This window comes from Campylobacter sp. (assembly GCF_052169515.1).
In the GTDB taxonomy this organism is placed as follows: Bacteria; Campylobacterota; Campylobacteria; order Campylobacterales; family Campylobacteraceae; genus Campylobacter_A.
The window spans coordinates 1-53490 of record NZ_JBQNCH010000011.1 but is presented as its reverse complement, the minus strand read 5'-3'; the positions used below and the strand labels follow the sequence as shown (position 1 = coordinate 53490).

Sequence of the window (53490 nt, the reverse complement as noted above, 5' to 3'; positions counted from 1 at the left end):
TTTTCTTTTACCTCTTTAATATGTCCATATTGATCAAGTGCATCTTCAACCAAAGCTTTTACTTTTGGATATTTCTCATAATGTTTCTCTTTTAGGTATTTAACAACCTCTTGGATAACATCATCAGTAGCTTTGTTAGTTGCGATTACTTTGTCGTACTCAGCTTTTAGAGCTTCTGGACTTAGAGTTTTTAGCTTATTTGTCTTTGCGGATTCATATTTTTTATTTGGATCTTTAACAAGCAAATAACCCATCATCTCTAGGTGAAGTGCTGAACAAAACTCGGTGCAGTAATATGGAAAAACACCTTCCATATCAGCTACGAAATTTACCGAAGCAGTTTTACCAGGCTCTAGCGAAGCATGAATATTGTAAAGGTCAACTCCAAAGCCGTGAGTCTCATCTTGTGCACGCTCTAGGTTTGTTAAGTGGATAGTTACATTATCACCTTTATTTACCTCAATGCGCTCTGGATTGATATGGCTTCTTACCATAGTCGCATAGACATTTACGTTTTTGCCATTTCTCTCGATTCTCTCTTGACCAGCAAGTGTTGCATGTTGACTTGCCTCACCTGTTCTTGAGTTTGTACCCATATTGTATGTAAGAGCTGGACTTAGCTTGCTAGCTGCTATTGAAACAACATCATGTGGCTCGCCAAGTGGGATTGGCATATCATAGATTAGATCCATTTTTGCACCAGTGATATCAATTAGCTGGTGGTTTTGTGGATGGAGTGGCCCTACTGGATTAAAGCGATCGATCGATAGTTTATCAAGTGCGATTGCATATTTACCAACAGGTTTTGCTGATTTTCCTTCCATTGTATCAAGGTGACCGATGTTGTAGTGAACATTTACCTTATCAAGTACTTTTAAATTTTTATAGTCCCATTTTACGATTTGACTATCAACATAAAGCGAAGTATAAACTACACCTTCTTGTGAGTCAAATGATGTGTGCAGTGGTCCAAGGCCAAGTTCTACTTGTCCGTGCATTGTCTTTGCTCTATCTAAGATAGGTATGCCATATGGGTCAGTGCCAATGTATTCTTTTTTATCAATTAGCTCTTTAATCTTTTTAAAATCATAAACTGATGCGTGAGTATCAAGCTTTCCACCAATGATGATATATCTACCATCTGGGGTTACGTCACAACCATGTGGGCTCTTTGACTCAGGGATCAAAAATAATGCGCCTGCTTTAACAGCAGCGTCTATTGTAACTACCTTGTGGCCATTTATAACTTTGTAGTTTTTCTTGTCTTGAACAAGTTTTTCTAAAATTTTCCAGTTATAAACATGCAAGAAGTCAGTGTCATTTCTACTTGCACCTGCTTCAAATGGAGGAAGTCCTTTTTCGATACCACCAGTATACATCTCAGTATTGATTGAGTTTGTAAAACCCCAGCCGTAACTCTCACCCTTACCAGCATCGCTTAGGTCTTGCCAGTATGGTGGAAGTTCAAGAGAAAATGACTCTTTCTCATCAATCTTACCTTTTGGATAGTCAAATTTCCAAAATGTAACAGCACCTCTATAAACCGCCTCATAGTCGTCTAGTGAATGGTAGTTGTTATCAAGCGGAGCTGCGTACTGGCTAGCTTCAATGACATATTCACTATTTGGAGTAATGAAACTACCGCCGTGCTCACTCTTCATTATAGGGTTTACAACGATTTGAGTTGTCTCAAAATCATGTAAATTTATAACTGCAATTCTTGGGTTAGCTTTATCGTTTATAAATAGATAATCACCAACATACTCACCATTTTTCTCAGTGAAATTTGGATGGTGTGTATCGCCCCAAGTTATCTCCTTGCCTCTTATAGCACCTTGTTTTAAAACAGCTTTTGACTCATCGTCATAGCCATATCCTTGCCAAGGCTCTGGTGTGAAAACGCCGATGTATTTGTAAATTCTCATCGACGGAACGCCATAAACCATTACTTGACCGCTTTGTCCGCCAGATGAAAAGACGATGAAATCATCTTTTTTACCGCTAGGCTGGTAAGTTTTAGCAGCTGCAAGGACGTCTTTTTCACTTAGCCCACGCTCTTTCATGACTTTTTCAAGGTCACTACTAGCAGCACAAGCGGTCGTTAAAGATAGCCCAAGCAACGCAGCACTTGCGACACAAAATAACTTTTGCATTTACTCTCCTTTTTTAAAATGAATTTATCTCTAAACTCTTTATCTCATTGTTTAAATTTACACAAATGAGCACGTTTTTATCTATAAAAATTTCCTTTATCTCATCGCTAAAAAATACTTTTTGCCCTTTTAGTTTCAGATCCTTATCAAATTTATAAACTATTCCGTCCTCACCACCTACAAAAACCTCATCTCCTACGCAAGTAAGAGCAGAAATTTTAGATTTTAAAATTTGCTTTTTAGCTCCACTTTTAAAATCTAAAATTTCTCCGTCTCTAAAGCCGACCAAAATATCACTCCCTTTGAATTTGCAGGCACTAATCGGAGCAAAGCCTATATTTTTTTTCTCTATCAAAGTAAGATCTTTACCAAGCAAAAACGCTTTGCCATTAAAACTTGTAAAAAATAAACTATCATTAAGCAATAAAAAATTTGAAATTTTATAAATATCTTTGTAATTTTTAGTTAGAAGCTTCTTTGAATCTTTGTCAAAAACCGATATGCTCACTTCGCTTGCCATATCGCAAGCCACGTATATTTTATTTGTACTAACTTGAATATTTGAAATTTTACAGCCGACATTTGGCACAGCAAATAAAAAATTTCTCTCGTTTGCTACTTCTATGATTTCATTGTTTAAGTTTGCGATATAAAAGAACTCCTCATCATATCCACACTTTTGATTTTTGTAGTATGTATTTTTTAGGTTTAAATTTTTAGCCTCTCCATCTTTTACAAAGACTATACTTTGAGCATTTTCATTAACAAAACAGCCTAATTGCTCGGCAAAAGCTACTATCAAAAACGCACCAATACAAAGCAGAAATTTCATAGCCCAAGTTGCTTTCATAGTAAATTTAAAATTAATAAAAATATACATGCTCATATCTTAAAAGCAAATTAGAAGTTAATTTATTTTTTTAAGTTTTTAAAGAAAAATACCAGTATATTTTTTTAAATTTGTGTATTTACTATAAATATATTTTAGAATTTAAGTAATAGAAATATATTTTTAATAAAATTTATTATCTATATAAATAGCTATTTATCGGTATTTTATAATTAAATTTAATAAAATAAATAAAAATTTAAAAAAATTGATTAATGTAAATTTTTATTTTAAGAAATCAAAAACTTAGCGCATTTGGTTTAGAAGCGTAGTTTTTAAAAAATTAAATATTTTTTACTTAAATTCCTTGTTGGGCTAAATTTGCTTAAATAGGCTATAATCTGCCAAAAAAAGGAGAGATAATGCTGACACATTTAGATGAAAAAGACCGCCCAAAAATGGTCGATGTAAGCCCAAAAGATCCTACAAAAAGAGTAGCAACGGCTAGTGGGATCATCAAAATGAGCAAAGAGGCCTTTAAGGCAATAAAAGAAAATACTGGCAAAAAAGGTCCAGTCATCCAAACAGCCGTTGTCGCTGCGATAATGGGTGCAAAAAAGACAAGCGAATTAATTCCAATGTGCCATCCACTAGCTATTTTAGGCGTGGACTGCGATATCGAGGAGTTGCCTGAAATTTGTGCTTTTAAGCTTTTTGTGAGTGTGAAGATAGAGGGCAAGACTGGTGTTGAGATGGAGGCACTAACAGGCGTTAGTGTAGGGCTTTTAACGATTTATGACATGGTAAAGGCTATCGATAAAGGCATGGAGATCGGTAGCATCGTACTAGAGAGCAAAACAGGAGGGAAAAGTGGCGAGTATTTGCGATCTAAATAACCAAAAAGTAAAGATCGACTACCCAACACACTGGGAGTACAAAGTGATCTTTGATGCGAGTGATGAGGCAGAAGCAAAGGTGAAAGATATAGTAAAGAATAGAGAGTTTAAGCTAGTCTTTTCAAAATATAGTAAGGATAAAAAATACGCTAGCTATGATCTGGCTGTTCTTGTTTTAAGTGAAGAAGAGAGGCTGGAAATATTTTCAGCACTAAGACACGAAGCAAAATACGTTTTATAAGGCAAAAAGATGAATAAATTAGAACAAAATTTAAGTGATTATAAAAACAGTGATGGCTTGCTAATAAGCATGAAGGCCCTTTGTAACAGCTTTTTTAAAGATATTGCAGATAAAGACACAAACGCTTTGCCTGAAATTTTAAAGGCAAAAATGAATGAGCTTTATGATGAGATGAGTAAAGCGGATCTCATAAACATAAAAAATCTAAAAAGTGCGATGGAGGGGATAAATCAAGCTCTTGTCGGTGGTGAAGAAAAGGAACTTTATGAGCTGCTTAACAAGAAAGATGAACTGGACCGTCTTATAGAGATCAAGCGCGATGAGATCAAAAACAGGCTAAAAGTTTCATTTGAAGCGGCCGAAGATATCATAAAAGATAGAGATTTTAGTGAAAAAGAGGAAATTTTAGAGCTTTTAAATAATGCAATTATTAGAGAGACGAGACTTCTTGGGATTTTAAAAGAAAGTGCTACTATCGCCTTTTTAACAACACTTGAAGGTGCAAAAGATATCGAAGAGACAGCTAACGCGATAGCCAAAAACATGACTTATGCTGCGATAATTGGTGGAGAGTTTAGCAAAGAACGAATACTTGAAATCTCAAAAAATATTATCGTCCCTGCTATAAATTTAGCAAACGAGGGTCATATCTTTGCAAAAGAGCTGATGAGTGGAGCGATAAATGGCACAAGAGATGGTATTTTAAGAGCTATTGAAAAGCTAAAAGATGAGGCTAAATTTGCTCCAGATGAGCTAAAGCTAAACTCACAACTTTTGAATTTAAAAAATATTGATGAGGATTTTATAGCCCTACTCAAAGAGCTTGAAAGCGAATTTGAAGGGGTAGCAAAAAACGAGATCGAAAATGTGCTAAATAGCGAACTAGACACTAGTCTTGCTAAATTTAAACGCATAAGTGATCAGGCAAGAGAGCAGATCGTCTCAAGAATAGAAGAGCTAAAATCATCAAGCAGCGTAGCAAAGTTTATGAGCGAGGCAAACAATAAGCTTGAAAATTTAAAGCAAGAGTTAAATGAAAAAAGCAAAAAGATAAAACTAAATTTTGACGCAAATGATAAATTTGAAGAGATCAAGCAAGAGATCACTAGCTTTGAGAAAAAGGCCAACGAAAAACTTGAAGATATAAAGCAGATGGATATCAAATCAGAAGCTAAAAAGATTGGTGATAGGGCTTATCAAGCTGCAAAAGACTTTTTAAACGTTATTAAAAAAGAGAAAAAGGAAGACTAAAAATTTGCCAGGGACTTTCCTTGGCAAATTTAAACTACCAGTCTAAATTAACTTCTTGCCTATTTAGTTTGTAGATATTGTCTGAGTGCTTTTGTACCTAAAAAGAGTATGATTATTGCTCCAGCTATGAGCATGATGTCTTGATTTGTCATTTTATCTCTATAAATTTACAAAAACAAATATAATAAAAACGCTCCCAAAATAAGACGATAAACGACAAATGGCAACATCCTCACCTTTGAGATGAGCCCCATGAAAAGCTTCACGCACACATATGCGCTAACCGCACTCACAACGACGCCAAGTGCGATATCGCTCCATGGCAAAGCATTTGGGTCTTTTATGAGCTTTAAGCACTCTAGGCCGCCAGCTAGGATTATAACTGGGATCGACATCAAAAATGAGAAATTTGCACTGCCCTTGTGACTAAAGCCCAAAAATAAGGCCGCTGTCATCGTTACGCCTGATCTTGAAACGCCAGGGATCAGTGCTATAGCTTGTGCTAAGCCTATGATAAGAGCAAATTTTATGGTCATTTCATATTCGCTCTTGTTTGATGAGCGAAGGTCGGCAAAGTAAAGCGCTATGCCAAAGATGATCGTAGTTGCCGCGATCACAACGCCGCTTCTTGCGTACTCTTCGATCGCATGGTTAAATAAAAGTCCAAATATCCCCACTGGAATAGTGGCAAATCCAACGCACCAGACAAGCAAGCTATCGCCCACCATCTTTCTTTGCGCGATTGAGGCAAAAAAGTCGCGAAGTAGCTTAAAAATCGTATCCTTAAAATAAAAAAGTATCGCACTTAGAGTGCCAACATGCACCGCCACGTCAAAGGCAAGCCCCTGATCTGGCCAGCCAAGCAACTTTGGCACCAAGATGAGATGAGCCGAGCTAGATATCGGTAAAAACTCGCTTATGCCTTGTACCAAGGCCAAAACGATAACGTGAGAAATTTCCATAAAATGCCTTTTTTGATTGTAGATTACAGTTGGGGATTTTACTCCCCAAGATTAAATTTATATGATTTCACTAGCGAAATTTGCAAGTTTTTGTGGCGTGAAGCCAAAGTGATCAAATAGCTCATTCGCCTTGCCGCTGGCACCAAAGCCGCTCATGCCATAAACTGCGTCGGCAAATTTATACCACTCAAGGCCAGTCGCAGCCTCAACTGCGATTATGGTTGTATTTTTGTCTAAAATTTTAGCCACATACTCGTTTGGCTGCTCGCAAAGCAGGTCATAACAAGGTGCTGATACGACGTTTGCACCGATACCTTGCTCGCCAAGAAGTGCGGCTGCTTTTACACAAAGTGAAACCTCGCTGCCACTTGCGATAAATGTTATCTTCGCATCTTTTGATGAGCTTAAAAGATATGCGCCGTTGCCAACCTCGCCAAATTCACCTTTAGCAAGTGGCTCGAGACCTTGACGACTAAGCACAAATGCGCTTGGAGCGTTTAAATTTAACGCCGCTTGCCAGCTAGCTGCATTTTCGTTGCCATCAGCTGGGCGGAAAGTATAAAAATTTGGCATAGCTCTAAATGTGCTAAGTTGCTCGATCGGTTGATGTGTAGGGCCATCTTCGCCAACCCCAATACTATCGTGCGTAAATATAAAAAAGTGCTTGATACCCATGAGTGCTGCTATCCTCGTGCTTGGCTTTAGATAGTCGCTAAAGATGAAAAATGTCGCTGAAAATGGCAAGAAAAGACCGTATCTGGCTATGCCATTGTTGATGGCTGCCATGGCATGCTCTCTGATACCGTAGTGGATATTTTTACCATTTGGAAAATCTCCCATGCCCTTTAGCTCGGTTTTGTTTGACGGAGCAAGATCAGCGCTGCCACCGATAAAGCCAGGCAGTTTTTTTGCTATCTCATTTAAAATGACGTGGTTTGTATCTCTTGTGGCTAGCTTTTTGTCGCTAAAGTCTGGAAATTCTAGCTTACTAAAGTCTGGATTTAGAAGTGAGTTTAGTAAATTTTTACCCTCGCTGCTTAATGCCTCGACCTTTTTGTTCCACATAGCCTCTTCTAAATCACCCTTTTCAACCGCACCTCTAAATCTTAAAAGCACGTCCTCGCCAATGGCAAATTTCTTCTCAGGATCAAAGCCAGCTGCGGCCTTTGCCTTTTTGATGATCTCTTCGCCAAGCGGTGCGCCGTGGCTGTGGTGGCTGCCCTCAAGCTCCATTGCCCCACGTGCTATGCGTGTGTTTGCGATGATAAGATATGGCGACTCTTTCTCGTTTGCTTGCTCAAGTGCAAATTCGATCTGGTCATAGTCGTGTCCGTCTATGCGTGCGACTTCCCAGCCCTGCGCCTCAAACCTAGCTTTGACGTCCTCACTAAATGCGATCGCTGTGTCGCCCTCGATCGTGATATTGTTTGAGTCGTAGATAAGCACAAGGTTGTCTAGTCTTAAATTTCCAGCCACCGAACATGCCTCGTAGCTTATACCCTCTTCTAGGTCGCCGTCGCCACAAAGGCAGTAAATTTTATGATCGATTATTTTATTGTCTGGTTCGTTTAGTACGTTTGCAGCGTATTTTTCTGCCATGGCTAGACCAACTGCATTTGCCACACCCTGACCAAGTGGGCCAGTAGCCACCTCAACGCCTGGAGTGTGAATTTCTGGGTGTCCTGGGGTGTTTGAGCCAAGTTGGCGAAAATTTTTAAGCTCGTCTAAGCTTAGATCGTAGCCGCTTAGGTGCAAAAAGCTATAGACCAAGCTTGATGCGTGACCGCCGCTAAAAACTAGCCTATCTCTATTTAACCATTTTGGATTTTTAGGGTTGTGTTTTAAAAAGTTGCTTAAAACCACCATGATATCAGCTAGGCCCATAGGAGCACCTGGGTGTCCGCTGTTAGCGTTTTGCACCATATCAGCGCACAAAAATCTTATAGTATCGGCTTGTTTTTTTAGCATATCATCTCCTTTTATTGCGTCAGATTATACAAAAAAGTGATTAAAACTTGCCTTGCGTTTTATCCTAAAATGTCTAAAGAGTGATATAAATTTTCTAATTTTTTATTAGCAAAAAGCTAGAAATTTCTAGCTTTTATCTTAGGTGTTTATCTGTAAGCTCTAAGATCATCTTTGCTATGCCAGCGTCTATCTGCTTTAGTGCCTCTTCTATCTCGCTTATTAGCTCATATTTTTTCTTTTTAGCGCCAGATAGACCAAGTAAATTTGTAAATGAATTTTTCTCTAGGTCGTTGTGTACGGGCTTTCCAGCAGCCACTTCGTCGCTTGTAAGATCGATGATATCGTCTTGTATCTGAAAAGCAAGGCCAAGCTTTAGACCGATATCATAAATTTTCTCGCACTCAGTCTCGTCTAAATTTGCTATCACAGCGCCCATTTTTAGGCTAGCAGCGATGAGCTTTGCGGTCTTGTGGATGTGTAAAAATACTAGCTCATCAAGGCTTAGCATCTTGCCAGAGAGGCCAAATTTAGCCTTTGCTCTTTTGATGTCCTCTTTGTTCGTATTTTCAAAAAAACAATCAAGTGCCTGACCTAGCACCATGCCACTAGTTCCGGCATTTTGGCTTAAAATTTCCACGCATTTTATACGCGTGTCAGCTGGTAAATCAGCACGTGAAATTTCATAAAAAGCATGCGTATTTAGCGCGTCTCCTGCGAGTATCGCAGTAGTCTCGTCGTATGTTACGTGAAGCGTTGGCGTGCCGCGCCTTAAGCTTGCATTGTCCATTGAAGGTAGGTCGTCGTGGATGAGTGAGTAGGTGTGCATCATCTCAAGTCCTAAAGCCACCCTCATAGCCTTTTGCGTGAGGCTTTTATTCACGTTATCTACCACACCAAGAAGCAAAAGCGCCCTAAAGTGCTTCCCTCCAGCCTTTAGCATAACGCCGAGCGCCTCCTCGTAGTAAGGGTGAAAGCTAGGCGCCTTTGGCAAATTTTCGTTTAGAAATTTTACAAACTCTTCAAGTAGGCTCATTTTGGCACTCTTGCAAAAAACTGAAAGTCATTTCTGCTAAACAAAAGCACGAAATTTTGTAGATCGCTTATCTTTTCTAAAAGCTCCTCGCGGTTGCTTACGCTCTCTTTGTTGTAGCCTAAAATTTTATCGCCGATCTTGATGCCAAAAATTTCCGCATTTGACTTTGGCTCAACCTTGGTAACTACTAAATTTTTATCAACCGTGATACCATAATCAACCAAAATCTTATCGTCAAACATCGTTTGTGCTTCTTTTGGCATGATATTAAAGTTAGGCATATCAAGGCTTGATGGTGCATTCACCTCTAAGCTTTGATTAAATTTCACATCTCCGCTTACTGGCACCTGAAAGAGTAGCTGCTCTCTGTCACGCTTGACGATGATGTCAAGTTTTGCACCCTTTGGAGCAAAAAGCACCATCTCATTTAGCTCTCTTAGGCTCTTTGGTTTGATACCATTTATCGTAACAAGCTCATCATCAACCATCAACATCTTGCCGCGGCCCAAAGGGTCAACAAGGCCAACAAAAAATTTATCCTCTTTTTGTAAAAACTTCACCCCTATATCGCCGTAATATACGTCATCGTAAGAGACAAAGTGCTTTAAATAGCGATTTGGTATAAATTTATCAGCTCCAACAGCGATACCTATCATCTTGCAGCAAGGCGTGTTTATCTCGCCAGTTGCGTTGTACTCAAAACTTAGCGTATCAAAGTCGCCTAAATTTTGCCCCAAAGATTTGATGTGGCCCATCACTGTGTTATTAGCATCGTTTAAAATACCAACCCAAGTGCTCTTTTTAATGCGCTCCTCGTTGGTCTCATCAGCCATCACAACAGGGCTTAGCTCCTTGCTAGAGCGGACTAAGAAAAGCTGCAAATATGGGTCAAATTTGACATATTCGCCAAGTGGGGCTCCCTCGCTTTTTGGCACGGCGATCAAATTTTTAGTGATAGCCACACCAAAATGTTTATTTACTGAGACGATCGAGTTTTTGTTCTTTTCAAAGCAAGCGTTAAAGTCCTCTTGTGTAGGCCTAGGATCGGCATTTAGGCAAAGTGCTGTTAGCAAAAAAGCAAGGGCAAATTTATAATTTAGTCTCATTTTATCCCCATCGAAGCAAGGCCACCAAGCATCCTTGAAGCGGTGTTTTTCTTATCGGCCTCGACTGACTTTAGCACGTCATTTACGGCGCTTATTAATAAAATTTGCATACTCTCTTTATCTTCAAGTAGACTATCATCGATGCTGATATCAAGTATCTCGCCACTGCCATTTGCTCTCACGCTCACTAATCCGCCGCCGCTTTTTGCCCCAAATTCTTTATTTTTGCTCTCTTCTTCTATCTGCTTGGCTTGCTTTTGCACATCCTCAAGCATCTGCCCCATCTTTGAAAAGTCAAATCCCTCAAACATCCGTCTACTCCTTTATGATCTCGTTTTTGTTATTTACATGCACGATGGTTGGCTTAAATTTCTTAGCCTTTTTAAATTTCATACTAGCGTATGCTACGATGATGACCACGTCGCCCACGCAAACCTTTCTAGCAGCTGCGCCGTTTAGGCAAATTTCGCCTTTTTTGCCTTTTATCACGTAGGTGGCAAATCTCTCGCCGTTATTTACGTCTAAAATTTCAACCTTTTGATTTTCTATCAAATTTGCAGCCTTTATTAGCTCCTCGCCTATGCTTATTGAGCCAACATAGTTTAAATTTGCGTCTGTTACGACGGCTCTATGGATCTTGCTAGCTAAAATTTCTATATTCATTTTTACCTCTTTAAAAGTTCAATTACCACTTCTTTGTCGCTAAATGGATACTTGACGCCATTTATCTCTTGATATGGCTCGTCGCCTTTGCCAAGTATGACAAGTGCCCAGCCAGGTTCAAGCTTGTCAAGAGCTAGCGCGATCGCCTCTTTACGGTTGGCATTTCGTATCAAATTTTCATTTTGGCTCATGCCAGCGCAAATTTCGTCTATTATATTCTCTGGCTCTTCGCTTCTTGGATTGTCGCTTGTGACGATACAAATTCTCGCGTATTTTTGGGCTATTGCTCCCATTTTAGGGCGCTTTGTCCTATCTCTGTCGCCACCTGCACCAAAGACCGCTATCAAATTTAGATGTCTAAGCGAGTTTAGCACCTTTTCTATGCCATCTGGCGTATGGGCAAAGTCAACAATGACTAGTGGATCGGTGCTAACCACTTCCATCCTGCCACTAACACCTTTAAATTTGCTTATCGCATTTGAAAGTGCGGCTGCGTCTGGGCGCTCTAGCAAGCAAACGGCTCCAAGTGCGGCAAGCAGGTTGTAGAGATTAAACTCACCTTGCAAGCTTGAGTCTATCTCCACATCGCCATTTGGCGTTTTGATAACTGCGTCTATGCCGTCCTTTAGCCCATAAACTATCGGCGCAAAACTAGCTGGCTTTTTGAGCGAATATGTATAGGCATTTTTTGGGTTAAATTTAACTCCACCATCGTCAATGTTTATGAGCTTTACGCTCTCATCGTCAAAAAAGCTTGACTTTACTCTAGCGTACTCCTCCATGCTCTTATGGTAGTCTAGGTGATCTTGCGTTAGGTTTGTAAAAATTTTAAGGGCAAAATTTAAGCTCTCTATGCGTTTTTGAGCGATCGCATGCGAGCTAACCTCCATCACAAAGTACTCGCAACCCTGCTCGCTAGCTGTTTTGAGATATGAAAGCGTCCTTAAAATAGCACTTGTCGTAAGCGCCTTGTCATCTATCTGCTCACCCTCTATAAATGCTCCTCTTGTACCACTTAGGCCGCATTTTTTGCCTAAGTTTCGCAAAGTCTCATAGATAGCCGCAGCCGTCGTGGTCTTGCCATTAGTGCCTGTAATGCCGACTATCTTTAAATTTTTATCGATATTTAAGAGCTTTTTGCACTCTTCAAGAGTGATTATCCTTGCGCCATTTTTTACAGCATCCTCTGTAAATCTCGTATTTGCGGTAGTTTGTACAAAAAACGAGCCCTCTTCGCACTCGTTTGAGTCATCTGTTATGAAGCTATTTTCTACTGATATTTTCATCGTTTTGTCTTTTTTGTATCTCTTTAAAAAGCTTACCTATACGCTCGTCGCTACCAAACATCACCGCTGCGCTTTCAAGATAGTTTATGCTCATATCAATGAAGTCATTTTTTATCAAATTTCCTAAAAATTCCAAAAAATCATCTTTGTTTGAGATCATAACCTTGGTTGAAAACATGATGTTTTCAAAGACCTTTTTAAAGCTTCCGTCTCTATAAACAGCTCTTTTAAAGTCCTCGTAGCTGATCGCGTCTTGCTCTTCAAAATACTCATCTTCAGCATCTCTGGACTCTAAAATTTTTAAAATTTCCTCCACACTCTCGTCGTCCTCGCCAGCTCTTACCTTAGCCATATAGTAGTCAAACAAAAGCTTTGCTTCCTCGGCATTTTCCTCGCCAAGAGAACAAATTTGAATCAAAAATAGCAAATTTTTATCCTGCGTCTTCTCATACGCTAGTGAAAAGTAAAAGATCGCATCTTTAAATTTTGAGCGTTTAAAGTGCTTGATACCTACTTTTTTATAATCCACCAATGTTAAATTCCTCGCCAATTGGAACATTTATGACCTCAAGCTCTGGGTGAATGTCGATGCGTAGTTGCCTTTCAATGCCGTACTTTAGCGTAGTCGTACTAGCTGCGCATCCATGACAATGTCCCGTGAGTCTTACGTAAATTTTGCCGTTTTTTATACCAAGTAACTCCATTCCACCGCCGTCATTTTCAAGCATCGGCAGCACCTTTTGCAAACTCGCTGTCACTGGTTTTAAAAGCTCTTCATCAGTAAATGGGATCATATTTTTTCCTTAAATTTTTTAGCTATTATAGCAGATAAAGTGCAAACAAACGCTTGCTAGACTTTTACCGTGGCGAATTTGGCTTTAAATTTTGGCTGTTTTTTATGGAGAAAAAGGGCAAATTTGCCCTTTAAATTTTAGTTTAGTAGAAGTGATTTTATATCTATTTTTTGCTCGATCATCTTGCTTTCAAGCATGAACTCTTGCGTAGCTTCAAGCGCTTTTATGTCATCAGCCGTGATCTTTGGACTAAAGTCATACTGAGGATACATGCTCTTTACCGCCTCTAGGCTAAGCCCGGTCTCCTGGGCTGTGAGTTTGAGCGCCTCCTCTTCGTTTGCATTTATAAATGCCAAAATTTCATCCTGAGCCTTTTTAAATTTCTCAACGACGTCTTTATGCTTTTTATAAAACTCGCCGCTTGTAGCCGTCACTATGACTGGAGTGATGACGCCTTTGCCGGTTGTGACTACATTTAGGCCTGATTTTTGAGCGTTATAAGCAGCGGGTCCTGCAAGAAGCGCCAAATCAACGCTTCCGTTTTCTAGCGCAGCCTGCGCAGCTGGGATGCCCATAGATACGAACTCGACGTCATTTATGCTAAGCCCTCCAAGCGCTAGGTATCTAACCAAAAGCTCGTTTAAGATCGTGCCTTTTGGGCCTGCTACCTTTTTGCCTTTTAGATCTTTTGGTGACTTTATGTTTTGGTCCTTAGAAAATATCACAAAGGCCTCTGGCGCCCTTGAATAGGCGCTTACGATCTTGATATCAGCCTTATTTGCCGCTGCAAGTATAACCGAAGTGCCACCCACACAGTTTAAAAACTGGAGCGAATTTGAAGCTAGCGCTTGCGTCTGCTTCGCACCTGATGTTATGTCAGAGTACTCCACCGGCACGCCAAAAGACTTCGCGTAAAAGCCTTTAAATTTATCGACGATAGATGGGACGTTTAGTGGCGATTTGACGTAGGTCATGCCGATCTTATCTAAGCCTTCGCTTGCGTTTGCGACGAGGCAAAGCAAAGAGGCTGCACATAAAACCTTGAAAAACTTTCTCATATTTGCTCCTTGTGATTTAAATTTTGTGGATTATATAAATTTTTTGCTTCATTTTGGTTTTAATTATCATTTTATTTACCTAAATTTCACTCAAAATTTTGCGTTTTATCACTATTAGTTCCTCACTTAGCAAGTCTCTTGGCCTTGCTAAATTTGATAGATCGTAGTTTGACTTTATACCGCCTTTTTCAAGCAAGATGATCTCATCAGCTAAAAATAGCGCCTCGTCGATGTTGTGCGTGACGAAAAGGATAGTTTTGCCAGCCTTTATCTTTAAGATTTCAGCCTGCATGCTAGCTCTAGTAAATGCATCAAGCGCAGCAAACGGCTCATCCATGAGGATCAAATTTGCCTCGTACGCAAGCACCCTTGCAAGCGAAACGCGCGAGCTCATGCCCCCAGAGAGCTGCGAAACTGCGGCAAATTTAAAGTCGCTAAGCCCTATCATCGATATAAGTGCGTCTATCTTTGCAGCCTCTATCTCATGCTTTTTAAGCGCAAAAACGATATTTTCATAGACGTTTAAAAATGGCATGAGGCGGGCTTCCTGAAAGACGAAGCCGATCTTTGCAGGCTCTTTAAATTTTATCTCGCCAAGGCTTACGCTTTCAAGACCGGCGATGAGGCGCAAAAGCGTAGTTTTGCCGCATCCGCTTCTGCCAAGTATGACGGTGATTTTGTCTTTTTTTACGCTCAATTTTAGCTCTTTTAAGACCTCTATTTTCTTACCGCCGATAAAAAAATACTTGGATAAATTTGAAATTTCTATCATTTTTCACCTCGCAAAAGGCTAAATTTCGCTATCAAGAGCAAAAATATCCTATCTATGAGCACACCGCAAACGCCGATAGTAAAAATGCCTACAAATATCCTATCCGCGCGTGAAAGCTCCTCCGCATCAAGGATCAAGTAGCCTAGCCCGCTTGAGGCCGCTATCATCTCCGCTCCGATGATCGCGCGCATAGCGTAGCCAAAGCCTATTCGCATACCGACAAAGATATCTTTTAGCGCGCTTTTAAAAATGATCTTGTAAAAAATCTCAAATTTGCTAAAGCCAAAAATTTTACCGACCTCAATGAGCTTCACGTCGCAGCTAGTTAGTCCCTTTGAGATACTAAGAAACATTGGAAAAAACGAGGCTAGGATGATGATAATGATCTTTGGCGTCTCGTTTATGCCAAACCAAAGCACCAAAATGGCGATCAAACTAAGTGGCGGGATGTTTCTAAAAAACTCCAGTATCCACTCGTAATAAACGCCGATCTTTGGCAAAAGCGCTGCAATACCGCCAAGCACAAGTGCTAGGGCAAAGGAGAGCGCGTAGCCTGCAAATATACGCTTAAAGCTGATGACCGTGTGCGTGACGAGCTCGCCGCTTTGTATCATGGCTAACATCGTCTTAAAGGTCGTCGCTGGACTTGGCAAGATATATGGTGTAAAAATTTCTAGCTCACAAACAACCTGCCAGATGGCAAAGATCACCAAAACTAAAATGCTCTTTTTAAAGATTTCCCTCACAGCCCATCTCCGTTGTGACAGCCGTTTTCGCAGTATAAAAGCTCGATGATCCGGTAGTTTTTAAGCTCGCTAAATTTATATGAAAGAGCGTTTTGTATCTTTTCTGCGCTGCCAAGGCTTAGGGTCTTTACGCCCAAATTTGTAAAAAATCCCGGCGGTACCGGGCTTGCTTCGAGCTTTTTTGTCTCTAAATTTATCTCATTTTGCTCTTTGAAGCTTTTCCATGTCAAAAATGTGGTTCGAGCTAAATTTAGCCCCCTGCCAAGCTCGGCCAAGTCCTCACAGGGTGTCGTCACGTAGAGCCACTCGTTCTCTTTTAGCTTTGAGCTAAGCTCCATGGCGCTTTCAATCAAAATAGGGTTTAAATTTGAGATGAGGCTGGCATGCTCTTTGAAATTTGCCCTGATGAAATTTGCAGCCCTAGGACAGCGACTATCAAAGATGAGTTCCTTTTGCGCGAGGTCATTTTTATATGCGTTTTTGACGCTATTAACGTGGTCTTTTTCGCACTCCATTACGCTAAAGCCTTTGTTTTGTAAAATTTCTTTAAGCGCCGCAAAGTCGTAGATACTTTTTACAACAGGATTTAACCAAACCAGTTTTTTCATGATCTCCCACAAAAATTTTTAATACTAAAATTTAATAATTGAAATCAAAATTGTATCATTTGAAAATTTAAAATAGGCAAAAATGGTCATATGGGTTAAATTTATAAAACAAACTATACAAAAACTAGAGCCAGCTAGTCTTATGCTTTTATATCTAGCTTTTGTTTTTGCTCTACTTTTTCCATTAGTTTTAGTATATTAACGCCGTTTTTTTCGAGCCTCATTAGCTCCTTAAGATAGGCAAATTTCTCATCTTTGTTGATGTCGTATGTTTCTAGCTTTTCGCTTCTTCCTATCACCGATGCGTAAACTTTGTTGCCATCAAGCTTGTTGGTATTTTGTACATTATAAAGCGAGAGCACGCCCTCTATCACCTCTTTAAAATCTGCTCCGCTTTTCATGCCAGCTTTCATGAGCGTAAGAAATCTCTGTTTACTCTCTTCGTCAATGAAATTTATATTTTGTAGAGTCTGATACTCAACCGGGGGCTTATTTGTACTAGTTAGCATGGAAATGCCCTTTTTACCTATCGTTATACTCTCCACACCGACTCTTTCGCCAAGATACTGTCTAAGCGCATAATCAATCCACCTATCCTTAAACTCATCTATACTTAGATCCTTATCAAGTATCTCAAAGCCTTCCACGTGGCTCTTGTGGCCAAGTCCGAGCAAGGTACCGCTATCATCTTTTGATGTGTACTCTTTTGCAAAAAGATCGACGTCTGTTGGATAGTATCCAATGACCTCTTCATGGGCTCTGCCAAAGCCAAGTGCTTTGGTCTGGTTGATAAAATTTTTGAGATCATTTATCTCATCTTGGCTGACTTGTTTGTCATATCCCATGAGCTTGCCCCAGATGCTTATCTTGCCATTAGCAGCTATGCCTGATAGCGAGAAATTGCTAGCAAATGCTAGATTCTCACTATTTTTTTGAAATTTTGTCGTATTTGTTTCATTTAAATTTATTAAGTCAGCTCTAGTATCGGTATGACTTTTTCGTTCATTAACCAAACTGCTAGATAAATCATTTAAAGAATTTTTGTCTATATTGGGTTTAGAGTTATTGGTATCAAGCTCTTGTGCTCTACTACTTTGTGAGCCAACATAAAAATTTGTGCCAACTCCATTTACACTACCTACCATCTCAAATCCTTTGAAATTCATAAGATATTTGAAACAAATATCGTCTTTATAAAATAAAATTTTAGCATAGAGTTCAAAGGTAAAAATTTAAAATATGTGATTTTAGATTAAAAAATTTACAACTTTTAACTATGAAATTTTATGGTTTTTTGGTTAAGAATTTCAATAGATAATTAGGGAAATTTATAACTTGAGAAAGCTTTTGGAAGAAAGATTTATTTTAAAAGTGGGAGATTTTATATAAAAATTAAAAAAGAGAGCCGAAGCTCTCTAAGAATTATTCAGCTACTAGCTCTATATAAGCCATCTCTGCTCCGTCACCTCTGCGAACGCGAGTTTTGATGATTCTTGTATAGCCACCGTTGCGCTCTTTGAATTTTGGAGCTACTTCAGTAACTAATTTATTTGTAGTCTCTTTGTCTTGTAAAGAAGCAAATATTGCTCTATGAGCGTTAGAGTCGCCCCTTCTAGCTCTTGTTATTAGCTTTTCAACATAGCTTCTAAGCTCTTTTGCTTTTGGTAGAGTTGTCTCTATCTTTTCGCTTTTGATGATAGCTATCGCTAAATTCTTAAGCAATGCAGATCTATGAGATGACGTTCTACCAAGTTTGCGATATCCGTGTTTATGTCTCATCTATTGTCCTTTTATTCTTTTGCACTCATTTGTGATTTTAGCTCGGTTATTTTCTTTCTGAGTTGCTCTTTGCTATCTTTTAAAACATCGACACCAACTGGATAGCCTATCTCTTCCATAACCGCTTTAATCTCTTCAAGAGATTTCTTACCTAAATTCTTAAGCTCTTTAAGCTCGTTTTCGTCCATCAACGCAAGCTCACCAATAAATCTAATCTCAGCCTTATCAAGACAGTTAAAGCTTCTTGCGCTTAAATTTAGATCTTCTACGCTAGAAAGTAGCTTTGAAAATTCTCCACTTGCGCTTGAACTAGCGACTGGTGCGCTAACATCAATATCTAGAATTCCTTTAAATACTGACATTTGTTGATACATAGCTTCTAAACAATTTTTAAAAGCCTCTATCGGACCTACTTGACCATCAGTTGTTATCGTAAATACGATCTTCTCATAGTCTGGGTCATCTTCAACCAAGACATTTTGTATATCGTAAACCGCTTTTTTAACTGGCGTAAAGAAAGCATCAAGTGCGATAAAATCGTCTTCAATCTCTTCTCTAACCTCTTCACTTGGAACATATCCGATACCTTTTTGAATGATAACCGAAAAATTTAGCTCAGCATCTTCATTTATTGTAGCAAGATACGCATCTGGATTAACAATCTCAACCAGGTCGTTATTTAGGTCAGCCCCAGTTATCTCTTTTGGTCCTTTAAAGCTATACTCTACAACTTCGCGCTCACTACCGCTTTTTAATTTAAATCTAATTTTTTTCAAATTTATAATAAAAAACGCTACGTCTTCAAGCATACCACGCATACTATCAAATTCGTGGCTAACTCCTTTTATCTTTACACCAATAGGAGCAAAACCTACTGTACTTGTGTAAAGAAGGCGGCGTAGTGGGTGAGCCAAAGTCACAGCATAACCTGCTTCAAAAGGATATGCTGTAATGTTAGCTACATTTTCGCTAACACTTTTAACTTCTATTTCAGTTGGCATATAAGCTGATGTAGTAATCTTTCTCATCTTTATACCCTCTATTATTTCGAATAAAGCTCTACTATAAATCTTTCCTCAACAGGAATGATAACCTCTTCTCTTTCTGGATTTCTAGTAAAAATTCCAAATTTTTTCTCTTTTTCAACATCTACCCAAGCAACGATGCCAGTTTGAGCCGTAAGATCGATCGCACGAACAATTTGTGGATTGTTTTTAGATTTCTCAGCAACTTCAATTTTAGCACCCGGCTCTACTCTGTAAGATGGAATGTCAACTCTCTTTCCATTTACTAAAATATGTCCGTGAGTTACAAGCTGGCGAGCAAAACGACGAGTCGTTGCAAAACCCATTCTGTAAACAACATTATCCAATCTTTGCTCTAATAGTTGAACCAAAAGAGCACCTGTGTTGCCTTCGCGGCGTGCTGCTTCTTGGAATAATCTTCTAAATTGTTTCTCTGAAACACCATACATAAATTTAGCTTTTTGTTTTTCGCGAAGTTGCAAACCATATTCGCTTATTTTTGCTCTTCTTTGTCCGTGTTGTCCTGGCGCATAAGGTCTTTTTTCAAAAGCACTTTTACCAGCAAGTCTTCTTTCGCCTTTTAACGCAAGAGACACACCAAGACGTCTTTCTAATTTTTCAACAGGTCCTGTATATCTAGCCATAATAATTTCTCCTAATTTTCTCTAATTATACGCGGCGGCGTTTTGGCGGTCTGCAGCCATTGTGTGGTAAAGGTGTAATGTCTTTGAAGAAAGTTACTTTTATACCTTCAACACCACCTACACTTTTAACAGCCGTTTCACGTCCGCTACCTGGACCTTGAACCTTAATACCAACTTCTTTAATACCATGCTCTTTTGCTTTTGTTAAAGCATCTTCAACTGCTTGTTGAGCTGCGTAAGGAGTTGATTTTTTACTACCTTTAAAGCCTAAGCCACCTGCACTACTCCATGCAATAGCATTTCCCATTTCATCAGTTACAGTTACCATAGTATTATTAAATGTCGCACTGATATAAACGATACCTTTGGCTATACTTTTTCTAACTACTTTTTTCTTAACTATTTTTCTTTTTGCCATTTATTATCCTTTAACCCTTGCCTTACTTAGTAGCCGCACCGACAGTTTTACGTCTGCCTTTTCTGGTTCTAGCATTAGTTTTAGTCTTTTGACCACGAACAGGAAGACCTTTTCTGTGGCGAAGACCTCTATAGCTTCCAAGATCCATAAGAGCTTTGATATCCATAGCAACTTGTTTTCTCAAATCACCCTCAACAACGTGGTGCTCTTGAATTTCTTTACGGATAGCTGCTGCTTCATCTTCGCTAAGCTCATAAACTCTCTTGTCATAAGAAATTCCAGCTGCGTCAAGAATTTGACGAGATTTATAAAGACCTATACCATAAATATAAGTCAAACCATACTCGATTCTCTTTTTGTTTGGTAAATCTACACCTGCAATACGTGCCATGCCTTATCCTTGTCTTTGTTTATGTTTTGGATTTTCGCAGATAACACGAATTATGCCACTACGTTTGACAATTTTACATTTGTCACACATCTTCTTTACAGAAGGACGAACTTTCATTTTAGTCTCCTAAAAATTTATTCCACTTTTTTAGGGGCTGCATCAGGTCTAAAGAAAAATTTTAAACCAACTATTTTCAAAATAAGTGGGGAACTTTGAAAATAATTCTTCATACAGCTTTTCGCAAAGCTTGGATTTTACCCAAAACCAGCTTTAAATTTACTTAGCATATTTGCCAAGAGGCTAAATTTACTTATATCTATAAGTGATTCTACCCTTATCTAGGCTATATGGCGTAAGTTCTACTTTTACGCGGTCGCCAGGCATTATCTTTATATAATGCATTCTCATTTTTCCGGCGATATGACATAAAATTATATGTTTGTTGTCGAGCTCAACTTTAAAAGTTGCATTTGGCAGTGCTTCAACAACATTTCCATCAATCTCAATGACATCGTCTTTTGCCACAAATTCTCCTTTCTTTAAAATTTAACTACAATTATGCTTGGCTTAAAATTTCAGCCTTATCATTAACTATCGCCATGCAATGCTCATAATGGCTAGTTCTCAAACCATCTTTTGAAGTTACTTTCCAGTTATCACTCCCCAAAACTGGTGTGCCGTCTTTTTGGCAGATCATCGGCTCTATACAAAAAACCATTCCCTCTTTTATCTTTGGTCCAGCTTTTGGGTTGTGTCCCTCAAGGTAGTTTGGAATTTCTGGCTCTTCGTGTGGCCTTTTTCCTATGCCATGACCACAATATCCACGCAAAGGCACATATCCTCTATCTAGTATAAATTTCTCAAGCTCGTAGCAAATTTCTTTAAAATGCATACCAGCTCTTATGAAATCTATCGCAAAATATAGTGCATCTTTTGAGCAAGCGATCAAAGCTTCATCTTCTTTTGAAATTTTACCAACCCCAAAAGTCCTAGCCGAATCGCCAAAATAACCATCTAAATTTGAACCGATATCAACACTAACGATATCGCCCTCTTTTAGTTTATATTCATTTGGGATTCCGTGGATCACCACTTCATTAACGCTTATACAAGCTGCATTTGGGAAGCCATAGAGCCCTTTAAAAGCAGGTTTTGCCCCGGCAGCTCTTATCATATCTTCACAAATTTTATCTATCTCAAGAAGTGAAATTCCAGGTTTTATGATCGTGGAAATATGATCAAGAGTTTGAGCGACGATCTTGTTCGCCGCTCTCATTTTCTCTATCTCAGCCGGTCTTTTTAGCGTGATAGCCATTTTATAGACCTACTGCACTTAGAGTTTGGTATTTGTTTGTATAAGACTGAGCTTCTATACGCCTCATAGTATCCAGAGCGACAGAAACCACAATAAGTACTGACGTGCCACCAAAATAAAATGGAACGCCCATAGTTTTTACAAGCACCCATGGTAAAGTTGAGATAATGCCCAAATATAAAGCACCACCCAAAGTTAGCCTACCAGCTACTTCGTTTAGATAGCTAGCCGTACTCTCGCCTGGTCTAACACCTGGAATAAATCCACCTTGTTTCTTTAAATTTTCACTTATATCTTTTGTGTTAAATACGATTGATGCGTAGAAAAACGCAAAGAAGATGATAAATAAAAATGTTAAAAAGTTAAACATATAGCCATTCGGACTTAAAAAGTCGTTGATAGCTTGGATGATCGGATTTGTACTAGCTTGTAAAATAGTACTAGGAAACATCAAAATCGCACTAGCAAATATCGGTGGGATAACGCCACTTAAATTTACTTTGATCGGTATATAGTTCATTATACGTTTGTTTTGATTTTCCATTATTACTTTTCTTGAGTAAGAAATAGGAATACGCCTTTCGCCCATCTCAACAAAGATAATAGCACCAATAGTAGCTAAGATAATCACCAAAATAGCGATAACTGTTAGGAAATTCATCTCAGAAGTATTTACTAAATTTACAGTTCCGCCGATCGCACTAGGTATGCCAGAGACGATGCCCGCAAAGATGATAAGACTTATACCATTGCCTATACCGCGCTGCGTGATCTGCTCGCCTATCCACATAAGTAGCATAGTGCCAGTTAGCATAGATACAGCAGAGATCGCGATAAATAAATTTATATCTATCATGATAGCTTGCTCACCACCACGACCACTTAAGCTTTGAAGTCCAATAGAAACGCCGATTGATTGTACAAGAGTGATAACGATAGTTGCATAACGTATAATTTGCATATATTTTTGCATACCGTCGCGCTCTTTTTTCATCTGACCTAACTTTGGAAATGTCGCTGCTAGAAGCTCCATAATAATCGAAGCTGTGATGTAAGGCATGATACCTAGAGATATGATACTTAAACGCTCAGCGGCTTTACCACTAAACATATTAAATAGACCCAAGGCGTTGCTATTGTTTGAATTGAAAAATTCTTTAATTACGTCGACATTAACACCAGGAACTGGCACATAAGCCAGTATCCTGTATGCGAACAAAAATGCCAACGTGATCAAAATCTTGTTGGTCAGTGTTTTATCCATTATTTTGTTCCGCTAACGCTAACGTTCTCGTCTTTAACCTTAGAAGCAAGAGCTTTTGCGCTTGCACCGATTAGTTTTATCTTAGTAACGCTCTTTGAAATTTTATGAACGCTAGCTATTGTTGCTATTGAAATTTCAGCAAGCTCTTTTATAGCTGTGATCTTCTCAACATTGATAACATAAGGTTTTTCAAATTTTGATGCAAAGCCTACTTTTGGAAGGCGTCTTTGAAGTGGTTGTTGTCCACCCTCAAAACCTCTTTTCTCGTTGTAGCCTTTTCTTGCTCTTTGACCTTTATTACCTTTGCCAGCAGTTTTGCCATTGCCACTGCCTTGACCGCGGCCTATTCTTTTAGATGCGTGTGTTGAACCTGCTGCAGGTGTTAATTTTTCTAATGCCATCTTAACTCCTTTCTCTTAGCTTTTTAGCAAACTAAGTGCTTTGATAGTAGCACGAACGACGTTTGCTGAGTTGTTTGAGCCAAGTGATTTAGTAAGGATATCCTTAATGCCTGCAAGCTCGATAATAGGACGTGCACTACCGCCAGCGATAACACCAGTACCCTCGCTAGCTGGGCGAAGTAGCATTCTACTTGCGTTGTATTTTACCTCTACATCGTGAGGGATAGTTGTGCCTTTGATCTTAACGTGGATAATATTTTTAAATGCGTCGTCAATTGCTTTTCTCATCGCATCTGGCACCTCTTTAGCTTTGCCATATCCAAAGCCAACTAGACCATTTCTATTACCAACAACAACTAAAGCTGTAAATCTAAATCTACGACCACCTTTAACAACCTTTGTAACCCGACCGATATCGACGATTACTTCTTCAAATTCTTCTCTATTATATTTTTCCATCGATTTTCCTTTGGGTTATAGCTTGATGCCATTTTCTCTTAAAGCTTCAGCAAATGCTGCGATAACGCCATGATACAAATAACCATTTCTATCAAAAACTGCAACATCTATCTTCTTAGCTTTTAAAGCCTTAGCAAATTCTTTAGCTAAAGTGACCGCACCTTCTTTGTTTGCTTTTATGCCTAATTTTCTACCATCAACTGCAGCTAGTGTAGTAGCTGTAACGTCGTCAATCGCTTGAACGTAAATAGTTCTATTTGATTTGAAAATAGAAACTCTTGGGCAAGTTGCAACACCAGAAATTTTACCTCTGATTCTTCTTTTTCTCTTAATTCTAAGAGCGATTTTTCTTTTTAGTACTTTTGCTGTCATTTACCGCCCCTTACTTCTTAGATGTCTTGCCCGCTTTGCGGATGATACGTTCTTCTATATATTTAACGCCCTTACCTTTGTATGGCTCAGGTGGTCTAAATCCTCTAACTTGAGCAGCCACTTGGCCTACTACTTGTTTGTCATCACCTTTGATAGTAATAACGTTTTTCTCAACACTAGCTTCAACGCCTGCTGGTAACTCATAGTTGATAAGGTGTGAAAAACCAAGAGAAAGCTCTAAAATTTTACCTTTTGCAGCTGCTTTGTAACCAACGCCGTTGATCTCAAGCTGGCGAGTAAAGCCCGCAGTGATACCAGTTACGATGTTGTTAGCAAGTGCTCTATATGTTCCCCAGTAAGCTCTGCTTTGGCGATCTTCGCCTTTTGGAGCAAAAACTATATAACCATTTTCTATCTTGACATCAACGTGACCTTTTGTGTCAAGCTCTTTTAAGTGATTGCCCTTTTTAAATTTTAGGACATTATTTTCAACGCTAACGTCTACACCACTTGGGATAGCGATAGGCTGTTTTCCAATACGTGACATTTTTTTCCTTTACTTGTCTAGGGTGTTCCTACATTTACGAATAAACACCACAATGCCGTAAATTTGATCGTCAAATTTGACGAAACCTGACTAAATTTAGCCTTGGCGAAATATAAAATTTCACCTAGCTAAAGTTAAATTTCTAAATTTTAAAACAACGTCTTAACGTTATTTTACTATTACCAAACAGTACAAAGAACTTCGCCACCAACGCCAGCTTTGTGGGCTTCAATACCACTCATAACGCCTTTGCTTGTACTAACGATAACCGTTCCGTAACCATTTTTAAAACGCTTAATGTCGTCTTTGCCTTGATAAACACGGCGACCAGGTTTTGAAACCCTTTTAAGCTCGTTTATAACGCTTCTGCCGTACTCATCATACTTTAAAACTACATTGATAAATTTTTTATTACCTTCTTCGATAACGTTGTAGCTCTCTACATAGCCTTTTTCTGCAAGGATAGAAAGAGTAGCCTCAACAACCTTAGAATGAAGCAGTTTAGCAGTCTCAAGTCTTCTCATACTTGCGTTTCTAATGCGTGTTAATCCATCTGATATTAAATCGTTCAACATTTCTATTCCTTACCAACTTGCTTTTTTAAGACCAGGTATTAGGCCTTCGTTAGCCATTTTTCTTAGGCAAACACGGCAAATTCCAAAATCTTTATAAACAGAGTGCGGACGACCGCAAATTTGGCATCTAGTATAGCCACGAACCGCAAATTTTGGCTTGCGTGCAGCTTTTGCTATCATTGATTTCTTTGCCATTTTACTTTCCTTTTGCAAACGGCACACCAAATAGCTCTAGCAATTTGAATGCCTCTTTATCGTTTTTAGCCGTAGTAGCAATCGTAATATTCATACCATGAGTTCGTAAAATTTTATCATACTCAACCTCTGGAAACATTAGCTGCTCGCTAAGACCAAAGTTATAGTTTCCACGTCCATCAAAGCCATTTTTTGGAAGACCACGGAAGTCTTTAACTCTTGGAAGAGCAACGCTTATTAGCTTATCTAAGAAAGCGTACATTTGCTCTTTTCTCAAAGTTACTTTGATACCAACAGGAAAACCTTCGCGAACTTTAAAGCCAGCAACTGATTTTTTAGCATCAGTGATAACCGCTTTTTGTCCAGCGATAAGTGAAATGGTATCAGCCATATTTTGAAGCACTTTCTGATCTTTCGCAGAGTCTCCAGCACCTACGCTGATCACGATCTTCTCTAGCGCAGGGATGAGCATTGGATTTTTGATGTCAAATTCTTTTACGAGAGCTGGCTTGATAGTTTCGTTAAATTTATCTTTTAATCTACTCATATCTCTTATCCTTCAACTTTCGCGACGTTTGATATGTCAATTGGCATCTCTTTATTTATATGACCACCATTCGGAGTTTTTTCGCTTGGTTTGATAGCTTTTTTAGCTATTTTGCATCCCTCAACTATAACCTGACCTTTTTTTGCAAGAACTGCTAAAATTTTACCAGTTTTGCCTTTATCGTCACCAGCGATGATCTTAACAGTATCGCCTTTTTTGACTTTAAATTTTACATTAGCCATTATAAAACCTCCGGAGCTAGCGAAACAATCTTCATAAAGTTAGCATATCTAACTTCACGTCCAACTGGTCCAAAAATACGAGTGCCGACTGGCTCTTTTTTGCTATCAAGTATAACAGCTGCGTTCTCGTCGAAGCGGATTAGCGAACCATTATCTCTTTGAACCTCTTTTTTAGTTCTTACAACAACAGCTTTTACAACCTGTCCTTTTTTGATCTTACCATTTGGAAGAGCTTTTTTAACAGAGCAAACTATGATATCACCAAGTGTAGCGTATCTTCTTTTGCTGCCGCCAAGAACTTTTATACACATTAACTCTTTTGCACCACTGTTATCAGCAACTGCAAGTCTTGTAAAACTTTGAATCATTACTCAACTCCCTTTGCTAATACGGCTTTTAAGCGAAAACTCTTGCGAGCTGAAAGTGGTCTGCACTCGATCGCAACAACTGTATCGCCTGCTCTTGTCTCATTTTTCTCATCATGAACTAAATACTTTTTAAAGCGTTTTACAAATTTATGGTATCTTGGGTGCATAACACGTCTTTCTACCAAAATAGTAGCTGTTTTATCTCCAGCTTTTTGTAAAACAACACCTTGAATTTCTCTTTTTAATGCCATTTTACGCCCCTTGTCTTGTTGCACTAATTGCAGTGTTGATCTGAGCTATCTCTTTGCGAACAGCACTAATCTCATTAGGGTTGCTTAACTGCATAGTTTTTAGCTTTTGTTTAAGTGTAAATAAAAGCACCTTTTTCTCTTTTAGCAACGCGTTTAATTCTGCAACGCTTTTATCTTTTAACTCAGTATATTTCATTTTCACTCTCTCGCGTTACAAATTTTGATCTGAAAGGAAGCTTGTGTAAAGCCAAAGTTAGAGCTTCACGAGCTAGCTCTTCGCTAACACCAGCCATTTCAAATATTATACGACCAGGTTTGATATTCATAACCCACTCTTCAACTCCAGCCTTACCTTTACCCATACGAGTTTGTAGAGGCTTTTTAGTAAGTGGCTTATCAGGGAAAACCCTAATCCAAATTTTAGCCTGTCTTTTTACGTGACGAGTTAGAGCTTGACGAGCAGCTTCTATTTGGCGTGAATTTATTCTACCAGCTTCAACAGCCTTAAGTGCAAATTCGCCAGTTGCTAAAGATGCTCCACGAGTCGCATAACCACGGTTGCGACCTTTCATTTGCTTACGAAATTTCGTTCTTTTAGGCATCAACATAATTATTTACCTCTTCTTGCTCTACGTGTTTTCTTAGGTGTCTCTTCTTCAGTTTTCTCAGGTTGAACACCTTTTTGAAGAACCTCACCTTTAAAAATCCATACTTTAATACCTATGTTTCCATAAGTAGTATGAGCCTCAGCTACACCGTAATCGATCTTCGCTCTAAGAGTATGAAGCGGAACGCGACCTTCTAGATACCACTCGGTTCTTGCCATCTCAGCGCCACCTAAACGACCAGCAACTGAAATTTTGATACCTTTAGCGCCTGATTTTTGAGCACCTTGGATAACTTTTTTCATAGCACGTCTAAATGCGACACGCTTTTCAAGTTGCATAGCTACGTTTTCAGCAGCAAGTTGAGCTGAAGCTTGAGCTTTTCTTTCTTCTTTGATATTTACATTTACTTCTTTGCCGATAAGTTTGCTAACTTCGTTCTTTAGGTTTTCAACATCTTGGCCTTTTTTGCCGATGATGATACCAGGACGAGCTGCAACTACGGTTACACGAAGTTTTTTAGCCGTTCTTTCGATTAGAATTTGGCTAATTCCTGCATAGTAAAGTTTTTTCTTTAAAAATGCACGAATTTTGTAATCTTCACCGATATTTTCAGGAAGACTTTGTTTGGTTGGAAACCATCTAGATTCCCAGTTGCGGTTAATTCCTAGTCTAAGACCTATTGGATTTACTTTTTGTCCCATATTATGCTTCCTTCTTTTCAGGTTTAGATACTTCTACCATTACATGAGAAGTAGGTTTGCGAATTTTGCTCGCTGTTCCTCTTGCTCTTGGTCTAAATCTCTTTAATACAGGACCAGCGTCAACGCGGCAACTAGTTACTACAACTTCTTCTGGCTCAAATCCGCCATTTGCTACTGCTGAGCTAATAGCGTTTGCTATAAATTTAGCACCACGATTTGGCATAAATTGCAAGCTTGCAAGTGCTAACTCGGCATTCATACCTTGAACTTCTCTTGCTATAAGTCTTGCTTTTGTAGGAGAAAGTCTTACGAATTTTATAATTGCTTTACTCATATCATCTCCCCTTACTTGCCGATTTTCTTTTGCACTGAGCCTTTATGACCCTTAAATGTGCGTGTTGGAGCAAATTCGCCAAGTTTATAGCCTATATGATTTTCTGTAACATATACAGGAATAAAGCTCTTGCCATTGTGAACGTTAAATGTTAGTCCAATCATTTCAGGTACAATCGTGCTACGTCTTGACCAAGTCTTGATTGGTTTGTTATCGTTTGCATTTTTTGCGGCAATAACTTTTTTCATTACATGATCATCTACGAAAGGACCTTTTTTGAGTGATCTTGCCATCTCTATTTTCCTTTCCTTCTTGAAATTATAAGCTTATCGCTAGCTTTTTTACGGCGAGTCTTAGCACCTTTAGTTGGTTTACCCCATGGAGTAACTGGGTGACGGCCTGAATTTTTCTTACCTTCACCACCACCGTGTGGGTGATCAACTGGGTTCATAGCAGAACCACGTGTTTGTGGGCGGATACCGCGGTGGCGATTACGTCCAGCTTTACCGATAGTGATGTTAGCCCAGTCTTCGTTACCAACTACACCGATACTTGCCATACACTCGGCTAGTACTTGTCTCATCTCACCACTTGGCATTCTTAAGATAACGTACTTCTCTTCTTTACCCATTAGCTGAGCATAACCGCCAGCTGAACGAGCTATTTGAGCACCTTTGCCAGGTTTTAGCTCTACGTTATGAACGATAGTACCAACTGGGATAAATCTTAATTTCATAGCGTTGCCTGGTTTAATATCTAGTGACCCCTCATCGATAGATCCGATAACGTCGCCAACATTTAGGCCATTTGGTCTAATGATATAGCGCTTTTCACCATCTTTGTAAGCTATAAGAGCGATACGGCAGTTTCTGTTTGGATCGTACTCGATCGCTTCAACTTTACCTTCTATACCAAATTTGCGACGTTTGAAGTCGATGATACGATAAAGTTTTTTTGCACCTGCTTCTTTGTGTCTTGAAGTTATACGACCATTGTTATTTCTACCGCCAGATGCAGGTAGTTTAACAAGCAAGCTTCTAACGCTTGGTTTAGCTGTTATATCTTCAGAGCTTAGTCCAGTCATATATCTACGACTAGGTGTATATGGTTTATATGATTTTATAGCCATCTTACGCCTCCGTACTTTCTAGGCTTACGCCTTCAGGCAACTTAACGTAAAATTTCTTAATTTCGTCACGCTGACCTATTCTTCCTCTAAAACGCTTAACCTTGCCGCTAATTCTAAGTGAATTTACGCGAACAGGCGTTACTCCAAAATACTCTTGTAAAACCGCTTTTAAGCTGTTTTTTGTAACTCTTGGTGAAGTTTGGATAACAACAACGCCTTGTTCTTGAAGGCCTAGAGTTTTTTCTGTATAAATAATTGTTTTGATATCAGTTATATCCGCCATTTTAGCCCTCTTTTGTTATAGTTTTTAGTGCAGCTTTTTCAATGATAACCGAACTAAATGTAGAGACAAGATAAGCATTTACCTCATTTGCATCTACTACATAGCAGTTTGCTAAATTTCTAAAAGCAAGTAGTGTTTTATCGTCTAGTAGATCTTTAACGATAAGCGCATCTTTTACTTTTAAATTTTTGATGATATTAGCTGCATCTTTTGTCTTTCCAGACTCGATTGAGATGCTATCTACTGCGAAAATTTTACCATCTTGTGCTTTTACTGCCAAAGCGTACTCAAGAGCTAGTCTTTTTTGTTTTTTATTGACTTTTTGAAAATAGTTTTTCTCGTTTGTTGGACCAAATGCAACTGCACCGCCTACCCAAACGTTAGTTCTAGTTGAACCTGCTCTTGCACCACCACGTCCTTTTTGTCTCCATGGTTTTTTACCACCACCGCTTACAAAAGCACGGCTTTTAGTATGAGCCGAATTTGCTCTTATACCAGCAAGGTAAGATTTTACATAAAGATATAGGTTGTGCGGATTTACTTCAGCGTAGCTTGCAGGAAGCTCTAACTCGCCTGAATTTTCAAATTTATCGTTTAATACGTGAATTTTACTCATTTTACAATCCTTATTTTACCCATTGCACCATTGTGACCAGGAACGCAACCTTTTACAACTACGATGCCATTTTGAGCGTCAAAGCTTATTAGCTCGTTTTTAACAGTAACTTTCTCATTACCCATGTGTCCTGCCATTTTCATACCTGGTTGAACACGACCTGGCCATTCGCAGTTACCAATTGAACCGTGGCGTCTATGGAAACGTGAGCCGTGGCTTTTTGGACCACCACCGAAACCATGTCTTTTTACCACACCTTGGTAGCCTCTACCTTTTGAGTTAAAGCTAACTTTTAAAATCTTAGCCTCATTTAATGGTGTAAAGTCTAGGTTTCCAACTTCGCTATTAGCTACTTCAAGCGTAGCAAATTTGTTAAATTCTGCAGTCAGATTGTATTTCTTTTGCTGACCAGCGATAGCTTTGTTGTTTGCTTTAGTGTGGGCATACGCTACGATAGCACGTTTATTTTCGTCGATCTCACACACTTTAGCCTCAACTAGCTTAAGTAGTGTAACTGGCGTACTCTTCGTGGCAATCGTTCTACTCATGCCTATTTTTTCTACAATATATTCCATACTCTTATCCTTTTGTCCGCTTATTTCATCGCACGAACTTCGACATTAACTTCTGGAGCTAGGTCGAGTTTTGTTAGGCTATCTACAGTTTCTGGAGTAGCAGCTACGATGTCAAGCATACGAGCGTGTATTCTCATCTCAAACTGCTCACGTGAGTCTTTGTTGATGTGTGGAGATTTTAAGACTGTATAGCGTTTGATCTTTGTAGGCATTGGTACCGGGCCACGAACGTCGGCACCTGTTCGTTTGACAGCTTCTACGATTGCTGCAACAGTGCGGTCTAGAACTCTATGGTCGTAAGCTTTTAGCTTTAACCTGATTCTTTCCATGTGTTTTCCTTTAAAAAGAACTTGTCGCAAACTCGCGACCTCTTTACATCAAAATAACTCGCATAGGATCAAGCGATCGTACGAGCAAGACATAGGTCTTTCGTAAAGAGACTGCGATTTTACAAAAAAGCTATTATAGTTGTCAAGAAAAACGCTATTTTTTGATGAAATTTTATTAATTATTTCCTTTTAATAAGGAAAATATAAATTTTAAAAAGATAATATCTTAAAGTATAATTTCCAAAAATTTAAAGACTATTTTAAAATAATAAATTTTTATATACTTACATTAAAAAGGGGAGAAAATGAACCAATTAGAGCTTTATTACAATCAGCCGCTTAAATCAAGTAAATTTATCCCCAGAAAATATGAGATCATGTCGCCAAAGACGCTAATAATTGGGCCTATTTCAAGTGGCAAAACAACACTTGTTTATGAATTTTTGAGCCATTATAAAAGTGAGGAGAGGCTTTATGTAAATTTAGAAGATCTAAGAATAGACAAAGGACCACTTCTAGCTAATTTAAAAGAATTTTTAGAAAAAAATGTGCAAATAAAGGTACTGGCTGTTGAAAATTTGCATGCGGAAGACCTTAAAATTTTGAGCTTCCTAGATGAACTTCCACTTGAAAATATTATCCTTACAAGCAAAGAACTTTCTCTGTCGCTTGATGGCTTTGCACGCATAAATTTAAACTACCTTGACTACGAAGAATTTATACTATTTTTTAAGAAAAATTTAGACCAAGATATGTTTTTTAGCTATTTTTTGGCTCATGGAAATGAGATCGCAAGTGCCTTTATGGACTCAAGCGAAGTCACTTCTCATTTGCAGCAGCTTTTGAAAGCAAATTTAAATGATCAAAGTATAGGCATATTAAAAGAGTGTGCTCCAAAGTGTCACGATATACTTAGTGCTTTTGGTATTTATAAAAATTTAAAAGAGAAGATGAAAATTTCAAAAGATAGTGTCTATAGTGCATTAACAAATCTTAGCGAAAGTGGCTTTATAAAGTTTGTTTCAAAATTAGACGATGCTAGTACAAGCAAAAAACTCTACTTTACAAATTTTGCACTTCGCAATGCATTGTGTCTAAAAAAGGACTTTTTAGCTGTTTTTGCGAATGTCGTTTTTTGTGAGTTACTTAAGCTCAAAGATGAAATCTACTATACAAAAGATATCGATTTTTTCCTTAGTAAAAGGAAGCTTGCAATAATTTGTATACCATTTTCTGCACCTGAAATAATCTTTTTAAAATTTAAAAAAATCCACGCAAACCTAAAAGAGCTGGGTGTTAGTAAGCTTCAAGTTATTAGCGTTACAAACCAAGCAGAACTAAGCATAGAGGGCATAAAGTGTGAAATTTTATCCTTTTCTAGATGGAGTCTTGGTTTGTAAATTTAAGCCTTTTGTTTGATTGTTGTTTTAAAAGCTTAAAAATAAAAAAGATATAATCAAAAAAATCATAAAAGGACGTCTATGAGAGTATTATTTGGAATTTTAATCCTTACAATGAGCCTATTTGGATACGAGATAACTCACGAAAACTGGGCAAAATTTTATAAGTTTTTAGGCGATGCAAATGGAGTAAAATTTGAAGTTTATCTAAACTATTTTAAAGATGAATTTGAAAATTTCAAACAAAATAAGAGTTTTAAGGTGCCGGCAAAATTAAGCGGCCATATCTTTTTTGCTGGCACAAAATACGACTATGAAAAGGGTGCTTTTGGGCAAAATGGTAGTGAAATTTCATCGCTAAATGCCATATCCGATAAGATAAATTTAGAGGTAAAAAATGAAAACGGCGAACTAAAAGGCAAGATAATCGTCAAAAACAAAGCCTATAACGCTACTTTGAAAATAGTAAATGAATATGAAGTATTAAATTTGGGCATTCAAATGAGCGAGGCAAATGGTACAAAATATGAAGCAATAATCAACAATGTCTTCCTCAAGGAGCAAGCCAAAAAGTATAAAAACAAGCTACTTTCAATACTCTATGATCTAAAAAGCGAGCGTAAAAAATGGCCAAATAACCAATATGAGAGCCTAGAAAGTATATATTATATAAATGATAAAATCAAAAGTGTTTGTACCTACAAAAACACAAAAACTAGTTGCGATGTCATATCACTTAAGACCAACAAAAAGCTAAAGCTAAAGCAAATTTTTAAAGATATAAATGATAGTCATTTAAAAGCAATCCTTACAAACGCTGGCGTCAGCGATAACTTTGTTCTCTCTCCGCTTGGACTAACCTTTTTAAATGAGGAGCAAATTAGTGTACCAGCAGATGAAATAAGGCCTTATTTTAGCGAGGATTTTGGACTTTAATGGGCAAAATTTGTGGTATTGATGAAGCTGGTCGTGGGGCATTAGCTGGGCCACTAAGTATTGCTGCATGCGTTCTAAATAGCGAAATTTCTGGACTAAATGATTCCAAAAAACTAACTGCGAAAAAACGAGAGGAACTTTTTAGTAAAATCATAAAAAGCTCAAATTTTCTCATTGTCCATTTCTCCAACATGCAGGTAGATGAGCTTGGGCTAAGTGAGTGCTTAAGACGAGCACTCAAACTTTTTAAAGTTCATTTTTCAGAATTTGAGATCATTTATGATGGAAATTTGGACTATGGTGTCGGCATCACCACTTTGATAAAGGCTGATAGTAAAATCACTGAAGTAAGCGCAGCTAGCATCCTGGCCAAGGTCAGCCGTGACCGTTTGATGCAAAGCTGGGACAAAATTTACACTGGATACGGCTTTGCCGGACACAAAGGATATGGTACAAAGGCTCACCTAGAAGCTATCGCCAAGCTTGGTTATTCAAGCCTTCATAGAAAAAGCTTCGTTATCAAAGCAAGGTAAGGCTCGCTATTTTAGCTCTGCGTCCTCCATGTAAAAAAGTACACTCGCATCATAAAATTTATATACATCATCATTGAGTACAATATTTATAGAGCTTAAAACAAAGACTTTTTTATTTACTTCAAAGATCAAAAGCTTTTCTTTTATTTGCTCAAAAATCTGGGCATCAAACCCGCTATCAGGCTTTAAATTTACAGTAGCAAGGACTTTTTCTAAATGCTTTTGTATGTTAACTCTAATCTCATCGTCAGCCAGCTGCATAACGAACTCATCTCCATCTACACTGCTTGTGATTACAGATTTGATAGTCGCCTCTTTGATATTTATTTCGATATTAGAGAAGTTAATGGTAAAAATCTGCCATTTTCTATCTAAAGCGACATTAAGTTTTTCCAAAAATTTTTTATTCTCCAGTCCAAAACTATCGCCATTTTTTATAAGAAAATCGAATTTATCTTGCAAATAGTAAATTTTATCTTCATCAATCTTTTTTAGATTGCCACTTAATGAGCCATTATTGTCAAGTAAATTTAATGCTTTTAGCTCTTTTAACAAAATCTCCTTTTGAGAATTTATAGCAATTAGTTTTGCATCAAGGATAAAATGAGTAAAAAATATGCCAAATATCATTAAAAACGCCAAAAATTTATAAGGGAAATTTCTAGCAAATATGATCACAAAATAGCTCAAATTCGCAAATATGACACAGGCGATGAGATATATCCTGGGCTCGCTTAAACCGTATTCGCCAACTCTATGCACGATGCCCCACCAAAGCAAAATACTAGGCAAGATGATAAAAAACGGTAAAAGCTTAAAAATTTGATCATAAATTTTACTTTTTATGAGTAGGTTTAGAGCCCTTAAAATAAAGCCAGCGATCAAGCATACTAGTACGATATATGCGACTCCACCGCGTGGTAGCTCAAGTAGTACAAATCTATAAATGGAGTATAAATTTAACAAAATCACATATATAATAAGAAGTGGATTTAGGATGAAATTTATGGCAATCTTTATGAAATTTAAGAGCCTATATTCACCAAATTTCTCCTCAAGGAAGATAAACAAAATCGGCAATATGAAAGATATCAGTACTAGATAAAGTTTTTCTACCCCATAGATACTTAAAACATCCCAACCAAATAGGTAGTCAAGCCCTGCGAAAATAGCTAAGACGCTAAGAAAAAAGAGATGAAAAAGGGTAAATGAGATAAGTAGATTTAAAAATCTTGTTAAGCTCTGGCCTATAAATTTCTCATTATCTTTGGCAAAATTTAAAGAGAATAATAGCAGGAAAAAGATGAGATAAAAAGCGATTAGATCTCCAATATGGCCATTTAGTTTCAAGCCGAAAAAGTAAAGAGTGGCTGTAAATATCAAAAAATAAATAGGCAGTAAAACTTGTCTTTTGTTTAGATAAATGGCGATCAAAAGCAGTGGCTCAAGAAGCCAAAATCCATTGTAATCGTTTAAAATTTGACTAGTGCCAAGAAAAAGCATAGGCAAGGAAAATGCCAAAATTGTAAGAAATAAAACTTTTTTATCGACAAATGCAACTTTTAGGTCAGCGATGATCTGCAAGGCTCGTCCTTTGAGGGATGAAATTTAGCCACTTTGCATGGCTAAAAATGTGGGTTTAGAAATTTGCAAAGGTCGCAAATTTCTAAATAAAATTTATACCTTTAAAAGCTCAGCTTCTTTTTCTTTTACAAGAGTATCAATCTTTGCGGTGTAGGTATCAGTTATCTTTTGAACTTCGTCTTGTCCCTTTTTACTCTCGTCTTCAGTTATGGCTTTATCTTTTTCAAGCTTTTTGACCTCGTCGTTTGCATCTTTTCTAACGTTTCTGATACTTACCTTTGCTTTTTCGCCCATAGCTTTTGCATGTTTTGCATTTTCTTGGCGTTGCTCAACTGTCATTGGTGGGAAAAATAGCTTAACGCTCTCGCCGTCGCTGTTTGGATTGACACCGATATTTGCAGCCTGAATAGCCGATGAGATTGCTTTTATCATACTCTTTTCCCAAGGCGTGATAGCAATAGTCGAAGCATCACTTGTAAGCACAGTGGCTACTTGATTAAGTGGAGTTGGTGAGCCATAATAATCAACCATTACGTGATCTACGATATTAATGTTTACCTTGCCTGTTCTTAGCGTTGTAAAATCGCGTTTTAGTGAAGCGATAGCTTTTTCGCAGCCCTCTTTTTGTGTTTCGTAAATTTTATTTAGCATTGATGTCCTTTATTAAAAGTTTTGTACTTCGTTGATGATCTACTTTTAGTGATATTAAAACCTTACGTTTATCGAGTGGTGGGTCAAATTTACACTCGAAAACGCCATTTGTCATAGGTACTTTTTTAAAGCCCTCAAAGCCAGTGATGAAAAAGCTGCCTTCACTAGCATTTGTATCGGTTTTGATGATGAGTTTATCGATCGCATTATTTTGCGGATAGTCCTCTGGAAATATCCACTGGGCGTTTAAAAATTTACTATTAAACGTTAGCGCTATCTTGGTGCCATTCATCACAGGCGTTCTGTAAAGATCATAGACGTCACTCTTGCTTGAGACGGCACCTGAGTTTTGGTTTAGAAGTGCCAAAAATCCAAATTCTTTTGTAAGCTCAACCACTCTTTTATCGATCTCACCATAAGGTACTGCAAAGAATTTTGGCTTATAGCCCATATGTTTTTCAAAAGTTTCTACCCCTTTTTGAAAATCCTCTCTTAATGCCTCATCACTAAGTTTGGTCATCCTTGGGTGTGCGTATGAGTGGTAGCCGATCTCGCCGTAGGCTTCTAGCTCTTTTAGCTGATCAAATGTCAGATAATCGCCATATTTTCCAGCAATAGCCTCTACATATATCATCATGGCAAATGGATAGTTGTATTCTTTAAAAACATTAAGCGCGTTGTCGTAAAAACTCTTGTAACCATCATCGATAGTAATGACAATCCAGTTATCTGGTATCTCTTCGCCAGAATTTAGCGCATTAACTAGCTTAGAAAGCTTTACGACTTCGTAGCCGTTGTTTTTAAAATATTCAAATTGTTCTCTTAAATTTTTGATAGAGATATCAGTGCTGGCATGTCTTGGATCATCAAAGCGATGATAAACTAAGATATGGGCGTCTGCAAAAGCAAACGTTAGCGTCAAAAATGACGCTAAAAACGTTTTTATCATTGTTATTTTGCTGGAGTTTGTGGTACGCTAGGAGCTGATGGCACGTCGCTTGATTTTGGTACGACAAGAGATTTGCTATCTACTGTATCAACGATAGAGCGTTTTAGATCTTTGTTGTAAAAATATCCTAGTACAAGTGTATTTAGGATAAATAAAATGCCAACTATGAATGTAAATTTAGCTAAAAATCCAGCTGGCCCTTTTGCCCCAAAAAGACTTTCATTGCTTCCACTATATGCTCCAAGACCGATAGATGAACTTTTTTGAAGCAATACTGCGATAGTAATGATAACAGCAAGAGCAAATTGTAGAACTAAAAATATAAAACTCACGAAATTTCCTTTAAATTTTTAAAAATAATAGTTTGCGATTATACAAAAAAGATTTGAATTTTTAGTTAAAGTTCTTTTTCAAGCTCATAAAGCTCGTACCTTATCGACTTAAAAAGTTCAGCATACTCTAAATTTATAAGCTTAAAACACTCTTCAAGTACGCGAGCACTTTCCTGTGCACGTTTGAAATTTGCAGTGACGATCTCGTCCAAATTTGATCTTGTCTGCTCACTTTTTGTGCTGGTTTTTAGGACGTCGTTTTGAGAATTTCTAAATTTTAAAAAGTCATTTTGTGGGATCTTTGCTTTGTGGCGAAGAAATTTTATTTTGTAGGCGACCTCGGAGTCGTCAAAGACATATCTTTTTATATCTTCAACGACACGAAGTCCTTCTTTCAGTCTGTTTAAGTTTGCATCTATAACACGGTAGATGCACTCATTTTTAGTCGTTTCTATTGAAAATTCCTAAAATTTGAAGCAGTGATGTAAATAGATTTATAAAATCAAGATACAACGCAACCGCTCCTTCAACTGGTGTTTCATAGTTTCCACGGATAATATTTTGTGTGTCATAAAGTATATACGCACTAAATAGGATCGATGAAATACTTGCGATTACAAGTTGAAACATTGTGCTTTTAACGAAAATGTTGATAATAGCTGCTACGACGATAACTATTAAAGTTATAAATAGCATTTTACCCATCGTTGTAAAGTCGCGTTTTGAGTTCATTGCGATTACACTTAATGAGCCAAAAGCAACAGTCGTTAAACCAAATGCTTGAGCCACAATGCCAGCACCGCTTGGCATAGCTAAGATAGCTGAAAGTAGCGGAGTTAGCGTAAGACCACTTACAAATGTAAATGCAAAAAGAAGTATTAGATTTAATCCCTCTTTGCGTTTAGCCGCCATTAGTCCAAAAAGTAGCGCAAACTCGACTATTACAAGCCCCCAAAACAAAAATCTATTTGATGCAAAAATTCCAGCCATACTAATGCCAACATAAGCACCAGCTGTAGCCGAAAGTAGCGAAGCCGCAAAAAGCTGATAAGTTTGCTTTATAAAAGTGCTTAGTGAGCTTTGAGAGTAGGCAAGCTCCTCTTGATTTTGGTTTGCATAGTTTCTGTCATACAAACTCATTTTTTCTCCTTACGATTTTTTAGGATGAGTTTAACCTAAAATCATTAAACAATAAATAAAAAGAATGTTAATAAATAATATTAACTAAAATTTTATATTAATAAGCAGTTTTTAGATTAAATAAAAGTTGCTATAATCGCATAAAAATATAAAAACGGAGAATAAATTTTTATGGATGATTCCCTACTTGAAGGTGCAATAAAATTTATGGAAGATGGCTTTTTAGAGCACGAGGAGCTCTTTAAAAGCTTGCAACACAAACAAGACCCACATACGCTTTTCATCTCATGTGTAGATTCACGAGTTGTGCCAAATTTGATAACAAATTGCCTACCTGGTGAGCTTTTTATGGTAAGAAATATCGCAAATATCGTGCCACATTACAGAGTGACCGACGAGTTTTTAGCGACTACTTCGGCGATAGAGTATGCGCTTGAAGTTTTAAACATTAAAAATATCATCATCTGCGGCCACTCTGACTGTGGTGGATGTGCAGCTCTTTATGTAGACGAAAAGAAACTCAAAAATACGCCAAACGTTAAAAACTGGATAAAGTTAATAGAGCCAATCAAACGAGAAGTACTTAAATTTACAAGTGACGATCCAGCTAAAATGGCATGGCTAACAGAGAGACTTAATGTCATAAATTCTATCGACAACATAATGACTTATCCAAACGTAAAAGATGAGTACGAAAAGGGTAATCTCCAAATTTATGGTTGGCACTACATCATCGAGACTGGAGAAATTTTTAGCTACGATTTAAAAGAAGGCACATTTAAACTTTTAGCAGATAGAAGAGGCGAAAATGCGTAAATTTCTAGTCATCATCCTTTTTTCATTTTTAGCTCTTTTTGGTGATGAAGGCAACACAACCCAAGAAGAAAATATAATAAGTCTAACAAATCAAATTCAAACTCTAAATAGTCAAATAAACATTATCAAAGCACAGCAAAAAGATATAAATTCATCAAAAATAGATAATTCAAATTTGATCGGCCTTCAAAAGAAAAAGAACGATCTTTTGGAAAAAATTCCGCTATATATCATGCAGATTGAAGTGACTCAAAGCGATATTGACAAATTTATTTTGCAAAAAAATACTCTAGAAAAAAAGGTAGCTAGACTAGAAAAACAATCAAATAAAGACGCTTATATCCAAAGTGCCATTGAACTTGAGAAGATGAAGATCGACTACGCTTACTACTCGGCACTCATCAGTCTTGAAGAGATATTTAAAAAGGGTGCTAAGGTAAATTCTATCAAAGAGGTGATAGACGGCGGACTTTTAAATTTACAAACAAATTCTTACGTAAGTATAAAAGAACTAAAAGACTCATTAAATGAGACTTCAAGTTCTTATGACAACGCATTTTTAGACCTTGAGCTAAAAAAAGAGACCGATGAAGAAATTTTAATTTACCTTAAAAATAATGCCGAACTTTTAAGCTCGAGCATGATCTTGTCTGAGCTAAATTTAATAGATGCGGTTGAATACATAAATAAACTAACCTCAGTGAATTCGGCAAAATTTAATATCGGTAAAGTTATTGTTATTGTCGCTATATTCTTGTTTTTTGTCTCACTTACTAGAATTTTAGCAAAGCTTACATATTGGCTAATGTCACTCATTGCTTCTGGCGAGAGCGTAAAAGAGGCTAAAGACCAAATCGTAGATATAGTTAAAAAGCCAATATCAGCACTTCTTATTATTTATGCGCTAAACATTTGTATCGGTGTTGGCTTTTATCCGGTGCCAGTGCCGCTTGCAGTGGCAAATATATTTTCAATCATATATATAGTCGCATTTTCATGGCTTGTTTTAACCATTTTAAATGGCTATGGTATCGTCATAATTGATAAAATAGCACAAAAAAGTAGACGTAAAGAGGTTATAAATCTTGTTCTAAAAGTCATATATGTAATCGTGCTAATAATTGCACTTTTATTAATTCTTCAAAAGCTTGGCTTTGATATATCAGCACTCATAGCCTCGCTTGGTATCGGTGGTCTTGCTGTTGCATTTGCTGCAAAAGACATCATTGCAAACTTCTTTGCTTCTGTTATGATGCTCTTTGACAACTCATTCTCACAGGGTGATTGGATAGTCTGTGGCGATATAGAGGGCACCGTTGTTGAAGTTGGCTTTAGAAAAACTACTATTAGAAGCTTTGACAATGCTCTTATTTTTGTTCCGAACTCAAAACTAGCAAGTGATCCTGTTAGAAACTGGAGCAGAAGAAAGGTTGGTAGACGTATCAGAATGCTAATAGGCATCGAATATGGGGCGACGACTGAAGAGATTAAAAAATGTGTCGAAGATATAAAAAATATGCTAATCAATCATCCAGATATCGCTAAAAGCGAAGACATCACCGCCAAGAAAAAAGGTCTAAAGTATAGACAAAGTATAGTTTCTGTTGATGACTACGCTGGGTATAAGTCAAATTTATTTGTTGTGGTGGATGATTTTGCCGACAGCTCAATCAATATCTTAATCTACTGCTTTGCAAAAACTATCGTTTGGGGAGAGTTTTTAGAAGTTAAGCAAGATGTAATGTTAAAAATTATGGATATTTTAAAGCAAAATGGTCTAAATTTCGCATTCCCAAGCCAAAGCTTGTATATAGAAAATGTAAAAAAATAAAAATTTAAAGGAGATAAAAATGAGTGATGATTTTGACTATGAAGAAGTAGAAGAAGACTACTCTGAATTTGAAGACGAGGATGATCGCAGCGAGAGCTACGACTATAACTATGATGAAAATGACTATAACTACGAAGACAGCGATGAGGACGAAGATAGTTACGACTCGTATTAAAATAGTTTAATGGAATTTAACGGAATAAATTTACAGGGAGTTTCATTTGACACAGGATTTTATAGGACAAGGTAGTTATAAGGCGATTGACAATATCTATAAAACAATACTAGATGCTATGATCTTGATGAATGTAGCATCCTTACTACTTTTTATGGTCGTAGCCACTCCAATGTTTCTCGTATGCTTGCTATTCATGATAATTGGCCTGATACTTAGGGTAAAATTTAATATCAAACACAGAGTACCAATATCTATTGTATTTCATTTAAATGTTATATTGCTTGTTGTTATTGTTGTAGCCAATATGGGATGGAGTAGTGGAATTTGGATAACACTTGTAGGCGTAATATTTATAAACTACTTTCTAGCATTTGACTCAAAGAGCCTTACCTATATAGTGGCATTTTTTGAATTAGCACTACTTATACTTCTTTATTTTACGTATAAAAATGAAACACCTCTGGTTCCATCAGCTATACAAATGGCAATAATCATATGCAGTATTATTTTTGCTTTTTTTATTGTTTTAAGGCTTTCAATGTTTGCAGATGTCATCACTTCTAGCGAATATCAGCAAATACAAAAAGAGACAGAGGAGCTTGAAAAGGACTCAAAGCATGATTTTTTAACAGGGCTTTTAAATAGAAGAACAATAGAAAAAACTTTAAAATACGAGCTAAGTGTTAATAAAGAAAGAAGTGGCAATACAAATTTAGTCGTAATGCTAGGCGATATTGATAACTTTAAAAGCATAAATGATACATACGGACATGACTGTGGTGATATGGTCTTAAAAGATGTTGCCAATGCTTTGAAGAAATCATTCAGAGGCAAAGACTATGTTTGTCGCTGGGGTGGAGAAGAATTTTTGATAATCCTACCAGATACAAAGATAGACTTTATCCATGAAGTGAGTAAAAGACTTAAAAAACAGATAAACAATGCAAAACTTCCGGACAAAAGCCCAGTTACTATGACATTTGGCATGCTCATATGTGGAAATGGTGTAGAAGTGGATTTTGAACGCGTAGTAACTTTAGTGGATAAACTACTTTACGAAGGAAAGCAAAATGGCAAAGACCGTATTGAATTAGAAATTTTAAGGAGGGGTGCAAATGCTTAAAATTTCACTTCATACAGCTCAAAAAGTTATTATATTTGCGACACTGCTTGCCCATGTTTTTTATCTCTTTGTATTTTTATTGATGGGTGAAGAAATTTTAGTAGTTACAAATGTATTTTCAGTAGCGATTTACCTTTTTCTCATAAGACTTATTTATGATAGTTCAGAAAACAGCAAAATCATAATGGTGATATTTCAGCTTGAAATTTTATTCCATGCATTAGTTTGTATTTTAGTGCTTGGCTTGGGCTATGGCTTTGGGCTATTATTTTTAGCATCATCACTAATACTGTTTTTTACTTCATTTACCTACAAATTTTTTAACTACATAGTAGTTGCAATGCAAATAATTTTATCAATAGCCTGCTATGTATATTTAGATGGTCAGCCTATAAAACATTTTGACGGCTTTAAAGATCTGCTTTTTATTTTTAACTTAAGCATGGTTTGCGTGTTCTCGGTTGTTATTTCATATCTTTTAGAGAGCTCAAATTTGTTTATATTTTTAGATATTTTAGAGAAAAAAGAGATAGCTGAGAATATTTTAAATCACGATCCGTTAACAGGACTTTTAAACCGTACTTCGATGCAACAAATTTTAAGCAAAAAAGAGCTTTATAAAAACAAAGATTTTGCTATCGTTATGTGTGATATTGATAACTTTAAAAAGATAAATGACACTTATGGGCATGGTGCTGGAGATGCTGTTTTAAAAAGCCTATCAGGAATTTTTAAAAGCACTTTTAGAGATGAAGATAAAGTAGCTAGGTTTGGCGGAGAAGAATTTCTAGCTGTTGTTTTAGGCATTAAAAAGGATGCGGCTGTAAGCATAGTAGAGAGAGTAAGAGAGACGCTAAGCAAAAATATAGTCGAGTTTGAGGACATAAAGATCAATGCAACAATGACATTTGGTGTAGTTGCTCATGATGGCACTGGAGAATTTAGCTTAGAAAAGATGATCAAACAAGCCGATAGCCTACTTTACGCTGGTAAGAGAAGCGGTAAAAATATCGTTATAAGTGCAGATTACGATCCAAAAGGATAAATTTAGAGGCCTGAGCCTCTAAATTTTAATGTCCATACATTAGGTTTGGTAGCCAAAGTGAAATTTGCGGTATATATGTAACCAAGATAAGGCCAAAGAAGAGAGTCAGCGTCCACGGCAAGCACGCCATGATGACCTCTTTTAAGTTCATATTTGTAAGACCGCTTGCGACAAATAAATTTAGTCCAACAGGCGGAGTCACCATGCCTATCTCCATATTTACAACCAAGATGATACCAAAGTGAATAGGATCAACACCAAGCTGTGTAGCTATCGGAAGCAAGAGTGGCACCATGATCATGATAACGCTTGAAGGCTCCATAAACTGACCCATGATAAATAGCAAGATATTTACAAATATCAAAAATCCTATCATACCGATATTTGCGTCAAGTATCATTGAAGCGATCGCTTGAGGGATCTGCTCGCTAGTTAGCAAATATGCAAAAACAACGGCGTTTGCGATGATGAAAAATATCATAGCTGTCGTAAGAGCCGAGTCTAGGCAGATATCCCAAAGATCTTTTACCTTTATATCTCTATATATGAAAAGCGAGATAAATAGCGCATAGACTGCACTTGCTGCAGCAGCTTCTGTCGGAGTGAAAATGCCTCCATAAATTCCGCCGATAACCACAACAACGATTAAAAGCGCCCAAAATGCTTTAGCAAATTTTTGCACTCTTACTTTAAGTGGCTCAGCCTTGGTCGCTTTAAAGCCGAGTTTTTTTGCTCCAATATAAGTTTGAATAAGCATAAATGCACCAAGCATAAGACCAGGTATGACGCCTGCCATAAAGAGCTTGCCTATGCTAACCTCTGCTGTTACGCCGTAAACTATCATAACAACCGAAGGTGGGATCAAAATTCCAAGCGAGCCAGCTGTAGTTATGCCGCCCACTGCGTACTCTTTTGGATAGCCAGCCTCTTTTATCGCTACAAACATAATTGAGCCAATAGCCACAACCGTCGCAGGCGAACTTCCAGATACTGCCGCAAAGATAATGCAGGCAAATATCGCACTCATAGGCAAACCGCCTGGCAAGTGTCCGACCATAGACTTTGCAAAGTCGATTATACGTCTTGCTGAGCCGCCTTTGCTTAGTAAATTTCCAGCCAAAATAAACATTGGTATCGCCATTAGCGAAAATTTATTGATACCGTCAAATATGAGCTGCGGGATCGTAGCGACGTCAATATCTGTAAAAAATATCATCGTCAAAACCGTACTCGTTCCCAGTGAAACTGCCACTGGTACGCCTATTAGCATCAGTGCAAAAAGTAGGATAAATAAAAATGCTATTGTCATCTTTTTTCTCCTTAATCTTTGACTACGCTACCATGAGCTAGCTCGTGCGCTTCGTTGCTCACGACTTGTGCTGCAGGCGTTAGCGCTACTTTGATAGCCTTTTCAGCCGAGCGGTAGCTAGCTGTGACAAAGGCTATTGGAAGCACAACCATAGGGACCCATTGTGGTATGCCAAGGTCTATTATCATCTGCTCGATCTCGTGCAGAATTTTTAGATAATCCACCGAGTAGACCGCGATAAATATCAAAAAGACAGTTGTCAAAATGTGCGAAAAGAGTAGGCATACCTTCGCGAGCGCTGGTGGAAATTTCTCCACCAAGATAGTTACGCTCACGTGAATGCCCTTGTTAAAGCCATATGCTGCGGCAAAAAACGCCGACCATATAAATAGATAGTTTGATAGCTCGCTCGCCCATGACCAGCTTTTATCAAAAAAGTATCTGGCCATGACGTTAGCAAAGGCTAGCAGCGTACCAGATGCGAGCCCGGTTACGGCGATAGTTTTATTTAACGAAACTATCACAACATCAAGGACGTCAAATATTTTTTTCATCATTTCGCCCCAAGAGTTTTTTCGATTAGCTCTTTGCCGATGACGTCGTAAAATTTAGGATAGATAGTCTGCATAGCCTTCTCCCACTCAGCCTTTTGAGCGTCGTCGATCTTGAAAATTTCTAGTTTTTTGCTGGCAGCAATGTATTTTTCAAGCTCGGCTATGACGTGAGCATCCTCTTTTGCTGTCTCTTCTCTCTCGTAAGCTGTAGCTTCGCTTAGAGCTTGTTTTACATTTGCCTTTAGATCGTCTGGTAGTTTGTTCCAGAATTTATCACTCATAACGACTAAATAGCCCAAATATCCGTGATTTGAAAGTGTAAGCGAGCTTTGAACCTCGTGAAATTTCGAGTTATAGAAATTTGATAGTGGGTTTTCAGTAGCATCAACTACGCCTTGTTGAAGTGCAGAATAAACCTCTGAAAATGGCAGAACTTGTGGGTTGCCGCCAACTACCTTGATCTGCTCTTCTAGCACTTTTGAGCTTTGGATTCTAAATTTTTGTCCTTTTGCATCTTCTGGCACAAGAACTGGCTTTTTACTCGAGCTAAAGTGCTTAAATCCAGCATCCCAGTAATCAAGCGCCACAAAGCCTTTCTTAGTCACAAGGCCTTTTAGCTCCTCGCCAACCTCGCCGTCTTGGACCTTGTGAAGGTGGTCTGCATCTTTAAAGATGAAAGGCAGGTCAAACAGCTGAAACTGCGGCACAATAGGTGTAAATTTAGAAAAACTAGGAGCTGCCATTTGGACGTTGCCAAGCTTTAGCGCACCAAAAACCCTATCGTCATCAAGCAGCTGAGCTGATGGGAATACCTGAACTTTTAGTTTGCCCCCACTTAGCTCCTCAGCACGCTTAGCAAAAAAGTCTGCCGCCTTGCCCTTTGGCGTAGAGGCCGCAACAACGTGCGCAAATTTGATCGTATATACTTTATCAGCACCAAATGCTAAGCCACTGATGGCACAAGTGAAAAGTAAAGCTTGTAAGAATTTCATCTTTTATCCTTTGTAATGGTTTTGTTAAGTGCATTATAAATTTCAAAAATAAAAATTTGGAAATTTTGTTTCGTAAATGCACAATTATTTATTTTTATATGTGTAGTTTAGTAACAAATATAATCTAAAAAGCTAATTTATGTTTTTGTAAAATTCTTATAAATTTTTATTAGTTAAACTTTTAAAAATATTTGTTACGATTTTACACATAAAATTTATTTTATTTTATGTTTTAATAAATTTTAAATTTATCTAGTCAAGAATAGCTGCTATTTTGCTAGAGCTTTGATCTACTTATAAATTTAAAATTATGCATAAATACAAAAATTTTATCTAGCTTAAATTTTGCCCATATTTTGTGGCTAAATTCAAAATATTTTCATTTGTTAATTTTTTATGGATATAATTCGAAATAACAAATTTTATCATTAAGGAATTATTATGTTTGAACTTAGAGAACTTCCATTTGACGTAAACGCTAATGCGGTAGTAAGTGCCAAAACCTGTGAATACCACCACGGCAAGCACCATGCGACCTACGTTGCAAATTTAAACAATCTTATAAAAGATACAAAATTTGCTGACGCATCGTTTTATGAAATTCTAAAAAATAGTGAAGGTGGCCTTTACAACAACGTCGCTCAAGTTTACAACCACGACTTTTACTGGGACTGCATCGCTAAAAAAAGTGAGATGTCAAGCGAGCTAAAAGCTGCGATCGAGGCAAATTTCTCAAATTTTAAAGAGGAATTTTTAAAAGCAGCTACAACACTTTTTGGCTCAGGCTGGGCGTGGCTTGTATTTGACCCAAACAGCAAAAAGCTAGAGATCGTGCAAACTAGCAACGCAAAAACTCCAGTAAGCGATGGCAAAGTGCCACTTCTAGTTGTTGACGTTTGGGAGCACGCTTACTATATCGATAACTTCAACGCTCGTCCAAAATATCTAGAGACATTTTATGAGAACATAAACTGGGAATTTGTAAGCAAAGCTTACGAGTGGGCACTAAAAGAGGGCCTTGGCTCAGTTGAGTTTTACACAAAAGAACTACATAAATAATATCTGGCGGGACTTTCCCGCCTTTAATTTTCTTCTTTTTATTCAATTAAATTTTAAACTCGCCACTAAATTTATGAACTAAACTACATAAAATTTTATAAATTGGCGTAACATCATGGGTTTAAAACAGCAAAATGCTTTTTGGTGACTTGCTTTATTTTGGTGAGTAGCCTTTTACTTAAATTAAAAGCTACCCAACCAAAAATAAATTTAGTCCAACTTATTTTTGATATATAAATTTATCCCACTTTGCAAGCGTTTTAATCCTTCAAGCACTCTTTCGCGCTGCGTTGCGATATTCATACGAAGAAAAAATTTATCGCCCCTGTAAGCATTGCCGTCGTTTAGCCACAACCCTGCTTTATCTCGCAAGAATTTCATAAATTCGCTTGAATCCTCGCAAAACGCACTGCAATCGAGCCATAAAAGATAAGTTGCATTTGATGGCAGAAGCTTTACTGGTAAATTTTGCTCTTTTATAAAATTTGCAACGATTTTTTTGTTTTCAAAGAGATAATCCCTAAGCTCATCAAGCCACGCCTCGCCCTCGTTAAATGCAGCAATAGCTGCAATGATGGCAAATGCGTTTGCCTCACCGACCTCATCATAGTTTATAGCGGCATTTAGTCTTGATCTGATCTTTTCATTTGGGGTGACAACGGCTGAGCTTTGAAGACCTGCTATATTAAAAGCTTTTGTTGGTGAAATGCATGTGATAGAGTTATTTTTACACTCATCGCTAATACTCACAAACGGTACGTAGTTTAGCCCCGGATCTGTTATGTCACAGTGAATCTCATCACTAATAACCAAAACATCATGCTTGTAGCAAAGCTCTCCTATCTTTTTAAGAGTCTCTTTGTCCCAAATTTTACCTATTGGATTGTGCGGATTGCAAAGAAGCATCATAGTTGTTAGTGGCTGGGCTAGCTTTGCCTCAAGGTCCTCAAAATCAATCTCATAAGAGCCATTTTTATAAACAAGGTCGTTTGATAAAATTTCACGGCCATTGTTTTTTATACAGTTAAAAAATACATGATAAACAGGAGCTTGAACTAAAATTTGATCTCCTGGATTGCTAAATCTTCTAATGGCTGTCGAAATAGCTGGTATAACGCCGGTGCAAAAGCTTATCCATTCGTTTTCAAAGCTAACGTTATGACGCCTTTGCCACCAGTTTTTTATCGCTTCGTTCCACTCTTTTGGGATAAAGGAATAGCCAAATACACCGTTATCAAGTCGTTTTTGCAAGACACTTAAAATTTCAGGTGCAGCCTTAAAATCCATATCCGCAACCCACATCGGCAAAATATCACTCTTCATACGCCATTTTGATGAGTTGGTACCTTCTCTGCTAACAAGTGTGTCAAAATCGTATTTCATAGCTTTTCCTCGGAATAAATTTTTAAATCAATTATAACCCAAAAGATACTAAGATAATTTAAAAAATTTAATACCCAAAAAGGAAAAATGATGAAACTAGCTCAGGCTCTCATCCTAAGGGCTGACACGCAAAAGCGCATCGAGCAACTAAAAGTCAGGCTACTTAGCAATGCAAAAACACAGGAAAATGAAAAACCTAGTGAGGATCCAAAGCTTCTTTTAAAAGAGCTTGACAAGCTAACAAGCGAGCTTTTCACACTCATTTGCTCTATAAATTTAACAAACTCAAGTGCGAAATTTGAAGGCATGAGCCTTACGGAGATGATCGCCAAAAAGGACGCTTTGGTGCTAAAAGCAAACGTGCTTAGGGAGTTTGCCACGAGTGCTAGCCAAAAGGTCGATCTATACTCAAACAGCGAGATCAAGATCTTAAGCACGGTCGATGTGTCCGCACTTCAAAAGCAAGTGGATGCGCTTTCAAAAGAGATCAGAGAGCTTGAGATGAAGCTTCAGGAGGCAAACTGGGCAGTCGATCTAGTAGAGTAAAATTTATGGTAAAAATTTAGCCAAAAGCGAGTAAAAAACCATACATTGGCGGCTTGCGAAGACCAAGCAAAAGCTTAAATTTAGTCTTAGCAATCTTACAAATGCAATTTTAAAAAGCACTTTTACTACCACTTACTGGTTTGGCTATATTTTGGGTGGGTTTGGGGAAATTTGAGGTAGAAATTTGCTATCTTATTCAATAAAAATTATTATTTAAGTATTTACTCTGCTAGGCTAATATCATGAAAATTATTTTAAAAAGGAAAAACATGGCAACTACAAAATTTAAAGGCAGTGATGTAAATTTAAGCGGTAGCGAGCTATTTGTCGGCTCTTATGCACCTGAGGCAAGAGTCGTAGCACAAGATCTTAGCGAATTTAGCGTGGGCGGAAGTAACGGCATAGAGGTGCTTGTCTGCTTACCTTCACTTGATACTGGCGTTTGCGCGGCAGAGGCTCGTAAATTTAACGAAAAAGTAGCTGGCAAACAGGGCTTAAAACTAAGCATCATCTCAAACGACCTACCATTTGCGATGGGGAGATTTTGTACGACTGAGGGCATAGCAAATTTGCGTGTGGGAAGCGACTTTAGATACGGAGAATTTGGCCAAAACTACGGTATGCTGATGAGTGACGGCCCGCTAAAAGGCTTGCTTGCAAGAGCAGTCTTTGTCATCAAAGATGGCGTCATCATCCACAAGCAAATCGTCCCTGAAGTGACAGAGGAGCCAAACTACGACGCAGTTTTCGACGCGATAAAACAAAGCGGCGGATGTGGCTGTGGCTGCGGCTGCCATTAAAATTTACTATGCAAAGAGCCCAGCTATGATGGCAAAGAGCTGACTACCTGCCACCACTAGCTCGGCTCCCTCTTTTACATCCCTTAAAACTGGTCTTATAGAGGCTAGTTTTAAGCTTGATTTTTCTTTTACTTGTTCATTTTTTGGTGGCAAGTCTTGTGTGATGGCGGCGTATTTTTTGATGACCTCTATCACCTGCTTTATCTCATCTGGCAAATTTTCATCCAAATTTTTAGGCAGTGAAATATATAAATTTTCACGGCTTCTAGTTAGCAAGACGTAAATTTTCCTATAAAAAAGCGCCCTTTCATTTTTATATATAGTCTGCAAAAACGGCAAAAAGTTATGGATAATGACATTTTGCGCTTCAAGGCCCTTAATGGACTGCATCGTCAAAACCTCTACGCTTTTACCCTCTTCTGGTAAGACACTTCCTTTTATGGCATTTACAGCGACTTTGCTGCTACTTAAAACGACGCTTGTTTCGCCATTTGGCAAAGCTTTTAGGCACTTTTTAAGCTCACTAAATTCATCAAGCTCGGTCACCTTTATGCTGCCATCTTGCAAGATACACTGGATGTCTGAGATGAAGTCTTGATTGAGATAAAAGCTCTTTTTGTAGTAGTCGTTTATCGCTGAATCCTTTTGCAAGATCTCAAATGCGCACCTAGCGATGTTTGAAGGCGTTCGGTAGACATTTTTTAGATTTTTGACGCGACCTCTCATGTCAATCTTCTCAAATTTAGGATGGTGAAAGATATCGGCGATGTTGTTCATCGTGTATGGGTAAAATTTCTGAGCCTCGTCTATGAAAAATATGCAGTCTTTGATCTCTTCGTAGATGATACGCATAAAGCCAGCTGGCATGTCCTGCGTTTCGTCACAAAGGACGTAGTCGATCGGATGCTTTGCAAGGTGTGCCTTAAATTTCGCTCTAAACTCGGCAATCGCCTCGTCGGTTTCGTAAATTTGATACTTTTGGCTGATATTTGTATTTTCATCCATTCCAAGCTTCGTCTCATCAAATTCTATACGTTTTAGCAACGATATTATCGGATAGACGGCGATGTTTTTATTTATAAATTTATTACCAAAGCTTGATTTGATATTTTGTGCCAAATTTTTATTAAAGCAAAGTACGAGAAATTTCTCATTTTCGTCACGCTCAAGCCTATTTGCGACAAAATTTGCAAGTATCATCGTCTTACCGGTGCCTGCAACGCCCCTGATCACGCGGAAACCACCAGTGTAGCCATTCATAATGCTAAGCTGCTTGTGGTCAAAAAAACATCACTTCATCTTTCGTGATTATCGGGATTATCTTTTGTTTTAGCCTGCTTTGATTGACAAGCATTTCTGAAATTTTAAGAAACTCTTTTTTGTTTGGCAGCGTGCTTATGGATGAGTTGAAAAATTTAGCAAAGATGTCCTCGTCTGTTAGATCATCCTTGAAAAAGGTATGATTTTTAAAATTTAGATAGCTTGGATTTGTCGCGTAAAATTTACTAGCCTCGGCCTTACTGATAGCTGGAAAAATGACCCTGTACTCGACATTTATAGGTACTTTTTTAAGGACGGACTCTATCTTTGCAAGAAGCATTCTTTGATAGATTTTTACCTGATCATATGGGTTGTTTTCGTCCATTTGCTCAAGGTCGCTCCAGTTTTTCACCTCGATGACGTAAATTCCAAGCGCTGGGTGAAGCAAAAGCAGATCTATCTCTCTAGATGAGCCAGCAGGATCGTCGATGCTTGCCTTTGGAATGAGATAGTAGTTTTCATCGCCCTTTTGGTTTAAAATTTTACCGATAGCCTCGAGCACATCGGCCTCACCCTGCTCGCCTTTAAATATCTTACTAAAAATGCTTTTTATGTTCATAAACCACTCCTTTAGATTTTTAATAACTTTGGTATTTTATAAATTTTAATCTTAGAGTTTGAAGCCGTACATTGTTAGAATTTAGCTTGAGGCCAAATTTCAGCCTTGCTAGAGAATTTAAAATAAATTTTTATGATAAAAATACAAATTTAAAAGAAAACAACATTTAAGAAAATAAAAAATTGAAAAATTAAAAAGTGATTCAAAATTTGAAGTGGCCGGGAGATAGGGATTCGAACCCCAGGAGGCTTTCACACCTCAACGGTTTTCAAGACCGCCGCTTTCGACCGCTCAGCCATCTCCCGAATTAAAGATTTGTGATTATAACCAACTTTACTTAAAATTTGCTATAACCACTAAAAAATTATTCTGTTTTTTCCTTGACATAGGTAGCTCCGTCGTTGATTTTTTCTTTAGTCCATTCTTTAGCGTTGTGCGTGTCTTCTTTTACGCCGTGCCAAGTATTTGAACAACCTACCGCAAAAAATGCCACACATACTATTAAAAGTAACTTTTTCATTGTTAACCCTTTAATTTGGTTTTTTTAAAGTCTGGAGGCGACACCCGGATTCGAACCGGGGATCAAAGCTTTGCAGGCTCATGCCTTACCACTTGGCCATGTCGCCATTTTTTGGTGGTGCCCGAGACCGGACTTGAACCGGTACGGTAAAAACTACCGAGGGATTTTAAGTCCCTTGCGTCTACCATTCCGCCAC

Annotated in this window: 72 protein-coding genes and 2 tRNA genes (1 of these 74 only partly in view); 14 read left to right on the top strand and 60 right to left on the bottom strand. The window is 37.8% G+C overall.

The window, feature by feature from the left end; all coding sequences use genetic code 11:
* A protein-coding gene (nosZ, locus tag ACTTKV_RS05475; RefSeq protein ID WP_442549611.1) for a Sec-dependent nitrous-oxide reductase crosses the window boundary here: on the bottom strand, positions 1–2153 show its 5' portion. The gene continues 436 nt to the left of window position 1, outside the view; the window shows 2153 of its 2589 coding nt (coding positions 1–2153); it begins with the start codon at positions 2151–2153; its stop codon lies off the left edge, out of view.
* A gap of 13 nt (positions 2154–2166) precedes the next feature.
* Positions 2167–3033 (bottom strand): hypothetical protein, encoded by an 867-nt coding sequence (locus ACTTKV_RS05470; protein ID WP_442549610.1) that lies wholly within the window; start codon positions 3031–3033, stop codon positions 2167–2169.
* 368 nt (positions 3034–3401) lie between these two features.
* Between ACTTKV_RS05470 and moaC the strand changes: the two genes are divergently transcribed.
* The 3 genes from moaC to ACTTKV_RS05455 are packed head-to-tail and all read left to right on the top strand — an operon-like array spanning position 3402 to position 5370.
* Positions 3402–3878, top strand: coding sequence for a cyclic pyranopterin monophosphate synthase MoaC (gene moaC, locus ACTTKV_RS05465; RefSeq protein WP_442549630.1), 477 nt, complete (start codon positions 3402–3404; stop codon positions 3876–3878).
* Complete coding sequence (locus tag ACTTKV_RS05460; RefSeq protein WP_442549609.1) at positions 3853–4119, top strand: HP0495 family protein; 267 nt, start codon at positions 3853–3855, stop codon at positions 4117–4119. The genes moaC and ACTTKV_RS05460 overlap by 26 nt, the downstream gene beginning before the upstream one ends.
* 9 nt (positions 4120–4128) lie before the next feature.
* Entirely contained in the window at positions 4129–5370 is a 1242-nt protein-coding gene (locus ACTTKV_RS05455) for a hypothetical protein (protein WP_442549608.1), read from the top strand.
* 167 nt (positions 5371–5537) lie between these two features.
* Here ACTTKV_RS05455 and ACTTKV_RS05450 read toward each other — a convergent pair whose 3' ends face one another.
* The 43 genes from ACTTKV_RS05450 to rpsJ all read right to left on the bottom strand — a co-directional run bounded on the left by ACTTKV_RS05450 (position 5538) and on the right by rpsJ (position 31734).
* The gene (locus ACTTKV_RS05450; protein ID WP_442549607.1) at positions 5538–6332 is read right to left on the bottom strand and encodes an undecaprenyl-diphosphate phosphatase; all 795 of its coding nucleotides are present in this window, start codon (positions 6330–6332) and stop codon (positions 5538–5540) included.
* 57 nt (positions 6333–6389) lie between these two features.
* The gene (gene tkt, locus ACTTKV_RS05445) at positions 6390–8300 is read right to left on the bottom strand and encodes a transketolase (RefSeq protein ID WP_442549606.1); all 1911 of its coding nucleotides are present in this window, start codon (positions 8298–8300) and stop codon (positions 6390–6392) included.
* A 133-nt stretch (positions 8301–8433) separates the two neighbouring features.
* Entirely contained in the window at positions 8434–9333 is a 900-nt protein-coding gene (locus ACTTKV_RS05440; RefSeq protein WP_442549605.1) for a polyprenyl synthetase family protein, read from the bottom strand.
* Positions 9330–10439: a DUF7488 domain-containing protein gene (locus tag ACTTKV_RS05435; protein WP_442549604.1), complete on the bottom strand. Its 1110-nt coding sequence runs from the start codon at positions 10437–10439 to the stop codon at positions 9330–9332. Before ACTTKV_RS05435 ends, ACTTKV_RS05440 begins: the two co-directional genes overlap by 4 nt.
* Positions 10436–10750 carry a YbaB/EbfC family nucleoid-associated protein gene (locus ACTTKV_RS05430; RefSeq protein WP_107785678.1) on the bottom strand — a complete coding sequence of 105 codons (315 nt, stop codon included), beginning with the start codon at positions 10748–10750 and terminating at the stop codon, positions 10436–10438. The genes ACTTKV_RS05435 and ACTTKV_RS05430 overlap by 4 nt, the downstream gene beginning before the upstream one ends.
* A gap of 4 nt (positions 10751–10754) precedes the next feature.
* Complete coding sequence (gene panD, locus ACTTKV_RS05425; RefSeq protein ID WP_002941539.1) at positions 10755–11102, bottom strand: aspartate 1-decarboxylase; 348 nt, start codon at positions 11100–11102, stop codon at positions 10755–10757.
* Between the two features lie 2 nt (positions 11103–11104).
* Positions 11105–12388 carry a UDP-N-acetylmuramoyl-L-alanyl-D-glutamate--2,6-diaminopimelate ligase gene (locus ACTTKV_RS05420; RefSeq protein ID WP_442549603.1) on the bottom strand — a complete coding sequence of 428 codons (1284 nt, stop codon included), beginning with the start codon at positions 12386–12388 and terminating at the stop codon, positions 11105–11107.
* Positions 12366–12920, bottom strand: a complete 555-nt coding sequence (locus ACTTKV_RS05415) for a histidine kinase (protein WP_442549629.1) — start codon at positions 12918–12920, stop codon at positions 12366–12368. Before ACTTKV_RS05415 ends, ACTTKV_RS05420 begins: the two co-directional genes overlap by 23 nt.
* Positions 12907–13182, bottom strand: a complete 276-nt coding sequence (locus ACTTKV_RS05410) for a NifU family protein (protein ID WP_442549602.1) — start codon at positions 13180–13182, stop codon at positions 12907–12909. Before ACTTKV_RS05410 ends, ACTTKV_RS05415 begins: the two co-directional genes overlap by 14 nt.
* Positions 13183–13319: 137 nt before the next feature.
* On the bottom strand, positions 13320–14240 hold the full coding sequence (locus tag ACTTKV_RS05405) for an ABC transporter substrate-binding protein (RefSeq protein WP_442549601.1): 921 nt from the start codon (positions 14238–14240) through the stop codon (positions 13320–13322).
* A 79-nt stretch (positions 14241–14319) separates the two neighbouring features.
* Positions 14320–15012: an ABC transporter ATP-binding protein gene (locus ACTTKV_RS05400; RefSeq protein WP_442549600.1), complete on the bottom strand. Its 693-nt coding sequence runs from the start codon at positions 15010–15012 to the stop codon at positions 14320–14322.
* Complete coding sequence (locus ACTTKV_RS05395) at positions 15009–15758, bottom strand: ABC transporter permease (protein ID WP_442549599.1); 750 nt, start codon at positions 15756–15758, stop codon at positions 15009–15011. The genes ACTTKV_RS05400 and ACTTKV_RS05395 overlap by 4 nt, the downstream gene beginning before the upstream one ends.
* Positions 15755–16366: a hypothetical protein gene (locus ACTTKV_RS05390; protein WP_442549598.1), complete on the bottom strand. Its 612-nt coding sequence runs from the start codon at positions 16364–16366 to the stop codon at positions 15755–15757. The genes ACTTKV_RS05395 and ACTTKV_RS05390 overlap by 4 nt, the downstream gene beginning before the upstream one ends.
* A gap of 140 nt (positions 16367–16506) precedes the next feature.
* Positions 16507–17511 carry a hypothetical protein gene (locus ACTTKV_RS05385; RefSeq protein WP_442549597.1) on the bottom strand — a complete coding sequence of 335 codons (1005 nt, stop codon included), beginning with the start codon at positions 17509–17511 and terminating at the stop codon, positions 16507–16509.
* 277 nt (positions 17512–17788) lie between these two features.
* Positions 17789–18145 (bottom strand): 50S ribosomal protein L17, encoded by a 357-nt coding sequence (gene rplQ / locus ACTTKV_RS05380; RefSeq protein WP_442549596.1) that lies wholly within the window; start codon positions 18143–18145, stop codon positions 17789–17791.
* An 11-nt stretch (positions 18146–18156) separates the two neighbouring features.
* Positions 18157–19173, bottom strand: coding sequence for a DNA-directed RNA polymerase subunit alpha (locus tag ACTTKV_RS05375; protein WP_442549595.1), 1017 nt, complete (start codon positions 19171–19173; stop codon positions 18157–18159).
* Between the two features lie 14 nt (positions 19174–19187).
* A complete protein-coding gene (gene rpsD, locus ACTTKV_RS05370) occupies positions 19188–19814 on the bottom strand; it encodes a 30S ribosomal protein S4 (protein WP_442549594.1) in 627 nt (208 codons plus the stop codon).
* 25 nt (positions 19815–19839) lie between these two features.
* A complete protein-coding gene (gene rpsK / locus ACTTKV_RS05365; RefSeq protein WP_021092633.1) occupies positions 19840–20232 on the bottom strand; it encodes a 30S ribosomal protein S11 in 393 nt (130 codons plus the stop codon).
* A 22-nt stretch (positions 20233–20254) separates the two neighbouring features.
* Positions 20255–20623 (bottom strand): 30S ribosomal protein S13, encoded by a 369-nt coding sequence (gene rpsM, locus ACTTKV_RS05360; protein ID WP_012140556.1) that lies wholly within the window; start codon positions 20621–20623, stop codon positions 20255–20257.
* Positions 20624–20626: 3 nt separating this feature from the next.
* Positions 20627–20740 carry a 50S ribosomal protein L36 gene (gene rpmJ / locus ACTTKV_RS05355; protein WP_002941545.1) on the bottom strand — a complete coding sequence of 38 codons (114 nt, stop codon included), beginning with the start codon at positions 20738–20740 and terminating at the stop codon, positions 20627–20629.
* A gap of 189 nt (positions 20741–20929) precedes the next feature.
* The gene (gene infA, locus ACTTKV_RS05350) at positions 20930–21148 is read right to left on the bottom strand and encodes a translation initiation factor IF-1 (RefSeq protein WP_002848031.1); all 219 of its coding nucleotides are present in this window, start codon (positions 21146–21148) and stop codon (positions 20930–20932) included.
* A gap of 31 nt (positions 21149–21179) precedes the next feature.
* Complete coding sequence (gene map, locus ACTTKV_RS05345; protein WP_442549593.1) at positions 21180–21938, bottom strand: type I methionyl aminopeptidase; 759 nt, start codon at positions 21936–21938, stop codon at positions 21180–21182.
* 1 nt (position 21939) lies between these two features.
* Positions 21940–23202, bottom strand: a complete 1263-nt coding sequence (secY, locus tag ACTTKV_RS05340) for a preprotein translocase subunit SecY (protein ID WP_054197277.1) — start codon at positions 23200–23202, stop codon at positions 21940–21942.
* Positions 23202–23603, bottom strand: a complete 402-nt coding sequence (gene rplO / locus ACTTKV_RS05335; RefSeq protein ID WP_442549592.1) for a 50S ribosomal protein L15 — start codon at positions 23601–23603, stop codon at positions 23202–23204. Before rplO ends, secY begins: the two co-directional genes overlap by 1 nt.
* Before the next feature lie 15 nt (positions 23604–23618).
* On the bottom strand, positions 23619–24062 hold the full coding sequence (gene rpsE, locus ACTTKV_RS05330; protein WP_002941646.1) for a 30S ribosomal protein S5: 444 nt from the start codon (positions 24060–24062) through the stop codon (positions 23619–23621).
* A 15-nt stretch (positions 24063–24077) separates the two neighbouring features.
* Entirely contained in the window at positions 24078–24434 is a 357-nt protein-coding gene (rplR, locus tag ACTTKV_RS05325; protein ID WP_103593890.1) for a 50S ribosomal protein L18, read from the bottom strand.
* Between the two features lie 10 nt (positions 24435–24444).
* Positions 24445–24981, bottom strand: coding sequence for a 50S ribosomal protein L6 (gene rplF / locus ACTTKV_RS05320; RefSeq protein WP_442549591.1), 537 nt, complete (start codon positions 24979–24981; stop codon positions 24445–24447).
* A gap of 179 nt (positions 24982–25160) precedes the next feature.
* Entirely contained in the window at positions 25161–25556 is a 396-nt protein-coding gene (rpsH, locus tag ACTTKV_RS05315; RefSeq protein WP_442549590.1) for a 30S ribosomal protein S8, read from the bottom strand.
* Positions 25557–25565: 9 nt separating this feature from the next.
* Positions 25566–25751, bottom strand: a complete 186-nt coding sequence (locus tag ACTTKV_RS05310) for a type Z 30S ribosomal protein S14 (protein WP_002941532.1) — start codon at positions 25749–25751, stop codon at positions 25566–25568.
* A gap of 1 nt (position 25752) precedes the next feature.
* Entirely contained in the window at positions 25753–26298 is a 546-nt protein-coding gene (gene rplE / locus ACTTKV_RS05305; RefSeq protein ID WP_002941643.1) for a 50S ribosomal protein L5, read from the bottom strand.
* A 5-nt stretch (positions 26299–26303) separates the two neighbouring features.
* The gene (rplX, locus tag ACTTKV_RS05300; protein ID WP_442549589.1) at positions 26304–26540 is read right to left on the bottom strand and encodes a 50S ribosomal protein L24; all 237 of its coding nucleotides are present in this window, start codon (positions 26538–26540) and stop codon (positions 26304–26306) included.
* Positions 26540–26908 carry a 50S ribosomal protein L14 gene (rplN, locus tag ACTTKV_RS05295; protein WP_021091075.1) on the bottom strand — a complete coding sequence of 123 codons (369 nt, stop codon included), beginning with the start codon at positions 26906–26908 and terminating at the stop codon, positions 26540–26542. The genes rplX and rplN overlap by 1 nt, the downstream gene beginning before the upstream one ends.
* Entirely contained in the window at positions 26908–27159 is a 252-nt protein-coding gene (gene rpsQ, locus ACTTKV_RS05290; protein ID WP_442549588.1) for a 30S ribosomal protein S17, read from the bottom strand. The genes rplN and rpsQ overlap by 1 nt, the downstream gene beginning before the upstream one ends.
* Before the next feature lies 1 nt (position 27160).
* Complete coding sequence (rpmC, locus tag ACTTKV_RS05285) at positions 27161–27355, bottom strand: 50S ribosomal protein L29 (RefSeq protein ID WP_087586687.1); 195 nt, start codon at positions 27353–27355, stop codon at positions 27161–27163.
* Entirely contained in the window at positions 27342–27767 is a 426-nt protein-coding gene (rplP, locus tag ACTTKV_RS05280) for a 50S ribosomal protein L16 (RefSeq protein WP_087578021.1), read from the bottom strand. The genes rpmC and rplP overlap by 14 nt, the downstream gene beginning before the upstream one ends.
* Positions 27768–27769: 2 nt before the next feature.
* On the bottom strand, positions 27770–28468 hold the full coding sequence (rpsC, locus tag ACTTKV_RS05275; RefSeq protein ID WP_107687364.1) for a 30S ribosomal protein S3: 699 nt from the start codon (positions 28466–28468) through the stop codon (positions 27770–27772).
* A gap of 1 nt (position 28469) precedes the next feature.
* Positions 28470–28802 carry a 50S ribosomal protein L22 gene (gene rplV / locus ACTTKV_RS05270; RefSeq protein WP_009295259.1) on the bottom strand — a complete coding sequence of 111 codons (333 nt, stop codon included), beginning with the start codon at positions 28800–28802 and terminating at the stop codon, positions 28470–28472.
* Between the two features lie 11 nt (positions 28803–28813).
* Positions 28814–29095: a 30S ribosomal protein S19 gene (gene rpsS / locus ACTTKV_RS05265; protein ID WP_002941639.1), complete on the bottom strand. Its 282-nt coding sequence runs from the start codon at positions 29093–29095 to the stop codon at positions 28814–28816.
* A gap of 2 nt (positions 29096–29097) precedes the next feature.
* On the bottom strand, positions 29098–29931 hold the full coding sequence (gene rplB / locus ACTTKV_RS05260; protein ID WP_148799566.1) for a 50S ribosomal protein L2: 834 nt from the start codon (positions 29929–29931) through the stop codon (positions 29098–29100).
* A 1-nt stretch (position 29932) separates the two neighbouring features.
* Positions 29933–30214 carry a 50S ribosomal protein L23 gene (locus ACTTKV_RS05255; protein ID WP_442549587.1) on the bottom strand — a complete coding sequence of 94 codons (282 nt, stop codon included), beginning with the start codon at positions 30212–30214 and terminating at the stop codon, positions 29933–29935.
* Position 30215: 1 nt separating this feature from the next.
* Positions 30216–30830, bottom strand: a complete 615-nt coding sequence (rplD, locus tag ACTTKV_RS05250; RefSeq protein ID WP_012140561.1) for a 50S ribosomal protein L4 — start codon at positions 30828–30830, stop codon at positions 30216–30218.
* Positions 30827–31405, bottom strand: a complete 579-nt coding sequence (gene rplC, locus ACTTKV_RS05245; protein WP_002941563.1) for a 50S ribosomal protein L3 — start codon at positions 31403–31405, stop codon at positions 30827–30829. Before rplC ends, rplD begins: the two co-directional genes overlap by 4 nt.
* Positions 31406–31425: 20 nt before the next feature.
* Positions 31426–31734 (bottom strand): 30S ribosomal protein S10, encoded by a 309-nt coding sequence (rpsJ, locus tag ACTTKV_RS05240; protein ID WP_009295257.1) that lies wholly within the window; start codon positions 31732–31734, stop codon positions 31426–31428.
* A gap of 305 nt (positions 31735–32039) precedes the next feature.
* On the opposite strand from rpsJ, the gene ACTTKV_RS05235 reads away from it, so the two are divergent.
* The 3 genes from ACTTKV_RS05235 to ACTTKV_RS05225 all read left to right on the top strand — a co-directional run bounded on the left by ACTTKV_RS05235 (position 32040) and on the right by ACTTKV_RS05225 (position 34603).
* Positions 32040–33134, top strand: coding sequence for an AAA family ATPase (locus ACTTKV_RS05235; protein WP_442549586.1), 1095 nt, complete (start codon positions 32040–32042; stop codon positions 33132–33134).
* Positions 33135–33215: 81 nt separating this feature from the next.
* Positions 33216–34070, top strand: coding sequence for a hypothetical protein (locus ACTTKV_RS05230; protein ID WP_442549585.1), 855 nt, complete (start codon positions 33216–33218; stop codon positions 34068–34070).
* Positions 34070–34603: a ribonuclease HII gene (locus ACTTKV_RS05225; protein WP_442549584.1), complete on the top strand. Its 534-nt coding sequence runs from the start codon at positions 34070–34072 to the stop codon at positions 34601–34603. Before ACTTKV_RS05230 ends, ACTTKV_RS05225 begins: the two co-directional genes overlap by 1 nt.
* Positions 34604–34609: 6 nt before the next feature.
* Here the strand turns inward: ACTTKV_RS05225 and ACTTKV_RS05220 are convergent, their stop codons facing one another.
* The 6 genes from ACTTKV_RS05220 to ACTTKV_RS05195 all read right to left on the bottom strand — a co-directional run bounded on the left by ACTTKV_RS05220 (position 34610) and on the right by ACTTKV_RS05195 (position 39259).
* Entirely contained in the window at positions 34610–36187 is a 1578-nt protein-coding gene (locus ACTTKV_RS05220; protein ID WP_442549583.1) for a DUF4153 domain-containing protein, read from the bottom strand.
* 93 nt (positions 36188–36280) lie between these two features.
* On the bottom strand, positions 36281–36838 hold the full coding sequence (gene frr / locus ACTTKV_RS05215) for a ribosome recycling factor (protein WP_442549582.1): 558 nt from the start codon (positions 36836–36838) through the stop codon (positions 36281–36283).
* Positions 36828–37787, bottom strand: coding sequence for a polysaccharide deacetylase family protein (locus ACTTKV_RS05210; RefSeq protein WP_442549581.1), 960 nt, complete (start codon positions 37785–37787; stop codon positions 36828–36830). The genes frr and ACTTKV_RS05210 overlap by 11 nt, the downstream gene beginning before the upstream one ends.
* A gap of 2 nt (positions 37788–37789) precedes the next feature.
* Entirely contained in the window at positions 37790–38119 is a 330-nt protein-coding gene (gene secG, locus ACTTKV_RS05205) for a preprotein translocase subunit SecG (protein ID WP_442549580.1), read from the bottom strand.
* A 65-nt stretch (positions 38120–38184) separates the two neighbouring features.
* Positions 38185–38574, bottom strand: coding sequence for a thiamine-phosphate pyrophosphorylase (locus ACTTKV_RS05200; RefSeq protein WP_442549628.1), 390 nt, complete (start codon positions 38572–38574; stop codon positions 38185–38187).
* On the bottom strand, positions 38561–39259 hold the full coding sequence (locus tag ACTTKV_RS05195) for a Bax inhibitor-1/YccA family protein (RefSeq protein WP_442549579.1): 699 nt from the start codon (positions 39257–39259) through the stop codon (positions 38561–38563). The genes ACTTKV_RS05200 and ACTTKV_RS05195 overlap by 14 nt, the downstream gene beginning before the upstream one ends.
* 171 nt (positions 39260–39430) lie before the next feature.
* Here ACTTKV_RS05195 and ACTTKV_RS05190 point away from each other — a divergent pair, with 171 nt between their 5' ends.
* From ACTTKV_RS05190 to ACTTKV_RS05170, 5 genes are read left to right on the top strand one after another with little or no spacing between them, the layout of a single operon-like run.
* On the top strand, positions 39431–40075 hold the full coding sequence (locus ACTTKV_RS05190; protein WP_442549578.1) for a carbonic anhydrase: 645 nt from the start codon (positions 39431–39433) through the stop codon (positions 40073–40075).
* Positions 40068–41906 (top strand): mechanosensitive ion channel domain-containing protein, encoded by a 1839-nt coding sequence (locus ACTTKV_RS05185; RefSeq protein WP_442549577.1) that lies wholly within the window; start codon positions 40068–40070, stop codon positions 41904–41906. Before ACTTKV_RS05190 ends, ACTTKV_RS05185 begins: the two co-directional genes overlap by 8 nt.
* Positions 41907–41925: 19 nt before the next feature.
* Positions 41926–42081 carry a hypothetical protein gene (locus tag ACTTKV_RS05180; RefSeq protein WP_442549576.1) on the top strand — a complete coding sequence of 52 codons (156 nt, stop codon included), beginning with the start codon at positions 41926–41928 and terminating at the stop codon, positions 42079–42081.
* Between the two features lie 46 nt (positions 42082–42127).
* Positions 42128–43207 carry a GGDEF domain-containing protein gene (locus ACTTKV_RS05175; RefSeq protein WP_442549575.1) on the top strand — a complete coding sequence of 360 codons (1080 nt, stop codon included), beginning with the start codon at positions 42128–42130 and terminating at the stop codon, positions 43205–43207.
* The gene (locus tag ACTTKV_RS05170; protein WP_442549574.1) at positions 43200–44252 is read left to right on the top strand and encodes a GGDEF domain-containing protein; all 1053 of its coding nucleotides are present in this window, start codon (positions 43200–43202) and stop codon (positions 44250–44252) included. The genes ACTTKV_RS05175 and ACTTKV_RS05170 overlap by 8 nt, the downstream gene beginning before the upstream one ends.
* Positions 44253–44277: 25 nt before the next feature.
* Here ACTTKV_RS05170 and ACTTKV_RS05165 read toward each other — a convergent pair whose 3' ends face one another.
* The 3 genes from ACTTKV_RS05165 to ACTTKV_RS05155 are packed head-to-tail and all read right to left on the bottom strand — an operon-like array spanning position 44278 to position 47107.
* Positions 44278–45561: a TRAP transporter large permease gene (locus tag ACTTKV_RS05165; RefSeq protein ID WP_442549573.1), complete on the bottom strand. Its 1284-nt coding sequence runs from the start codon at positions 45559–45561 to the stop codon at positions 44278–44280.
* An 11-nt stretch (positions 45562–45572) separates the two neighbouring features.
* The gene (locus ACTTKV_RS05160; protein WP_442549572.1) at positions 45573–46115 is read right to left on the bottom strand and encodes a TRAP transporter small permease; all 543 of its coding nucleotides are present in this window, start codon (positions 46113–46115) and stop codon (positions 45573–45575) included.
* Complete coding sequence (locus ACTTKV_RS05155; RefSeq protein ID WP_442549571.1) at positions 46115–47107, bottom strand: DctP family TRAP transporter solute-binding subunit; 993 nt, start codon at positions 47105–47107, stop codon at positions 46115–46117. The genes ACTTKV_RS05160 and ACTTKV_RS05155 overlap by 1 nt, the downstream gene beginning before the upstream one ends.
* Positions 47108–47548: 441 nt before the next feature.
* Here ACTTKV_RS05155 and sodB point away from each other — a divergent pair, with 441 nt between their 5' ends.
* Positions 47549–48166: a superoxide dismutase [Fe] gene (sodB, locus tag ACTTKV_RS05150; RefSeq protein WP_442549570.1), complete on the top strand. Its 618-nt coding sequence runs from the start codon at positions 47549–47551 to the stop codon at positions 48164–48166.
* Positions 48167–48376: 210 nt separating this feature from the next.
* On the opposite strand, the gene ACTTKV_RS05145 is transcribed toward sodB, so the two are convergent.
* On the bottom strand, positions 48377–49549 hold the full coding sequence (locus ACTTKV_RS05145) for a MalY/PatB family protein (RefSeq protein ID WP_442549569.1): 1173 nt from the start codon (positions 49547–49549) through the stop codon (positions 48377–48379).
* A 90-nt stretch (positions 49550–49639) separates the two neighbouring features.
* On the opposite strand from ACTTKV_RS05145, the gene ACTTKV_RS05140 reads away from it, so the two are divergent.
* Positions 49640–50095 carry a DIP1984 family protein gene (locus ACTTKV_RS05140; RefSeq protein ID WP_442549568.1) on the top strand — a complete coding sequence of 152 codons (456 nt, stop codon included), beginning with the start codon at positions 49640–49642 and terminating at the stop codon, positions 50093–50095.
* A gap of 269 nt (positions 50096–50364) precedes the next feature.
* The gene (tpx, locus tag ACTTKV_RS05135) at positions 50365–50895 is read left to right on the top strand and encodes a thiol peroxidase (RefSeq protein WP_442549567.1); all 531 of its coding nucleotides are present in this window, start codon (positions 50365–50367) and stop codon (positions 50893–50895) included.
* A gap of 6 nt (positions 50896–50901) precedes the next feature.
* On the opposite strand, the gene ACTTKV_RS05130 is transcribed toward tpx, so the two are convergent.
* The 5 genes from ACTTKV_RS05130 to ACTTKV_RS05110 all read right to left on the bottom strand — a co-directional run bounded on the left by ACTTKV_RS05130 (position 50902) and on the right by ACTTKV_RS05110 (position 53400).
* Complete coding sequence (locus ACTTKV_RS05130; RefSeq protein ID WP_442549566.1) at positions 50902–52155, bottom strand: DNA/RNA helicase domain-containing protein; 1254 nt, start codon at positions 52153–52155, stop codon at positions 50902–50904.
* 19 nt (positions 52156–52174) lie between these two features.
* Entirely contained in the window at positions 52175–52774 is a 600-nt protein-coding gene (locus ACTTKV_RS05125) for a nuclease-related domain-containing protein (RefSeq protein ID WP_442549565.1), read from the bottom strand.
* Between the two features lie 215 nt (positions 52775–52989).
* Positions 52990–53079 (bottom strand) — tRNA-Ser (locus tag ACTTKV_RS05120).
* 59 nt (positions 53080–53138) lie between these two features.
* On the bottom strand, positions 53139–53294 hold the full coding sequence (locus ACTTKV_RS05115; protein WP_442549564.1) for a hypothetical protein: 156 nt from the start codon (positions 53292–53294) through the stop codon (positions 53139–53141).
* A gap of 32 nt (positions 53295–53326) precedes the next feature.
* Positions 53327–53400 (bottom strand) — tRNA-Cys (locus tag ACTTKV_RS05110).
* Positions 53401–53490: the final 90 nt, after the last annotated feature.

What these genes read in the sequence shown, in the direction of transcription:
- ACTTKV_RS05470 (WP_442549610.1), bottom strand. Translation starts at nt 3,033, where the DNA reads ATGTATATTTTTATTAATTTTAAATTTACTATGAAAGCAACTTGGGCT.
- ACTTKV_RS05455 (WP_442549608.1), top strand. Translation starts at nt 4,129, where the DNA reads ATGAATAAATTAGAACAAAATTTAAGTGATTATAAAAACAGTGATGGC.
- ACTTKV_RS05450 (WP_442549607.1), bottom strand. Translation starts at nt 6,332, where the DNA reads ATGGAAATTTCTCACGTTATCGTTTTGGCCTTGGTACAAGGCATAAGC.
- tkt (WP_442549606.1), bottom strand. Translation starts at nt 8,300, where the DNA reads ATGCTAAAAAAACAAGCCGATACTATAAGATTTTTGTGCGCTGATATG.
- ACTTKV_RS05440 (WP_442549605.1), bottom strand. Translation starts at nt 9,333, where the DNA reads ATGAGCCTACTTGAAGAGTTTGTAAAATTTCTAAACGAAAATTTGCCA.
- ACTTKV_RS05435 (WP_442549604.1), bottom strand. Translation starts at nt 10,439, where the DNA reads ATGAGACTAAATTATAAATTTGCCCTTGCTTTTTTGCTAACAGCACTT.
- ACTTKV_RS05430 (WP_107785678.1), bottom strand. Translation starts at nt 10,750, where the DNA reads ATGTTTGAGGGATTTGACTTTTCAAAGATGGGGCAGATGCTTGAGGAT.
- panD (WP_002941539.1), bottom strand. Translation starts at nt 11,102, where the DNA reads ATGAATATAGAAATTTTAGCTAGCAAGATCCATAGAGCCGTCGTAACA.
- ACTTKV_RS05420 (WP_442549603.1), bottom strand. Translation starts at nt 12,388, where the DNA reads ATGAAAATATCAGTAGAAAATAGCTTCATAACAGATGACTCAAACGAG.
- ACTTKV_RS05410 (WP_442549602.1), bottom strand. Translation starts at nt 13,182, where the DNA reads ATGATCCCATTTACTGATGAAGAGCTTTTAAAACCAGTGACAGCGAGT.
- ACTTKV_RS05405 (WP_442549601.1), bottom strand. Translation starts at nt 14,240, where the DNA reads ATGAGAAAGTTTTTCAAGGTTTTATGTGCAGCCTCTTTGCTTTGCCTC.
- ACTTKV_RS05400 (WP_442549600.1), bottom strand. Translation starts at nt 15,012, where the DNA reads ATGATAGAAATTTCAAATTTATCCAAGTATTTTTTTATCGGCGGTAAG.
- ACTTKV_RS05390 (WP_442549598.1), bottom strand. Translation starts at nt 16,366, where the DNA reads ATGAAAAAACTGGTTTGGTTAAATCCTGTTGTAAAAAGTATCTACGAC.
- ACTTKV_RS05385 (WP_442549597.1), bottom strand. Translation starts at nt 17,511, where the DNA reads ATGGTAGGTAGTGTAAATGGAGTTGGCACAAATTTTTATGTTGGCTCA.
- rplQ (WP_442549596.1), bottom strand. Translation starts at nt 18,145, where the DNA reads ATGAGACATAAACACGGATATCGCAAACTTGGTAGAACGTCATCTCAT.
- ACTTKV_RS05375 (WP_442549595.1), bottom strand. Translation starts at nt 19,173, where the DNA reads ATGAGAAAGATTACTACATCAGCTTATATGCCAACTGAAATAGAAGTT.
- rpsD (WP_442549594.1), bottom strand. Translation starts at nt 19,814, where the DNA reads ATGGCTAGATATACAGGACCTGTTGAAAAATTAGAAAGACGTCTTGGT.
- rpsK (WP_021092633.1), bottom strand. Translation starts at nt 20,232, where the DNA reads ATGGCAAAAAGAAAAATAGTTAAGAAAAAAGTAGTTAGAAAAAGTATA.
- rpsM (WP_012140556.1), bottom strand. Translation starts at nt 20,623, where the DNA reads ATGGCACGTATTGCAGGTGTAGATTTACCAAACAAAAAGAGAATCGAG.
- rpmJ (WP_002941545.1), bottom strand. Translation starts at nt 20,740, where the DNA reads ATGAAAGTTCGTCCTTCTGTAAAGAAGATGTGTGACAAATGTAAAATT.
- map (WP_442549593.1), bottom strand. Translation starts at nt 21,938, where the DNA reads ATGGCTATCACGCTAAAAAGACCGGCTGAGATAGAGAAAATGAGAGCG.
- secY (WP_054197277.1), bottom strand. Translation starts at nt 23,202, where the DNA reads ATGGATAAAACACTGACCAACAAGATTTTGATCACGTTGGCATTTTTG.
- rplO (WP_442549592.1), bottom strand. Translation starts at nt 23,603, where the DNA reads ATGGCATTAGAAAAATTAACACCTGCAGCAGGTTCAACACACGCATCT.
- rpsE (WP_002941646.1), bottom strand. Translation starts at nt 24,062, where the DNA reads ATGGAAAAATATAATAGAGAAGAATTTGAAGAAGTAATCGTCGATATC.
- rplR (WP_103593890.1), bottom strand. Translation starts at nt 24,434, where the DNA reads ATGACAGCAAAAGTACTAAAAAGAAAAATCGCTCTTAGAATTAAGAGA.
- rplF (WP_442549591.1), bottom strand. Translation starts at nt 24,981, where the DNA reads ATGTCACGTATTGGAAAACAGCCTATCGCTATCCCAAGTGGTGTAGAC.
- rpsH (WP_442549590.1), bottom strand. Translation starts at nt 25,556, where the DNA reads ATGTTGAACGATTTAATATCAGATGGATTAACACGCATTAGAAACGCA.
- ACTTKV_RS05310 (WP_002941532.1), bottom strand. Translation starts at nt 25,751, where the DNA reads ATGGCAAAGAAATCAATGATAGCAAAAGCTGCACGCAAGCCAAAATTT.
- rplE (WP_002941643.1), bottom strand. Translation starts at nt 26,298, where the DNA reads ATGAGTAGATTAAAAGATAAATTTAACGAAACTATCAAGCCAGCTCTC.
- rplX (WP_442549589.1), bottom strand. Translation starts at nt 26,540, where the DNA reads ATGGCTAATGTAAAATTTAAAGTCAAAAAAGGCGATACTGTTAAGATC.
- rplN (WP_021091075.1), bottom strand. Translation starts at nt 26,908, where the DNA reads ATGATTCAAAGTTTTACAAGACTTGCAGTTGCTGATAACAGTGGTGCA.
- rpsQ (WP_442549588.1), bottom strand. Translation starts at nt 27,159, where the DNA reads ATGGCATTAAAAAGAGAAATTCAAGGTGTTGTTTTACAAAAAGCTGGA.
- rpmC (WP_087586687.1), bottom strand. Translation starts at nt 27,355, where the DNA reads ATGAAATATACTGAGTTAAAAGATAAAAGCGTTGCAGAATTAAACGCG.
- rplP (WP_087578021.1), bottom strand. Translation starts at nt 27,767, where the DNA reads ATGTTGATGCCTAAAAGAACGAAATTTCGTAAGCAAATGAAAGGTCGC.
- rpsC (WP_107687364.1), bottom strand. Translation starts at nt 28,468, where the DNA reads ATGGGACAAAAAGTAAATCCAATAGGTCTTAGACTAGGAATTAACCGC.
- rplV (WP_009295259.1), bottom strand. Translation starts at nt 28,802, where the DNA reads ATGAGTAAAGCAATTATAAAATTCGTAAGACTTTCTCCTACAAAAGCA.
- rpsS (WP_002941639.1), bottom strand. Translation starts at nt 29,095, where the DNA reads ATGGCAAGATCACTCAAAAAAGGTCCTTTCGTAGATGATCATGTAATG.
- rplB (WP_148799566.1), bottom strand. Translation starts at nt 29,931, where the DNA reads ATGGCTATAAAATCATATAAACCATATACACCTAGTCGTAGATATATG.
- ACTTKV_RS05255 (WP_442549587.1), bottom strand. Translation starts at nt 30,214, where the DNA reads ATGGCGGATATAACTGATATCAAAACAATTATTTATACAGAAAAAACT.
- rplD (WP_012140561.1), bottom strand. Translation starts at nt 30,830, where the DNA reads ATGAGTAAAATTCACGTATTAAACGATAAATTTGAAAATTCAGGCGAG.
- rplC (WP_002941563.1), bottom strand. Translation starts at nt 31,405, where the DNA reads ATGGAATATATTGTAGAAAAAATAGGCATGAGTAGAACGATTGCCACG.
- rpsJ (WP_009295257.1), bottom strand. Translation starts at nt 31,734, where the DNA reads ATGGAAAGAATCAGGTTAAAGCTAAAAGCTTACGACCATAGAGTTCTA.
- ACTTKV_RS05235 (WP_442549586.1), top strand. Translation starts at nt 32,040, where the DNA reads ATGAACCAATTAGAGCTTTATTACAATCAGCCGCTTAAATCAAGTAAA.
- ACTTKV_RS05230 (WP_442549585.1), top strand. Translation starts at nt 33,216, where the DNA reads ATGAGAGTATTATTTGGAATTTTAATCCTTACAATGAGCCTATTTGGA.
- ACTTKV_RS05225 (WP_442549584.1), top strand. Translation starts at nt 34,070, where the DNA reads ATGGGCAAAATTTGTGGTATTGATGAAGCTGGTCGTGGGGCATTAGCT.
- frr (WP_442549582.1), bottom strand. Translation starts at nt 36,838, where the DNA reads ATGCTAAATAAAATTTACGAAACACAAAAAGAGGGCTGCGAAAAAGCT.
- ACTTKV_RS05210 (WP_442549581.1), bottom strand. Translation starts at nt 37,787, where the DNA reads ATGATAAAAACGTTTTTAGCGTCATTTTTGACGCTAACGTTTGCTTTT.
- ACTTKV_RS05195 (WP_442549579.1), bottom strand. Translation starts at nt 39,259, where the DNA reads ATGAGTTTGTATGACAGAAACTATGCAAACCAAAATCAAGAGGAGCTT.
- ACTTKV_RS05190 (WP_442549578.1), top strand. Translation starts at nt 39,431, where the DNA reads ATGGATGATTCCCTACTTGAAGGTGCAATAAAATTTATGGAAGATGGC.
- ACTTKV_RS05185 (WP_442549577.1), top strand. Translation starts at nt 40,068, where the DNA reads ATGCGTAAATTTCTAGTCATCATCCTTTTTTCATTTTTAGCTCTTTTT.
- ACTTKV_RS05180 (WP_442549576.1), top strand. Translation starts at nt 41,926, where the DNA reads ATGAGTGATGATTTTGACTATGAAGAAGTAGAAGAAGACTACTCTGAA.
- ACTTKV_RS05170 (WP_442549574.1), top strand. Translation starts at nt 43,200, where the DNA reads ATGCTTAAAATTTCACTTCATACAGCTCAAAAAGTTATTATATTTGCG.
- ACTTKV_RS05165 (WP_442549573.1), bottom strand. Translation starts at nt 45,561, where the DNA reads ATGACAATAGCATTTTTATTTATCCTACTTTTTGCACTGATGCTAATA.
- ACTTKV_RS05160 (WP_442549572.1), bottom strand. Translation starts at nt 46,115, where the DNA reads ATGAAAAAAATATTTGACGTCCTTGATGTTGTGATAGTTTCGTTAAAT.
- ACTTKV_RS05155 (WP_442549571.1), bottom strand. Translation starts at nt 47,107, where the DNA reads ATGAAATTCTTACAAGCTTTACTTTTCACTTGTGCCATCAGTGGCTTA.
- sodB (WP_442549570.1), top strand. Translation starts at nt 47,549, where the DNA reads ATGTTTGAACTTAGAGAACTTCCATTTGACGTAAACGCTAATGCGGTA.
- ACTTKV_RS05145 (WP_442549569.1), bottom strand. Translation starts at nt 49,549, where the DNA reads ATGAAATACGATTTTGACACACTTGTTAGCAGAGAAGGTACCAACTCA.
- ACTTKV_RS05140 (WP_442549568.1), top strand. Translation starts at nt 49,640, where the DNA reads ATGAAACTAGCTCAGGCTCTCATCCTAAGGGCTGACACGCAAAAGCGC.
- tpx (WP_442549567.1), top strand. Translation starts at nt 50,365, where the DNA reads ATGGCAACTACAAAATTTAAAGGCAGTGATGTAAATTTAAGCGGTAGC.
- ACTTKV_RS05130 (WP_442549566.1), bottom strand. Translation starts at nt 52,155, where the DNA reads ATGAATGGCTACACTGGTGGTTTCCGCGTGATCAGGGGCGTTGCAGGC.
- ACTTKV_RS05125 (WP_442549565.1), bottom strand. Translation starts at nt 52,774, where the DNA reads ATGAACATAAAAAGCATTTTTAGTAAGATATTTAAAGGCGAGCAGGGT.
- ACTTKV_RS05115 (WP_442549564.1), bottom strand. Translation starts at nt 53,294, where the DNA reads ATGAAAAAGTTACTTTTAATAGTATGTGTGGCATTTTTTGCGGTAGGT.